Source organism: Neogemmobacter tilapiae (genome assembly GCF_014652215.1).
In the GTDB taxonomy this organism is placed as follows: domain Bacteria; phylum Pseudomonadota; class Alphaproteobacteria; order Rhodobacterales; family Rhodobacteraceae; genus Neogemmobacter; species Neogemmobacter tilapiae.
This window is the reverse complement of sequence record NZ_BMYJ01000005.1, coordinates 126,026-180,923: the sequence shown is the minus strand read 5'-3', so window position 1 is coordinate 180,923 and position 54,898 is coordinate 126,026. Positions and strand designations below refer to the sequence as shown.

Genomic DNA, 54,898 nt, shown 5'->3' with positions numbered 1-54,898 from the left:
CCGAGGCGGCGCGTTTCTTCGACAAGGCAATGTTGGGGGCCAAGCTGCCCGAGGCGTCGGTATGGCCGACCAAAGCAATGCGGCGGTCAGGGTTGGCTTGCAGATAGGCCACCAGCTCGGACAAACTCGCATAATCACCGGGCGCCAGTTCGGAGGAGCCTGAGGGGAACACCAGATCGTCCAAGGCCTGCGCCCCGCCGGTCTCTAATTGACTACCCAAAGTCCCCGCGACGGGGGTGATAGGGCGGAGCGGCGCGATGGTTTCGGGGGTCGTCAGATCGGGGATCTCTTCCACCTCGGGCAGGGCTCCGGCGGGGGTCAGCAGAATTCTTTGAACAAACCCTGACTCGGTCGAGCGGCTGATTAACAGGCTGAGATATTCCGCACCTTCGCCCCCCATACGCCGTGCCGACAGAAAACGAAAATCAGTCAGATCGACATGCATGTCCGGTTCGGGCAGAACATCGGTGCCATAGCGGAAATCGAACCCCCCGCAGCTTTCGGTTTCGCATTCGAACAGGATGTCCCAACCCTCGGCCCGCAACTGGTCCCGCATGGGGGCAAGCAGCGAAAGGGTCGAAAGGCCGGGCGTGGCCAGACGCCAACTGGTCTGATCAAAGGCCCCTTCCAGCGGTTCGTGCGGCAGGCCTTCGGCGCCATAGGGGCCGATGGGCAGGCGATAGCTGGTCAGTGGTTCCTGAAATGACCCGGTCTGCGTCGCAGGGCCGGGAAATTTGGGGGTAAAGGCCAGCGCAGGCGTGGCCATCATCAAGGTCAGTGCGGAAAGGATGCGTTTCAATGCCGTGCCTCAGCCAGACCTTCGGGTGGTTTACGATAATGGTTGGCCCCGATCTCGTCCATGCCAAGCCGTGCATAAAGCTGCCGCGCCGGGCGGTTGGCGGTGGTCACCGCCAAAGCCATCTGCCGCGCGCCTTGATCCACAGCCCAGCGGGCGATGCCCTGCATCAGCCGAAGGCCAAGGCCCTGACCCCGCCGGTCAGGCGCAACAAAGACGGCATGGACCCCTGCAAAATCATCCGTCATCCCGCAAAAACCGACGGCGACGGGTTCGCCCTGATCCGCGATCCACAGCGCGGCTTTCTGGCCCTGAACCCGGCCCATCACCGCAAGGCGACCTTCGCCCACCTTGCCCAAGGCCCAAAGGCCTTGCACGGCATCGGGCACAGGCCAATCCACGTGAACCCTTTCCCCCGCCATCACAGCAGGATCGGCGGCCAGGATCACAACCGGGTCGTGCACGACAAAACCCCGCGCGGCCAAGGCCTGATCCACAGCCCTATCCGCCGCATCCAGCAGGAACAGAGGTGCCGACATCGCCGCGATCACGCCGTCCAATTCAGCCACCGCGCGCGGCCCCGCCGGGCTGGCGGCCGAAACCCTTTGTCCGCCACCAGCCCCTTGGCGCAGCCACCAATCCCCCTGCCGGTCTTTGCGCAAGGGCGGCCAGGTCGCTTCCATCCGATCCTTCAAAGTCATCCGAACAGCGCCGCGAGCTTGCTCATCGCTTGGCTGAGCTGCCCTGCATCGGTGCCCCTGATCACCAGATTGGTGCCCATCACCCCGTTTTGGGTAAAAGGGTAGCTGCCCATCGACAGGTCTGGATATTCTGCCGCCAAAGCGCCGAAGGGCGCGGCGATCTCGCCTTCCCCTCGCAGCACGCGCAGGGATTGCGACAGAAGGGGTGCGCCGCCAGTCAGGGTGGGCAGAACGCTGGCCACCATGGCCTGAAAGATGTTCGGCACGCCGGCCATCACATGCACATTGCCCAAGGTAAAGCCGGGGGCGACCGACACCGGGTTGTCGATTAGAACGGCCCCATCGGGGATACGGGCCATCCGTTTGCGAGCATCATTAAACTCGCTGCCCGATCGGGCGTAATGCGCCGCCATCAGCGCCATGGCATCGGCGCGATGGGTGATCGCCACGCCAAAGGCCGCCGCGATGGCGTCGGCGGTGATGTCGTCATGCGTGGGCCCGATGCCGCCGCTGGTGAAGACATGGTCATAGGTGGCGCGCAGGGCATTCACCGCCGCCACGATGGCCGCCTGATCATCCGATACCACCCGCGCCTCGGCCAGTTGAATGCCGTGCTGGGTCAATTCCCCCGCCAGATAATGCGTATTCGTATCGCGCGTCCGCCCGGACAGGATTTCATCGCCGATCACCAGCATGGCCGCCGTAGGATTGGTCATCATCATTCCCCTTTGCATCGGGTATAGGCCGCCAAACGGCGATTGCAACGGCCCCCACTGGCGTTCGGGCGCAAGCTTGCCTATGTTTGCGGGCAGCAAAGGAATGACGATGGACGAGACCCGAGGACGCATCACCCGCGACGGCATCCGCGTGCATGAGGACGCGGAATTTGCCGGTATGCGCAAGGCCGGCCAGGCTGTGGCCGAGATTCTGGATCTGCTGGCCCCCTTGGTGGTGCCGGGCACGACGACCGGCGCTCTGGATGATTTCATCACCGCCGAGGTGAACCGGCTGGGGCTGACCTCGGCCACCATCGGCTATAAGGGCTATCAGCATGCGTCCTGCATTTCGGTGAACCATGTGGTTTGCCACGGCATTCCGCACAGCAAGATTCCAGGGCGGGCGAATGATGTGCTTCTGGACGGCGATATTCTGAACATCGACGTGACGGTAATTGTGGACGGCTGGTTTGGCGACAGCAGCCGGATGTATGTGGCGGGCACGCCGAAGCCCTTCGCGAAACGTTTGATCCAAGTGACGCATGACGCGCTGATGAAGGGGATCGAGGTGGTGCGTCCGGGGAATACCTTTGGCGACATCGGCCATGCGATCCAGACTTACGTCGAGGCGCAACGGATGAGCGTGGTGCGCGATTTCTGCGGGCATGGTCTGGGGCGGGTGTTCCACGCGCCGCCGAATGTCTTGCACTATGGGCGGGCGGGCAGCGGGGCAGTGCTTGAGGAAGGCATGTTCTTCACCATCGAGCCGATGGTGAACATGGGTCGGCCCGAAACAAAGGTGCTGTCGGACGATTGGACGGCGATCACGCGGGACAAATCGCTTTCGGCGCAGTTCGAACATTCCATCGGGGTGACGGCGACCGGGGCAGAGATTTTCACCACCTCGCCCGCCGGATTGTTCCTGACGCAGTTCGCCTAGGGCAGACGCACCACCAGTTCGACCTCTAGCAGCAATTCCGGTGTGGCCAAGGCGGCGACGCCGATGCCGGTGAGGCTGGGTTGGGCACCATCAAAGATCTGCGCCAGATGGGGCATGACTTCGCCAATCTTGGCGGGGGTCATATCCACCATATAGGCGCGGACCATCACGATATCTTGGCCCGTGGCATTCAGTGCCTGTAAAGCGGCGCGGAGGTTTTGGGCGACGATCCGGGCCTGTCCTTGCAGATCAGTGGCCACTGCGCCGCCGTCGCGGGTCCAAGCGACTTGGCCCGAGACAAAGGCCAGCCGTCCGGGTTCGACAATGCTGATCTGGGAATAACCGGAATTGCCCGCGTCGGGCAGGCTTGCGGGGTTCATGCGGGTGATGGGGGTCATGGCTTGTCCTTTCGTATGACAGGGTTGATATAAGGCGCTGATTAACGATTGAACTTCGTCACATTGGCGACAAAAGGATACGAATGCCAAGCGCCCCTTTGAACGAGATTCAGGTTTTCGTCGCCGTGGTCGAAAAGGCCAGCTTTGTGGCGGGCGGGCGGCGGCTGGGCCTATCGCGTTCCGCTGCGGGCAAGGCCGTCGCACGGCTGGAGGAGCATCTGGGCGTGCGCCTTTTGCACCGCACCACGCGAGCGGTCAGTCTGACGGATGAGGGGCGGGTGTTTCTGGACCATGCGCAGGGCATTCTGTCGGCGGTCGAACAGGCCGAGGCGAGTGTCAGCCGCGCCAAGGCCCGACCAAGGGGCGTGCTGCGGCTGACACTGCCGGACGGTCTGGGCCGGATGCTGATCCTGCCCTTGGTGCAGCGCTATCTGGCGGATTGGCCCGAGGTGCAGGTGGAAATCAGCCTGGCTGACCGCTTGGCCGATCTGGTGGACGAAGGCTTTGATCTGGCCCTGCGTGTCGGGGTGACCACCGCCGATACCGGACTGGTGGCGCGGGTGGTGACGCGCCTGCCGGTGGTTCTTTGCGCCGCGCCGGGCTATTTGGCGCAAAGGGGCATCCCCGAAACGCTGACGGATCTGGCCCGACATGACGGTTTGATCTTTTCCAGTCGCGGCCAAAGGCAGATCTGGCGCTTTGCCGACGGGCAAAAGGTGGCGCTGCCCAGTCGCCTGCGGATGGACAGTGCCGAAGCCTTGCGCGCCGCCGCCTTGGCCGACATGGGAATTGCACAACTGCCCAAAGCCCTGATCGAACGCGATCTTGCGCGGGGCGATCTGGTGGTGCTGCTGCCCGACGCCACCAAGGCTGAGGTGAACCTTGTGGCGCTTTATCCCGAGAAACGGTTGCTGGAACCGCGGGTCCGCCGCTTTATCGACCTGCTGGCGACCCAACTGCCTTAGAAGATGATGATGTCGTCATAGGTCATGGCATCGCCCTGGACCAAGGCCACCATCACGGCCTTGGTGGCACCCTTGCCATCGGCGTCGAACCACAGCTTTTTCGTCGTGGTGTCATAGATGAACCGATCATTGGCATCGACCGCATTCGCCCCAGCCTTGGCACGGAACTGGCTGGGATCCAGCAAGCCATCCACAAGACCACCGCCGAAATTGGAGTTGATGTAGATCTGGTCAACGCCCAGAACCGGGCCCGAGGACCAATCGGTGATCACATCGCCAATGTCCTTGATCGAAGCAAAAACGAAATCGTCCAGCCCCGCCCCACCCGTCAGCGTGTCACGTCCCGTGCCGCCATAAATCCGATCATTGCCTTCGTCGCCATTGATCCGATCCGCCCCACCAAAGCCGCGCAGATCGTCGGCGAACGCCCCACCGCCTAGCCGGTCGTTGCCCTTGGCCGACCCGAAAATCCGCTCGATGCTGACAAAGGTGTCGCCCTTTGCCCCGCCTGCATTGGCAAAATCGCCATCCATCGACACAACGACTGAGGCGTATTTGCGATAGTCGAGCGTGTCGAGACCATTGCCGCCATGCATCGCATCGGCCCCTTTGCCCAGAACAATGCGGTCATTGCCTTCGCCCCCATTGATCAGGCCGTTCACCCGGCCCTGGAAGCCATCATAGACATCATTGCCATCATCCAGCTGAATGCGCCCCACCATCCGCCCGGTATTGCGGATCAGATCGCGGCCTGAATCGCCGTCATAGACGTCCATCCCGCTGGACCGGATGTCGCCGCTGTTCACCAATCGAATGTTCGCCGGGCCTTCCAAACTGATCGAAGCGTCGCCGGTTGTGATCTGCCCGGAATTGATGATCCGGCAAAGCGCGATGCCGTCGGCCTGCACATTGATCCCATAACGCCCTCCAATCATCGTTCCGGCATTGGTGATGGTCCAACCTTCGCCATCGATACGAACGGCGTCATTGCCGCCCTGGACGCGCCCCCCGGCTTTGATGGTGATGCTTTGATTGTAACCGCTGTCCAGAAGGTCAATGCCATCCAAGGCACCGCGAACATATCCGGCGACGGTGATGGATTGATTGAAGCCTTCGGCCCAGATGGCATCCCAATCTGTGGACCTAATCTGGATATCGGCCTTTATGATCAGATCGTCGGATTGATCACCCAGATTGATACGCACACCGAGGCCGACGGAGGATTTCTGGGGAATACGGACCATGATCATACCTGTCTGAAAAGATTAAAGCGAAAGAGATGGCCCTGCATAGCAGGCCCAGCCCTTTCGCCAAAATCAATTCTTCAGGCCAATCACACCCCTTGCGCCACCCGTTTGGCCCCGGTCCAGCAGCCAGTGGTCCAGCAAAACACAGGCCATCATCGCCTCAGCCACCGGCACGGCACGGATGCCGACACAGGGGTCGTGGCGGCCTTTGGTGATCAGATCGACCTCTTCACCACGGGCATTAATCGTCTGGCGGGGGGTCAGGATGGACGATGTGGGTTTGACCGCAAAGCGCACCACCACCGGCTGGCCGCTGGAAATGCCGCCCAGAATACCGCCAGCGTGGTTCGACAGAAACTCCGGCCCATTCGGCCCCATGCGGATTTCATCGGCGTTTTCGACGCCGGTCAGCATCGCGGCGGCCATGCCATCACCAATTTCCACCGCCTTGACCGCGTTGATCGACATCATCGCGCTGGCCAGATCGCTGTCGATCTTGCCATAGATGGGCGCGCCAAGACCGGCAGGGACGCCTTCGGCGATGACCTCGATCACAGCCCCCACCGAATTGTGGTTCAGGCGCAGATCGTCCAGATAGGCCGCCCATTCCGGCACGGCCAGCGGGTCCGGGCACCAGAAGGGATTGTCGCCAAGGGTCCCCAGATCGACGCGGGAACGGTCAATGCCCTTGGTTCCCATCTGCACCATATAGCCTGTGATCCGCAGCCCCGGCAGAACCTGCGCCAGCACGGCCCGCGCCACACCGCCCGCCGCCACCCGCGCCGCCGTTTCGCGGGCCGAGGAACGTCCGCCGCCGCGATAGTCGCGATGGGCGTATTTCTGGTGATAGGTGATGTCGGCATGGCCGGGGCGGAAGCTTTGGGCAATGTCGCCGTAATCTTTCGACCGTTGGTCGGTGTTTTCGATCATCAGCTGAATCGGGGTTCCGGTCGTCTTGCCCTCAAACACGCCCGACAGAATCCGAACCTCATCCGGTTCTTTCCGCTGGGTGGTGAATTTCGAGGTGCCGGGCTTGCGGGCGTCGAGCCAGGGCTGAAGATCCGCCTCGGAAAGCGCGACACCGGGGGGGCAGCCGTCAACAGTGCAGCCAAGGGCCGGGCCATGGCTTTCGCCCCAAGTCGTGACGCGGAACAGATGTCCAAAGGTGTTCAGGCTCATGGCGGTCTCCCTTGCGCCCTGAATAGGGGAAGGGACGGATCGCGAAAAGGCCTATTCCATTGACTGAAGCCGGGTTGCAGGTAAGTTGCAAAAAACTCTAGCGTGTAAAATTGCCGATCAAATTCCCTCCTGCGAGAAAATCTATCCTGATTTGTGATTTCAACATGGGTGGGTTTCAACCGCCCGAGATGGTTAAGCGTAGGCCCGTTGTGGTGCTGGTTGGGCGTCTGCCACATCGGGCAAATCTGGCGACAGTGGTGCCATTAAGTGGGACACCGCCCAACCATCGGGGCTGCGATTATCAATGCCCGCTGATTTTTGGAAACCTTGCTGCCACCACCCTTCGACAGCCAGTTGGAATGGTGGGCCAAAGCAGATCTGGTGACCAGCGTATCCTATACTAGGCTTGATCTGTTTCGATCAGCGCGTCTGGCCGATGGTCGGCGCAAGTACATTTCGCCAAAGATTTCGGAAACACAGTTCAGCGATATTCGGGCTGCTGTCCTGCGGGGCCTGCGGTTTGATCGTTGACTTTTTGGCAAGGAATTCCCATCTATCTTGTGATTGCTCGGGCGTTTCGGCGCAGGCGAGCCTCAAGACCTCGCAAGAGGCGGCCGCACGCACCGCGATAACAAGCGGATGTGCGGCTTGATCTTGGCCTCTGGACCATCGGTCTAGGGGCCTCTTCATTTCAGCCTTGCGGCCCCTGCGCGGCGATATATGTTCCCCCTCACCTCGGGGTGCCCTGCAAGGGGCTGAGATGCGGCAACGCGGACCCGTTGAACCTGAACCGGTTAGAACCGGCGGAGGGAAGGTCTGGGCGCAGTAAGCCCGCCATTCTCCGCCCGTTGAAAGGAGAATGCGATGAAGACCCAATTCCTGACAGCGGGTTTCCTTGTGGCTGCAAGCGTGGCCCATGCCGAAACCCCGGTGTTGAACGTGCTGACCTATGACAGCTTCGTTTCCGAATGGGGCCCCGGGCCTGCCATTGAAAAGGCGTTCGAGGCGGAATGTGGCTGCGATCTGGTGTTTACCGGGTCGGGCGACGGGGCGGCACTGCTGGCGCGGGTGCAAATGGAGGGAGCCGGGTCGCAGGCGGATATCGTGCTGGGGCTGGACACGAACTTGACGGCGGCCGCGGCGGCGACAGAACTTTTTGCACCGCACAAGGTGGAAGGCGATTTCGAAATTCCGATGGGCTGGAGCGACCCGATCTTTGTGCCCTATGACTTTGGCTGGTTTGCGTTTGTCTATGACAAGACAAAACTGACCAATCCGCCGAAGAATTTCACCGAACTGGCGGCGTCGGATCTGAAGATCGTCATTCAAGACCCGCGTTCCTCGACCCCTGGACTGGGCTTGGTGATGTGGGTGCAGGATGCCTATGGCGAGAATGCCAGTGAGATCTGGATGGGGTTGAAAGACAACATCCTGACGGTGACGCCGGGCTGGTCCGAGGCTTACGGTCTGTTCACCAATGGTGAGGCGGATATGGTGCTGTCCTACACCACCTCGCCCACCTATCATGTCGTGGCGGAAAGCGATGACACCAAAGCCGCCGCCCTGTTCGATGAGGGGCATTACATGCAGGTGGAGGTGATGGGAAAGTTGGCGGCGACCGATCAGGATGCTTTGGCGGATCAGTTCCTGGCCTTTATGGTCAGCGATGCGGCGCAGGCGATTTTGCCGACGACGAACTGGATGTATCCGGTGCGGACGCCTGCCGCCGGTTTGGGCGCTGGCTTTGACGCAACGCCGAAGCCCTCCATTTCCCTATTGATGAAACCGGAACTGGCGATGAACCGGCAGGATTGGGCAGTCGAAGAATGGCGCAGCGTGCTGGCGCAATGACGCGGGCGGCGGCCCCGGCCTATCTGGCGGGGGCCATCCTTCTGGTCGTCGTGCTGGGGCCTTTGCCGCTGCTGCTGACGCGGGGGCAGGTCACGCTGACGGGGGCCGATTTCGCGGCTTTGCGGTTCACCGTGATGCAGGCTGGGCTCTCGGCGCTATTGTCCTGCCTGCTGGCGGTGCCCGTGGCCCGCGCCCTGCATCGGCGGCGCTTTGTGGGGCGGGGCGCGATGATTGCGCTGATGGGGGCACCCTTTCTGCTGCCGGTGATCGTCGCGGCCTTGGGGATTGTCAGCATCTGGGGGGCAAGGGGTTGGCTTGCCCGCATGGGCCTGCCGCTGCCCAGCCTATATGGCTTGCAAGGCGTTCTTTTGGCGCATGTCTTTCTGAACCTGCCCTTGGCCACGCGGATGCTGTTGCAGGGTTGGCAGGCGATTCCGGCGGAAAGGCTGCGTTTGGGCGAGTCGCTCGGCTTTGATCCTTGGGCGCGGTTTCGGCATCTGGAATGGCCCATGCTGCGGTCGGTTCTGCCGGGGGCGATGCTGGCGGTTTTTCTGGTCTGCCTGACCTCTTTCGCGATTGTCCTGACCTTGGGCGGCGGGCCAAAGGCCACCACGCTGGAATTGGCGATTTATCAAGCGGTGCGCTTTGATTTCGATCTGCCTCGCGCCGCCGCCTTGGCGCTTTTGCAGTTTGGCGTTTGTGGCCTCGCCGTCGCGGCCAGTGCCCGGCTGGTGCGGGATGCGGGTTTTGGTGCCGGGCTGGATCGCAGCCTTGCTCCCCCGGCCCCAGCGGGCTGGCGGCGGGGTTTGGACGGTTTTCTTCTTTTGCTGACCGCCGCCTTTCTGCTGCTGCCCCTGCTCGCCATCACGCTAAACGGATTGCTGGGTTTGCCCGCAATGCCCGCGCAGGTCTGGCCCGCCTTGGCCCGATCCCTGATCGTCGCGGTGACCTGCGGCATCCTGTCCACAGTGATGGCCTTGGCACTGGCCTTGGCGGTCGCCAAAGGGGCTCGCGGTTTGGAATATATGGCGATGCTGCCCTTGGCGGCGTCTTCGATGGTTCTGGGGATCGGGTTGTTTCTGGCGGTGCAGCCCTTTGTACCGCCTGCCGCCTTGGGCTTGCCCGTCACACTTTTGGTGAACATCGTGCTGGCCCTGCCCTATGCCTTTCGCCTGATCCTGCCCGAGGCGCGCGCCTTGCAGGCCGACTATGGCCGTCTGGCCGAGGCGCTGGATATGCGCGGTCTGGCACGTTTGCGTCTGCTGACCCTGCCCCATCTACGCCGCCCCTTGGGCCTGTCGGCGGGTCTGGCCGCGGCCCTCGCGATGGGCGATCTGGGGGCGATTGCGCTGTTTGCCAGCGACGGTGGCGCGACGCTGCCTTTGCTGATCCAGCGGCTGATGGGGGCCTACCGGATGGAAGCGGCGGCGGGCGCGGCCTTGGTGCTGATGGTGGCGAACTTCGGGCTGTTCTGGCTGTTTGATCGGTGGGGGCGTCATGCTGCGGTTTGAGGATGTGGTTCTGCAACAGGGTGATTTCACCCTGCGGGCGGATTGGCCGGTGGCATCAGGGGCCAAACTGGCCGTGATCGGCCCTTCGGGTTCGGGCAAATCAACCTTGCTGCTGGCCGTCGCGGGCTTTCTGCCCCCAATGCAGGGGCGTATCCTGTGGCAAGGGCAAGATCTGGCAGTGCTGCCGCCCGGCGCGCGCCCGGTGACGATGTTGTTTCAGGATCAGAACCTGTTCCCACATCTAACGGTGGCGCAGAACATCGGGCTGGGTCTGTCGCCCCGCCTGCGACTGACCACGCAGGATCATGATTCGATCGCCCGCGCGTTGGATCGGGTTGGGCTGCCCGAAATGGCGCAGCGTCGTCCTGGCGCTTTGTCCGGCGGCCAAATGGCACGGGTTGCCTTGGCGCGCGCCCTGCTGCGTGCAAGGCCCATCCTGCTGCTGGATGAACCTTTTTCCGCCCTGGGCCCCGCCCTAAAGGACGAGATGCTGGATTTGGTGACCGGGGTTGCCCAAGACACGGGCGCCTTGGTGATGATGGTCAGCCACGACCCCGGCGATGCGCAGCGCTTTGCCGATCAGACTGTCTTGGTGGCCGACGGAATCGCCTGCACACCCACGCCGACCAGCGATCTTTTTGCCAATCCACCGCCCGCCTTGCGCACCTATCTGGGAAGTTGAGCTTTAGTTCACGCCTTCCTGCCGCATCAGATCCGCAATCGGATCGCCCGGTGGCAATGGGATCAGCGTGCCATCCGGCATGACCTGCACCAGCGTCCCATCCTGAAGCACAGCCACCGGATACTGTGTTTGCCCACCGCCCTGTGCTGCCGCCGCATTGGGCGGCGCGCGGTATTCCGGCACGATCAGCGGCAAAGGCTTTGGCGTCAGCCCTTCATGCACGCGCGTCATCACCTCGCGCCAGATGCCGGCGGGCAGGCCGCCGCCGCTGATGCCTTTCATCGGGGTGTTGTCGTCATAGCCCATCCAGACCCCGGTCACATATTCCGAAGTATAGCCGACGAACCAGGCATCTTTCACATCGCTGGTCGTGCCGGTTTTCCCGGCCACCTGCCAGCCCGGCATCTGCGCCCGCTTGCCGGTGCCCACCTCGACCACTTGGGTCATCATATAGGTCAGCAATTGCGCGGCTGTTTCGCTGATCACCCGCTCGCCCATGCCAGTGTCTTGTTCGAACAGGGGGGCACTGTCGCCTTGCAGCCGCAGACCCGCCAGCCCGTAGGGCTTCACCAACTGCCCGCCGTTCAGAATGCCAGCATAGGCCCCGGTCATTTCGACGAGGGTCGCCTCGGAAGCGCCAAGCGCCAGCGCCGGGCCGGGGGCCATGTCGCGGCCAATGCCGAACTGGGTCGCCACTTGGCGCACCACATCGCGGCCCACCGCTTCGGAAATCCGCACCGCAGGGATGTTGCGGCTTTCGGCAAGGGATTGGGTCAGGGTAATCATGCCTTTGAACTTTTTATCATAGTTCTCGGGGCACCATTCGCCGGAACCGGGGATATTGATGCAGAGTGGGGTGTCTTGCACATAGTCCGAAGGGCTATAGCCCAAGTCCATCGCCGCGGCATAGACGAACGGCTTGAAAGCCGACCCTGTCTGCCGCACCGCCTGCGTCGCCCGGTTAAAACTGTCATTTCCATCCAGATTGCGCCCGCCGATCATCGCGCGCACCGCGCCGTCTGCCGACATCACAACCACCGCGAACTGCGCCTTTGACCCCTCTTTCAACTGGGCCGCTTCCAGCGCAGCCGCCAGACCTTCCTCGGCCGCCGTTTGCAGCCGCTGATCCAGTGTTGTCATGGCAATCACGTCTTCAGTCGTGTCCCGCGTCAGGTAATCCGGCCCGCTTTTCATGATCCAGTCGGCGAAATAGCCGCCCCGGTCCGCCGCCGCTGCCGGCGACAGTTTCGCAGGGCGGGAAAGGGCGTCCGCCGCCTGATCCGCCGTCAGATAGCCCTGATCCTGCATCAGACCGATCACCACCGCCGCGCGGTCCTGTGCCCGCTTCAGGCTGTTCGTCGGCGCATAGCGCGACGGCGCTTTCAACAAGCCCGCCAGCATCGCCGCTTCGGCAGGTGTTAGATCTTTCGCCGATTTGTCGAAGTATCGCTGCGACGCCGCCTCAAAACCCCGCGCGCCCGCACCCAGATAGGCCCGGTTGAAATAGATCGTCAGAATGTCGGCCTTGGAATACTTCAACTCCATCGCGATGGCGTAGGGGAATTCCTTCAGTTTGCGAACGATGCCGCCACCCCGGCAATCTTCCTCATATTCGGCTTCGCTTTTCCACTGCGCCGGATCATAGGCCACCCCAAGGCAAAGAAGCTTGGCCACCTGCTGGGTGATTGTCGAACCGCCGTTGCCCTGCAAAGGCCCCCGCCCTTCCGACAGGTTGATGCGGATGGCACTGGCGATGCCGCGGGGGCTGACCCCCAGATGGCCGTAGAAACGCTTATCTTCCGTCGCGATCACCGCATTCCGCAGGTGATCTGACACCGTGTCCGAACTGATCTGCCCGCCAAAGGTTTCCCCGCGCCAAGCGAAAACCTTGCCCTCGCGGTCCAGCATGGTCACCGAACCCCGCGCGCGGGCGTCCAGCAGCGCCTCCATTTCCGGCAAGGTCGAATAGAAATAGCCAACGATGCTGCCCAGAATGATGCAGCCCAGCGCCGTCAAACGCCAGGTGATGCCCCAAAACACTCGCCAGATCGCGCTAAAGAAACCCACGATCAGCCCCATGATCAGCCCATGCTGCCGTTTCGGCCGCGCCTTGGTTCGCCGGGTCTTGCTGGGCTTCGCCGCTGTCTTTGGCGCGGCTTTCTTTGCCGCAGGCTTGGCCGCCCCCGCATAGCGTTTATCCGCCACAAGGCGACCCCGCCCGTTTCCTGCACCCGCCATGACCTACTGCCTGCCCATTCTTGCTTTTATGCGATCCTAGACGCTTTCGGCAGAAAAGGGGAGATGCCAAGACCGCGATTCGCATTCTTCCGCCGCCAGTTTTTTAGGCATGCCCGCACATAAGTGCAAAAATTGTGCAATTCTTCGCCAGATCAGCCTGAAAAGCGGGCGGCATTTCTTGTCTCAAATCCCAGCACGGTTTCCTGATGTCCCCTATCGCGGCCATCCAAGGCTGCGCGGGTCAGGAAGGAAGGGGACGCACGTGAAACTTATCATCGCAGCGATCAAACCGTTCAAGCTGGAAGAGGTCCGCGAAGCGCTGACCGCCATCGGCGTGCGCGGAATGATGGTGACCGAGATCAAGGGCTTCGGTTCGCAATCGGGTCACACCGAAATCTACCGCGGCGCGGAATATGCCGTGAACTTCGTGCCCAAGGTGCGGCTGGAAACGGTGGTGGCCGATGCCATGGCCGACCAGGTTGTGGCGACAATCGCCAAGACGGCCAAGACCGACAAGATCGGCGACGGCAAGATTTTCGTGCTGGATGTGGAACAGGCTGTCCGCGTGCGCACCGGTGAAACCAACGACGACGCGCTTTGATCGCGGGCGGGAGAAGGGGAAGACAGAACAATGAAGATGAACCAAAAACTTGCAGGTCTGGGGGCGCTGTCGGCGTCGCTTTTGACCGGCCTGCCCGCTTGGGCACAGGAGGCCACCGCTGAAGCGACCGAGGCCGCGGCCGAAGTGGTGCCGGTGATGGACAAGGGTGATGTCGCCTGGATGATGACCTCGACCCTGCTGGTCCTGTTCATGATCCTTCCGGGTCTGGCGCTGTTCTACGGCGGCCTTGTCCGTTCAAAAAACATGCTGTCGGTGCTGATGCAATGTACCGTCATCACCGCCATGGTGATCGTCGCTTGGACGTTCTGGGGCTATTCGATGGCCTTTGGCGATGCGCCTTCGCCCTATTGGGGCGGGCTGGGCAAAGCCTTCCTTTCGGGCGTCACCATTGACTCGATGGCCGCCACCTTTACCGCGGGCATCGTCATTCCGGAATTCGTCTTCATCGCCTTCCAGATGACCTTTGCCTGTATCACCGTCTCGCTGATCGTCGGTGCCTTTGCCGAACGGATCAAATTCTCGGCGCTGATGCTGTTCAGCCTGCTGTGGGTGACCATCGTCTACTTCCCCATCGCCCATATGGTCTGGGACTCGGACGGTCTGATCTATGGCTGGGGTGCGCTGGACTTTGCAGGCGGCACGGTTGTGCACATCAATGCTGGGATCGCGGCCTTGGTCGGTGCCATCGTGATCGGCAAGCGGATCGGCTATGGCAAGGACAACATGGCCCCGCACTCGATGACCATGACCATGATCGGTGCTTCGATGCTGTGGGTGGGCTGGTTCGGCTTTAACGCTGGTTCCAATCTGGAAGCGACGGGCGGTGCGGCACTGGCCATGATCAACACCTTTACCGCAACGGCCGGTGCGATCCTGGCTTGGGTGGTGCTGGAACTGGTTCTGCGCGGCAAGGCCTCGATGCTGGGTGCGGCTTCGGGTTTGGTTGCCGGTCTGGTCGCCGTCACCCCAGCGGCGGGCTTTGCCGGCCCGGTGGCCTCGATCGTGCTGGGCGCTGTCGCTTCGGTGGCCTGCTACTTCTTTGTCTCGGTGGTCAAGCACAAGCTGAACTATGACGACAGCTTGGACGTGTTCGGCATCCACGGCGTGGGCGGCATCATCGGTGCCATCGGCACCGGCATCGTCAACTCGGCGGCCTTTGGTGGGATCGACTATGGTGATCTGACTGTCGGCGCACAGGTGATGGTGCAGATCAAAGGCGTGCTGGTCACCATCGTCTGGTCAGGCATCGCCTCTTTCGTCCTCTACAAGTTGGTCGATATCGTCCTCGGCCTGCGCGTCAAGGAAGAGGCCGAGCGTGAAGGTCTGGACCTGTCGTCGCACGGCGAACGCGCCTATCACATGTAAGAACCACGCCGCGCCCCAGAACCGGGGCGCGGCGATCTTTGGCGGGCCGTTCCTCCTCCCTCGGTTCTGCCCCGCAAAGGCCCTGCTCCTCCGGCAGGGCCTTTCGCCTTTTCGGGGGGTTGCAGGGCGAACGGATCAGCGCCAGTCTGGCAGGTGGAGGACCCATGCAGCCGCAAAGCGAAGAAGAACTGGCCGAAATGGTGCGCAGCGCCGATGCGCCCTTGGCTCTGCGGGGTGGGGCGACGCGGCATGGGCCGGGGGCGGGCCTTGCACTGGAAACGGGCGGCCTTTCCGGCATCAGCCTTTATGAACCCGGCGCTTTGACTTTGGTGGTCCGCGCAGGAACGCCACTGGATCAAGTCGAAGCTGCCCTTGCCGCCGAACACCAGCAACTGGCGTTCGAACCGCCGCGTCTGGGGCCTTTGCTCGGCCGGGACGGGGTTTCCACCATCGGAGGCGTGGCCGCCACGAATGCCAGTGGGCCGCGCCGGGTGCAGGCAGGGGCCTGCCGTGATGCGATGATCGGCATCCGTTTTGTCGATGGGCGGGGCGAGGTGATCCGCAACGGCGGGCGCGTGATGAAGAATGTGACGGGCTACGATCTTGTGAAATTGCTTGCAGGCAGCCGGGGGCGGCTGGGGGTGATCACCGAATTGGCTTTTAAACTGGCACCACGCCCGGAACGGGTGGTGACACTGATCGTGCCGGGCGATCCGGTGGCGGCCATGACCAAGGCGCTGGGTTCGCCCTACGACGTCACGGGGGCAGGCTATTTGCCGGGGATCGGGGCGATTGTGCGGGTCGAAGGCCTGTCCGCCTCGGTCACCTATCGCGCGGAACGGCTGGCCGCGTTGCTGCCGGGGGCCGAGATTGTCGAGGGTGGGCAAGACCACTGGGCCGCCCTGCGCGATGTTCTGCCCTTTGCCGGGCAGGTGGGCGATGTCTGGCGCGTGATCTGTCGCCCCTCGGACGCCACTGCGCTGATCGAACGGGCCGGGGCCGAGGCGCATCTGATGGATTGGGGCGGTGGGCTGATCTGGTTTTTGACCGAACCCGACCATGATCTGCGGACGGCGTTGGGTTCGTTCCAAGGCCATGCCATCCGCATCCGGGGTGCCAAGGACCATTTGCCCCTCTCACCGCAGGTGCAGGCGCTGAACCAAGGCCTCTACCACCAGTTTGATCCAAAGGGCCTGTTCGCCCAGCAGGGGGCCTAGATGCAAACCCATTTCACCCCTGCACAGTTGCAAGACCCCGGCACGGCCCGCGCCAATCAGATCCTGCGGTCCTGCGTCCATTGCGGCTTTTGCACCGCCACCTGCCCCACCTATCAAATCCTTGGCGATGAACTCGACAGCCCACGCGGCCGCATTTACCTGATCAAGGACATGCTGGAACAGGGCCGTCCCGCCGATGCCCAGACCGTCAAGCATGTTGACCGCTGCCTGTCCTGCCTTTCCTGCATGACGACCTGTCCTTCCGGCGTCCACTACATGCACCTCGTCGATCACGCCCGCGCCCATATCGAGAAAACCTACAAACGTCCCCTGATGGACCGCCTGCTGCGCGCCACGCTGGCCCGCATCATCCCCTATCCCACCCGCTTTCGTCTTGCCCTGTTCGCCGCCCGTCTGGCCCGCCCCTTCCGGGGCCTTGTTCCAGACGCCCGCCTGCGCGCTATGCTGGACATGGCCCCGGCAAGGCTGCCGCCCGTCAGCCGCAACGATGACCCGCAGACCTTTGCCCCCCAAGGCGCGCAACGAAAGCGTATCGCCCTGATGACCGGCTGCGCCCAAAAGGCGCTGAACACCGATATCAACGACGCCACCATCCGCGTTCTGACCCGCCTAGGCTGCGAGGTTGTCATTGCCGAAGGCCAAGGCTGCTGCGGCGCGCTGACCCATCACATGGGCAAGGCAGACTTGGCCCACAGCCATGCCAAGTCCCAGATCAAGGCTTTTGCCGCAGCCTATCGCCAAGGCGCGCTGGACGCCATTGTCATCAACACCTCGGGCTGCGGCACAACGGTCAAGGACTATGGTCATATGTTCCGCAATGACCCCGAAATCGCTCGGGACGCCGCCCTTGTCGCGAGCCTCGCCCGCGATGTCAGCGAAGTGCTGACCGACCTTGCCCCCAAGGGCCAGTCCACCGAACCCCTGCGCGTCGCCTATCATTCCGCCTGTTCCCTGCAACATGGCCAGCGGATCAAAACCCTGCCCTCCGACCTGCTGCGCAAGGCCGGTTTCACCGTCCTCACCCCCGAAAATCCCCATCTCTGCTGCGGCTCGGCGGGCACTTACAATCTTTTGCAGCCCGGCCTGTCCGCCGAACTCAAACACCGAAAAGTCGCCACCCTTCACGCCCTTGAACCCCAGATCATCGCTGCCGGAAATCTGGGCTGCATGATGCAGATCGGCTCGGGAACGCGGATACCCATCGTCCACACCGTCGAATTGATCGACTGGGCCAACGGCGGCCCCCGCCCCAAAGCCCTTGCCGAAAGCACTTGATCGAATCTGATGGGCAAGCGACATTCAGCCCAAGGCCCGGCAAGTGGCCGCGCTCGAGGAGGGGCAGGATGGTGTACCGCAGGTTGCTTCTGACCCTGCTTTGTCTGGCCGCTCTGGCGGCACCGATTCTCGCCCAAGACGCGGCTGAATTGCGTCGTCTGGACACAGGGGATGATGTGCGCGGCTGGTCGGCAGTTGGTCGGCTTAACATCGGCAAGCAGGGGTTTTGCACAGGCGCCCTGATCACGCCTCAGATCGTGTTGACGGCAGGACACTGCCTCTTCGACATGCAAACCGGCGAAAGGATTTCAGCCGATCAGATCGAGTTTCTGGCGGGCTGGCGCAACGGGCAGGCCTTGGCTTATCGGCAAGGCCGCCGCGCCGTACCCCATCCGGAATTCGCCTATGAAGGGGCCGAGCGGGTGGAACGCGTGGTTTATGATCTGGCCTTGATCGAACTCGATCAGCCCATCCTTTTGCCCGGCGTCGTGCCCTATGAAACCGATGAAAAGCCGCGCAAGGGTGATCTGGTGAATGTCGTGTCCTACGCCCATGACCGCAATGACGCGCCATCCCTGCAAGAGGAATGCAAGGTTCTGGCCCGCCAGTCCGGCACGCTGATCCTGTCCTGCAATGTCGATTTCGGATCCTCTGGCGCACCGGTCTTTGTGATCCGCGACGGGGTGGCGCGCGTCGTTTCTGTCGTCTCGGCCAAGGCTGATCTTGATGGGCAGCCGCTGGCCATTGTCACGCCTTTGGGCGAATCCCTCGTCGCCGCCCGAGCCGCACTAGAGGCAGAAATGGTGGCCGGGGGGGAAGGCGGACGAACAGGTTCTGTTCGGGTGATCTCGGGTGGTGGCGGCGGCGGCGCAAAATTCGTGAAACCAGACGGGACTGCACCATGAGAGTTTGGGCAGGCCTTCTGGCTTGGATCTTTGGCCTTGCTGTCCCGGCCTTGGCGCAGGACAGCGCCCTGACACCATTGACCAGCCGTTATCAGCTTTTGGGATGGGAGGCCGTGGGCCGGGTCGAGGTCTACAGCAACGGCCGCCTGCAAAGCACCTGCACGGGCACCTTGATCGCCCGCGATCTGGTGCTGACAGCCGCCCATTGCGTTTGGCAGGATGGGGCCACGGTCAGTGCCGACCAAGTTGGGTTTCGGGCAGGCTATCTGAACGGCTCCTCGATTGCGGACTCAAGGGTTGCCAAGCTGGCCGTTCTGGCTGGCTATGCCGCGACCGACAAATCGAGCGTGGCCCAGGTTCGCCAAGACGTGGCCTTGCTGGAACTTTCGCAAAGCATCGACTCGACCCAGGCCGCCCCCTTTTCGGTCGATCTGCCCGACCAAGACTCGGAAATCAGCGTCGTATCTTACGGCCAAGGGCGCGAGGAATATCTTTCCTGGCAAAAACGTTGCATGATTTTAGGACGCTATGACGGGCTTTACGCACTGTCTTGTCGGGCGACATTCGGCACCTCGGGGGCCCCGGTTTTTGACCGTTCTGGCGGCCGTTCGCGAATTGTGTCGATCATTTCGGGCACTGGCGTTGTCGAGGGTGAGACCGTCAGTTTCGGTATGATACTGCCCGAACAGGTGGCGACGCTTAAAGCGCAACTGCGCCAAGGTGGCGGCGTGGCCGCTGAACCCGGCACTGGCGCCAAGCGTATTGGCGTGGGCGAACGAAAAACCACCGGCGGCGCGAAATTCGTCAAACCCTAGCTGGGTTCAGATCACCTTCAGCCCCAACTGCCCCAGCAGATCCGCCGCCTGTCCTTTGGATATGATCGCACCTTTGAACCCGCGCGCATCCGCCAGCTTAACCCCGCCCAGATCGGCCCCGCGCAGATCCGCCCCTTCAAACCGCGCAGTCGTCAGCATCGCATCGCGCAAGCGACAATCCTCGAACACGGCATCCCGAAAATCGCAGCCGCGCAAATCGGCCTCGGAAAAATCCACCTGCCGCAGGTTCGCCTTGCGGAAAGACAGTTTTGGCAGGATCGCCAGCACCAGCAGCACCTCCTCCAGTTCCAGCCCAATCGTCTGCGCCTCGGAAAAATCTGCACCGGTCATCTTGCAGCGGCTGATCTTGGCGGATGTCAGGGTTGCTCCGCGAAACTTGGCATTGCTGAAATCGCCGCCCTCAATCTGCGTTTCCAGAATTTGCGCCGCCACAAAATTGGCCGCCGCCGCGCGGCAGCCGGCAAAGCGGCTTTCCTCCAGCCGCGCGCTGTTCAGCTTGGCCCCGGTCAGATTGCAGCGTTCAAAATGCCAACCCGACAGATCAAGCCGCGACAGGTCCAGCCCCGCCAGATCGCAGCCTTGCAGGTGCATTTCCGCCCCTGTCAGGCGTTCCAATTCGTCGCGCGTCGGCTTCTGATCAATCATCATTTTCATGCTTCCTTTTCGCAGCCCAACCCGTCGACATCAAGCACTCAGCCCTCTTGAAACCCCTTCCAAGGCTTCCCAGATGAAGAGGGTGCGGGTGCCATGATGGGCCCGCCAGAAACCCAAGGCCCGCCCATCGGGGGGCCATCTGACCATCGCTTTGCAAAGGATGCGACCATGCGTAATTTCGACTTTTCCCCCCTGTATCGGGCCACTGTGGGCTTTGACCGGATCGCCGATCTGATGGATCGTGCGCTGACCTCTGATGTCGCCCAACCCGCCTATCCGCCCTACAACATCGAAAAGACGGGCGAGAATGCCTATCGCATTTCCGTGGCCGTCGCGGGCTTTGCGCCGGAAGATCTGCAAGTCGAGGTGAAGGATGCCACCCTGCACATCACCGCCCGCCGTCAGGCCGAGGATACCGCCCGCGCTTTCCTGCACCGGGGCATCGCGACCCGCGCCTTTGAACGCCGCTTTGCGCTGGCCGATCATGTGCGCGTAACGGGGGCCGTCCATGAAAACGGCATGCTGCATCTGGATCTGGTGCGCGAAGTGCCCGAGGCGCTGAAACCCCGCAAGATCGAGATCACGCGGGGCGCTGGCACGCCCACGGCGATTGAGGCGAAGGCCCTGGAAACCGCGACCGTCTGACTTGGCAAGGATCGGCCCGGAGCAATCCGGGCCTTTCTTTTAACTCTTGATTGCTACGATATAACATTGCATCCATTTGACCGCCCGCGATGGGCCGAACAGATGGAGAGAAGAATGAACATTCCCTTGCGCAAACTGACAGCGGCCAGCCTGCTGGGCCTGATGATGGGAACCAGCGCCAGCGCGCATGGGGCCTGGGTGGCGGAACGCCACGGGCAATTCTATGTGGTTTACGGGCATGGGGCTGGAGACGACGCCTATGATCCTGCAAAGGTGAGCCTGTTGCAGGCCTGCGATCTGGCCCTTACCTGCACCGATATTGCCCGCCTGCCGGGCAAGGATTTCGTGGCCTTTGAAAAGACCGAGGCGCCGCTGATCCGGCTGGAATTCGACAATGGCTATTGGTCGAAAGATGCTGCTGGCGAATGGCAGAACCTGCCAAAGGATCAGGTGCCGGGGGCGACCGAAGGTGGGCATTATGTGAAAACCGCGACGCATGTGGTTTCGGCCCTGACGGAAATTCCCGCCGCCTTTGGCAAGGGGCTGGAAATCCGCCCGCTGGCCGACCCGATGGGGCTGCACAAGGGCGACCCTTTGGCGGTCGAGGTGTTAATCGACGGCAAGCCCGCAGTCGGCGCAGAAATCACGGTGGACTATGTCGGCGGTGACCATCACGAAGCGCCGATTGTGGTCGGCGCGGATGGCAAGGCCATCGTGCTTTTGCCCAGCGGCGGTCTGAACGTCATCCTTGCGTCCTTCACCACCGCACCCGATGATCCAGCCAAAGCCGATGAAACCGGCCATGCCGCAGCACTCAGCTTTGCCTTGCCGCACGGTCCCGAGGAATGACAAAGAGGCCCGGCAGCAATGCCGGGCCTTCGTGCTGAAAAGTTCAATGAAATTCGGCACCTGTCTAAGAATTGGGTCGAAATTCTTAGACTACTGCCCCGAAAGGGTTTTCCCCATCCGCATCATATTGACCGCCTCAATCCGATAGCCAAAGGCATCCTCGCCCCTTGCGTCCAAGGCCAAGGCAATCGCCTCATCCCAGCCCCAGTCGCCCAGATATTTGGCCCCCGTCAGCAACTGGCCGAAGCCCGCGATGGAGGCCGCAAAGCGGGCGTCGTCGCTGATATTCTCGCTGACCGCATTCGGGATGGGTGTTTCCTTCAGCGTGGATTCCGCCTCCCCCGGCGCTTTAGACCGCAGCCGCAGAAAGCCCATTTCCGCCGCCGGAACCTCGGGCACCATCTCCGCCCCGCCATAGCGCAGCGGGTCGTTCAGGCGGGCGGGGCTACCAAAGGGCACCACCTCATAAATCGCCGTCACCTGCACGCCCGCGCCAATCTCTCCCGCGTCCACCTTGTCGTTGTTGAAATCCTCGCGCGCCAGGGCGCGGGTTTCATAGCCGATCAAACGGTATTCCGTCACCGCCGCCGGATTCCATTCCACCTGAATTTTCACGTCATCCGCGATGGGGAACAAAGCGCCGGTCAGCTGATCGACCAGCACCTTCCGGGCCTCGTTCAGCGTGTCGATATAGGCCGCAGTCCCGTTGCCGTTCTGCGCCAAGGACTGCATGATTGCATCATCCAGATTGCCGCGCCCAAAGCCCAGCACCGACAGGTAAATCCCCGTTTCCCGCTTTTTCGCAACATAGGCTTCCAGCCCTTCGGGATCGGAAACCCCCACATTGAAATCGCCATCGGTCGCAAGCAGAACGCGGCTCACCTCGCCCTCCGCGCCCATAGTGGCGGCCACCTGATAGGCCAGTTCCAGCCCCTCGGCCCCCGCCGTCGAACCGCCTGCGGCAAGGTTCGAAAGGGCGGCGCTGATCTTGGCCACATCGCTGGCGGCGGTCGGTTCCAGCACCACCCCGGCAGACCCGGCATAGGTGACAATCGCCACCTGATCCTGCGGGCGAAGCTGCCCAAGCATCAGTTGGAAGGACTGCACCAGAAGCGGCAGTTTATTGGCGTCCTCCATGCTGCCCGAGGTATCAATCAGGAACACCAAATTCAGCGGCGGGCGGGCGTCGGTTTCGGGAACAGCCCCTTGAATGCCGATGCTGACCAACCGCGTTCCGGCGTTCCAAGGGGTCTGCATCACCGTGACATTCGACTTGAACGCCCCCTCTTCGGCGGTCGGGGCGGCATAGTCATAGGGGAAATAATTCACCATTTCCTCGATCCGCACAGCCTCGGGCGGCGGCAGATAGCCCATATTCAGACTGTTCCTGACCACAGCATAGCTGGCGGTATCGACGTCAATCGAGAATGTCGAAACAGGTTCCTCAGCCGTCACCTTCACCGGATTCGGCGCTTCATTGGCGAAAGCCTCGGTGTTGGGCTCCGCCGGGGCGAGTTGGTCAGCCACGATGCCCGTGTTGGCCACCTTGCGGGCCAGTTCGTCGGGGGCAGGTGCCTCTTCCAAGTAAAGCACTTCGCCTGTCGCCTCTACGCGCTGACGGCCGTCTGTAGCACCACCGTCAAATAGCCCACTGGTAACACCCGCCGGAGCGCCCCCTAGCACGCCACTCGGCGCGGGGGCGATTGCAGCCGGCGCTTCCGCCTCAGCCATCTCCGTCATCGGCTCCGGCTCGGCAACCACAACTGAATCGGCCTCAGCACTTTCCTGTGCCACCACGGGCGCATCCGCCGGGGCCGTCACCGCCGCCTCGGGGGCCGCCAGTTCCGTTACCGGGGCCACGGGCTTTGGCACCGACCGAACCTCACCCCCCAAGGCTGGCGCATTCTCAACCGCGCCAACTGCCTCTTTCACCTCGGGCTGCGCCTCGCTGATCACCGGGCGGCGCAGATCGCCCCCCACCAGCACCACGGCCACGCAAATCGCCGCGACCGAGGCCGTCCCCGCCAAAGCCTGTCTTGAAGAAATCCCTTTCAGCATCATCCCGATCCTTTTCCAAATTCCCCCCGTTTCGGGGGCTTCGGAATTGGAACGCAGCGCGTCGGGCGATCCTTGGAGGCTTTCGAAATTTTTCATCGCCAGTGCGATGGCCTCGGCCTTTGCTTGCGCATCGGGGGCGGGGGCGGCTTTCAAAGCGGCCCTCAGGGCGTCAAACTCGTCGTTCATGGCGCGCCCTCCTTTTGGGCCATTGCCCGCAGGCGTTTCTTCACTTCGCTCATCCGCCAGGCCACGGTGCCTTCGCTGACCCCCAGCACAAGGCCCGCCTCGGCTTGTGTCATCTCTTCGCCCAGAACCAAGGCCACCGTATCGCGCAATTCGGGCGGAAGCCGCGTCATCGCCTCGGCCAGCCAGTCCTGTGCCGCCCGTTCCGCCTCGATCGCATCCTGCCGCGCAATTTCCCAATCGCCCCAGCCCTGCGCGGCCTTGCTCCGCGTCGCCTGCCGCCGCCGTTGGTCATGCACCGCATTCACCACCACGCGGTAAAGCCATGTGGTAAACCGCGCCTCGGCCCGCCAGTTCCGCAGCTTGGCGGCAAGGTTCGCGCAGATGTCTTGCGTCAGATCCTGCGCATCCGCCCGACTGCCCGTCAGACGCCAAGCCAGCCCGTGAATGCGGTCATAGTGACGCGACAGCAGCAGCGCAAAAGCCGCCCCATCCCCACCCGCCGCCGCAAGGGCCAGATTTTCGTCTGTGGTTTCCATCAGCATCACACCTATCAGACGCGCGCCAATGGGCAATCCTTGGATCAGACCCCGGAAAGTTTAAGAGCGCCCCACCAGCAGCTTGTCGATCCGCCGGTCGTCCATATCGATCACCTCGAACGACAGGCCTTCCACCACCAGCTTGTCGCCAAGCGCCGGCATTCGACCCAAATGGTGCAGCACCAGCCCCGCCACGGTTTCGTAATCGCCGCCCGAGGGGCGCGACATGTGGAAACGGTCGCAGAATTCATCCGCTGGCATCCAGCCCGCCACCAGAAACGACCCATCCTCACGTTCCACCAGCGCCGGTTCGTCGGCAAAGCTTTGGCCCACCGTCCCGGTGATCGCCTCAAGGATATCGCCCGAGGTGATGATCCCCTCAAAATGCCCATATTCATCATAGACCAGTGCCATGTGATGTTCGCTGCCCCGCAGCACCTCCATCACATCCAAGGCGTCCGACAGGTCTGACACCACCGGCACCTCGCGCAGCAGTTCGGCCATGTTCAGCGCCTGACGCCGCGACACCGCCTGAAACGCATCGGCCAGCGTCACAATCCCCAGCACTTCGTCCGAACCCGCCTTGCGCACCGGCATCCGGGGCCGCGCGATGCGGCGGATGTCGGCCATCAATTCGGCCGGCGGCGCTTCGCTGTCCAGAAACTGAATTTCCGTGCGTGGCGTCATCAGCGCCCGCGCTGACCGGTCGGCCAGCCGCATCACACCGCTGATCATGTCGCGCTCTTCGGATTCCAGCACGCCTTCGTCATGCGCTTCTGACAGGATCGATTTGACCTCTTCTTCCGTCACCCGCGCCTTGCCGTCCTCGCGCACGCCCAAAAGGAACAGGATCGCCCGGCCTGAAATATCCAGCAGCCAGACGATGGGCGCACCGACCTTTGACAGGATCACCATCGCCGGGGCCATGCGCATGGCCACCGCCTCCGGGTTGCGCAGGGCCAGTTGCTTCGGCACCAATTCCCCCACGATCAGCGAAAGATAGGTCAAAAGCACGACCACACCACCGACACCCAAAGTCTGTGCCAGTTCAGGATCAATGCCTTTCGAGGCCAGAAACCCCGCCAGGCGCGCGCCCAAAGTGGCCCCCGAGAAAGCGCCCGACAAAACCCCAACCAAGGTGATCCCGATCTGCACCGTCGAAAGAAACCGCCCCGGATTTTCGCCAAGGCGCAAGGCCGCCCGCGCCCCGCGGCTGCGATGTTCCAAGGGCCGCAAGCGGGCCGGGCGGGCTGAAACGATGGCCAATTCCGAAAGGGCCAACACCCCGTTCAAAAGGATCAGGGCGACGACGATCAGGATTTCGGTTAACATTGGGTCCTTTGGACATGGCCGGGGCCAATCTGCCCCAAGGCCCCAACATAGGGCGTTTCTGCGCCACGCTCAACGCAGCGCAGAAAAATTTCACGCAAGGCGCGATCAGACGCTCAGGCAGATGTATTTCATTTCCAGATAATCCTCGATCCCGTGGTGCGAACCTTCACGGCCCAACCCCGACTGCTTCACACCGCCAAACGGGGCCTCCGCCGTCGAAATCAGCCCGGTGTTCACGCCCACAATCCCGTATTCCAGCGCCTCCTGCACGCGCGTTATCCGGCCGATGTCGCGCGAATAGAAATAGCTGGCCAGACCAAAGATCGTGTCATTGGCCATCTGCACGGCCTCTTCTTCTGTTTCAAACCGGAACAGCGGGGCCAAGGGGCCAAAGGTCTCTTCCCGAGTCACCATCATGTCATGCGTGACACCCGTCAGGATCGTCGGCTCAAAGAACGACCCGCCCAAGGCATGCCGCTTGCCGCCCGTCACCACCTTGGCCCCTTTGGCGGTGGCGTCGGCGACATGTTCTTCGACCTTGTCCACCGCGTCCATGTTCACCAAGGGCCCAAAATCCACCGGCTCGCCCAAGCCGTCACCAACCTTGGTTTTCGCCACCGCTGCCGCCAGTTTGGCAGCAAAGGCATCATAAACCCCGGCCTGCACGTAAATCCGGTTGGCACAAACGCAGGTTTGCCCGTTGTTGCGGAATTTCGACGCCATCGCCCCCACCACAGCCGCATCCAGATCGGCGTCGTCAAAGACGATGAAAGGCGCATTGCCGCCCAGTTCCATCGAACATTTCATCACCTGATCCGCCGCTTGCCGCAGCAATATGCGGCCCACTTCGGTTGAACCCGTAAAGGTCAGCTTCCGCACCAGCGGGTTCTCGCAGAACTCTTTCCCCACATCCGAGGCCCGCGCGCTGGGAACCACCGCGAAAATCCCTTTCGGCAGCCCAGCCCGTTCCGCCAGCACCGCCATCGCAATCGCCGACAGCGGTGTTTCCGCCGCAGGTCGCGCCACAAAGCCGCAGCCGACGGCCAAGGCGGGCGCGCATTTCCGGGTGATCATCGCATTCGGAAAATTCCACGGCGTGATGGACCCCACCACCCCAATCGGCTGTTTGATCACCGTGATCCGCTTGTCGCGCTGATGGCCGGGGATGGTTTCGCCGTAAACCCGCTTCGCCTCCTCGGCAAAGAACTCGATGAACGACGCGCCATAGGCAATCTCACCCTTGGCTTCCGCCAAAGGTTTCCCCATCTCAGCTGTCAAAATCTTCCCAAGGTCTTCCTGATTTTCCATCATCAGGTTGAACCAGGCCCGCATGATGTTCGCCCGCTCTTTCGCCGGACGCGCCGCCCAATCCTTCATCGCCGCATTCGCCGCCGCAATCGCCCGCGCCACCTCGGCTCGCCCAAGATTCGCCACCTTGGCGATCACATCCCCCCGCGCCGGGTTCAGCACGTCAAAAGTGCTGCCATCATCGGCGTTGATCCATTCTCCGCCGACATAGGCCCGCGTTTCCAGCAAAGAAGCGTCTTTCAGCAGCGAACGAAGATCGGTGACGGTATCCAGCATGGCAGCCCAGCCTTTCCTGTGTATCCTGCGATTCCGGGGCGAACCGCGCTGGGCGGGATTTTTGATCAAATCGGGGCAAAGCGCAATGGATATGGACAGGGAATACCAGAACGGCGCTTTCATTCCCGGTGCCGATGCCCTTGTGGAGGCTTGGGCCCGCGACACCGCCGCCTTTCGGGCCGCCCATCGGTTTGAGGATCTGGCCTATGGCCCCGGCGCGCGGCAGGGGATGGATCTGTTCTGGCCCGACGGTCCGGCCAAGGGGCTGATGGTCTTTATCCACGGCGGCTATTGGATGGCCTTTGGCCGCGCCGATTGGTCCCATCTGGCGGCGGGGGCCTTGGCGCGCGGCTGGGCCTGCGCCCTGCCGTCCTACACCCTCGCCCCCGAAGGCCGCATTGCGCATATGACGCAAGACATGGCCCGCGCCGTTGCCATGGCGGGCGAAAGGGTCGGCGGGCCTGTGGTCGTCACCGGCCATTCGGCAGGCGGCCATCTTGCGGCAAGGCTCGCCTGCGGTGATCAATCCGTGCGCATCGACCGCGTCGTGCCAATTTCACCGCTTGCAGAATTGGAACCCCTGCTCGCCACCGAAATGAACCAAACCCTGCAACTGGACGCGGATGAGGTGGCCCAAGAAAGCCCCGCCCGCCACCGGCTGCGGCAGGATGTTCAGGCACATGTCTGGGTTGGCGCGCAGGAACGCCCCGCCTTTTTGTGGCAGGCGCGAACCCTATCGGAAAGCTGGGCCTGCCCTTGGACGGTCGATCCCGGCAAGCATCATTTCAACGTCGTCGACGGGTTGACCGATTCCGACAGCGCGCTGATGCAGGCCTTGCTCGGCGGTTACTGACCAAAACCCGCAATCCCTTCCAGATCCACCTGTTCAAGCAGCGGCAGAACCTGATCCGCCACAGCACCCTCGGCCTGCACCAGAACCTTTTCACCGATCAGCGCCATCACCGAATTGCCCTGATCGACAAAGGAGACGCCCTTCACCTCGATCACCTTGCCCATCATCGCCAGCATCTCAGGGCTCGAAAACATCTGCGTCATCGCGCCGATCATCTCGCCCCCCGTCATCACCGACAGCGAAATCTGCGTGCCGTCTTCGCGGGTATAGCGCTTCATCGCGCCGACACCCCCGCCAATCATTGCCATGCCTTCTGCAAAACTCGGGTCTTCCTCAACCGTCCAGCCATCGACCGTTGCGGGCAGGAAAGCCGCCAAAGCCGCAGAACGCTGCTGCGCCACGCCGCTACTGGCGGCTTTCAGCGCTTCGGCCGAAGCCCCCAGATCGCCCGCCTCATAGGCCGTCCCGGCTGCCGCAATCGCATCAGAAACCTCATCGGCCTGCACCGGCAGAGCCAAAAGCCCCAAGGCCAAAGTCAAAAAACGCATCGGAAACACCTGTCAAAAAAGGCCCGACCCTCCGTCAGGCGTTGGAATGCATCCGTTCGATATATTTCCGCATTTCTTCGGCTTCGGTCCGCGCGTCGCGCAGCCCTTCCATGGCCGCCCGCAATTCCGCTTCGGTCTGCGCGATCTGGTTCGTCAGCTCCGCCTCGCGCTGTTCCAGATACAAGATCGCCTGATCCCGCATCTCTTCCGCCTCGTGCAAAGTCTGCGCCAAGCGGTCCACTTCGCCCATATCCTCGCCGGAAATCCGCGCAAAACGGTGCAAGATCCAATAGGTGAACCAGCCCAGGCCAAAGGCCAGGAACAGGATGATCGCCGTCGCGATGATGAATTCCAAACGGTTCATGCGATGGTTCTGAAAGGAAAAGCCCGGCTTGGCAAGGGCCTTAGTCCGGTTTCCGATCCCCTCGCGCCTTTGGTTTCACATCCGCGCTGGCCGGTGCGACCGAGGGCGCATCCTCAGGGTTTTCCGCCGCAGGGGCCACGGCCACAGCCGCCGCATTCGCAGGCGTTTCTTCGGCTTGGCCTGCCTCTTCCGTCGCCGCAGCCGCGTCGGCGGATGCCTCCGCTGGCGGCGCGACCGCCCCTTCCGCCGGTGCCGCAGGCGCAGGCCCACCAATCAGGGTGATCTCGATCCGCCGGTTCGCCTCGCGCCCCTCTTCCGTGCCGTTGTCCGCAATCGGGCGCTCTTCGCCATAGCCCACCGCCCGGATCAACCCCACCGGTGCCCGCCGCCCTTGCAGCGACAACAGCACCGCTTCGGCCCGCGCTTGCGACAAAGCCTTGTTCCCGCCCTCGGACCCCTGCGAATCCGAATGCGCTGCAATCTCGAACGCCACATCCGGGCAACGCGTCAGCGCCTCGGCCACCGCATCAATCGTCTTGGATGCCGAGCCGTCGATTTCGGCCGACCCCGGCGCAAAGGTGATCTTCGCCACCTTCAGCGCCAGTTGCACGTCGGCCAGACATTCCTCGGGCGTCGGTAAGGCCGCCAGCGGGTCCAGTTTTTCGTCATAAGTGACCGAGACATTGAACTTCTGCCCCTGACCCAGCTTGTCCGACAGAATCTGCGCAATCTTGGCCCGCGCCTCTTGCGAACCCGTCACGCCCTTCACTTCCACCGTATCGGCCCGCACCACCAGCGACCCATGCGCCAGATAGGACAGCGATTCCAAACCGGCCAGCACCCGGATGCCCCAGCCGCGCGGCAGGTTCGGGTCAAACCGCGTCGCCGTATAGGTCTTCGCCGCCCCGAATTCGCCCTTGGCAAAGGAATCCACCACATTCCGCTGCAATTCATCCGCCAGACGGCCCCGCAACTGCACCAGTCCTTCTTCGCTCAACTCTGCCGTGAATTCCGCTGGGCCTTCTTGTCCCGGTTCCGCCTTCGGGGCCAAAGTCGCCTTCACCGAAAAAGCCGGCGGCATCCCGGCCTGCAAGTCCCCCACCACACGGTCAAACACCGCCTGTGTCACGCTCGAATCGGCCAGCAAGGTCACATCCGCATCGGAAAAGGTCACCGACCCCGCCCCCAATTCGTTCACCGCCTTGATCCCGGCCTCTGCCGCCTCGGCCCAACGCGGGCTGGGCACGCCCATCCCCACGGTGCAGCCCGGCGTGCCCTCGGCCCCCGCCAGAACACCCGCCGTGATGATCCGTTCCCTGGCCCGGTCCGTGTCCGCCGAACAGGCATCAAACCGCGCCCCCTCGCCATCTTTCACAAACCGCAGCGTAAACGGCGTCAGCACCGGGCGCGGGGCCGTAATCTCGATCTTTACCGCCACGCCCTCGGGCTTCATATCCCGCAAATCCGCCTCAAGCCGCCGCTTTTGCGCCGCGCTGTCCGAAATCGCGGTGATGGACACCGCATCTGCCCCGACCGAGATTTTTGACCGTGGCAGCTTTTTCAGCGCCTCCAGCCCATAGGCCAAAGCCTCTTCCCATCCCTCGGGTGCCGGAAACGCCGCCGTTTCCAGCAAATCATCCACCTGCATCCCCGCCGCCAGCGCCGAGGCTTCCTCGATCAGCTTGGTCTTTTCCGCGCTTTCCGCACCATCCGTCATTTCCGGCGCGGGCAACAGCCCGATCAGCTGGATCCCATCGCCATTGCGCAGCATCTCCACCGAAAAGCGCGGCGCTTCGATGGCCTGCAACGGTGTCACCTCCAGCAGATCCCGCACCCGGCTGGCGTCAATCACCCCACCCGCAATGTTCACAGCGCGAAACCGTGCCCCCTCGTTCGGCGCGGTGCCTGACAGGGTCACCTGCAAACCGTCGGTCTCCACCGTGGCCCAAGTCATCCCCGCATTCAAAAGCGCCGAGGTCACCGCCGCCGTTGAACGGCTCTCAACCACGATCGAGGCCCAGAAAGCCACCAGAAAGGCCAAGAGCGCCGCCCCCAGAAAGGCGGCAGGGGCAAGCAATTTTTCGGGGATTCGTTTCACGGGGCAGCCGTCTGTCAGGTCATTCCGCCAAGGTTCTAGGCCCTGCTGCCGCGCGCTTCAATCAAAGCCGCACGGCAGCGGCAAGAAACAGCGCAAGGATCAGCCCCGTATCCCGGTTCGACCGGAACAGCCGCAGGCAAACCTCCGGATCATCCGGGTTCAATTGCCGCAACTGCCAATGCAGATGCAGCCCGAAAGCCCAAACCCCCGCCAAGCCTAAAAGCAGCGCCAAGGGTCGATCCTGCTCCACCAGCGTCAGGATCACCGACAGCGACAGCAGGCTGACCGTGATCACCAGAAACCACGCCAACCATTTCAGCGTGTTCTGCCCAAACAACCGCGCCGTCGATTTCACCCCGATCAGCGCATCGTCTTCCTTGTCCTGATGCGCATAGATCGTGTCATAGAACAGCGTCCAGACCACACCCGCCAGATACAGCACCAAGGCGGCTGGCGTGATGGTCCCCGCATGGGCGGCAAAGCCCAGCAAAGCACCCCAGTTGAACGCAACGCCCAGAAAGGCCTGCGGCCACCAGGTGAACCGTTTGGCAAAAGGGTAAATCGCCACCGGAATCAGCGCCGCAATCCCCAGCAATATGGCCGTAGCGTTATAAGTGAATAGGATTCCAGCCGCGATCACTGTCTGAACCACCATCCAGACCACCGCCTGCCGCACCGTCACCTGACCTGCGGGCAGCGGCCGCGACTTCGTCCGCGCCACCTGCGCATCAATGTCGCGGTCGGTGATATCGTTCCAGGTGCAACCCGCCCCCCGCATCAGAAAAGCGCCCATCCCGCAGGACAAGGCCAGCCAGATGTCCCAAGCGCGAAACCCATCCAGATTGGCCGCCAAGGCAATACCCCAAAGGCAGGGCAAGAACAAAAGCCATGTGCCGATGGGCCGATCCGCGCGCGACAGCCGCAGATAGGGGCGCGACCAGCTTGGGGCGATGCTGTCCACCCAATTGCCGCGCGGCGCATCGGCGACGGTTCCCGCCTCTGGCATTTCATCGGACGGGATCATAAGTTGCCTTCCATGGCCGAAGCAAAGATCAGATTGTTTGTAGATCAGCCCCTTGGTTCAGGGCAAGCCGTCGGCTTGAACCCCGATCAGGCGCATTACCTTTTCGGCGTCATGCGCCTTGGCCCCGGTGCCGCCCTGCGCCTGTTCAACGGGCAGGATGGCGAATGGCGGGCTACGGTGGCACAGGCGGGCAAAAGGGGGGGCGTGCTGACCTGCGTCGAACAAACGCGCCCCCAACAGATGCCCCCCGACCTCTGGCTGCTTTTCGCGCCGATCAAAAAAGCCCGCACCGATTTCATCGTCGAAAAGGCGGTGGAACTGGGGGCGGCGCGCATCATGCCCGTCCAGACCCAACACACCAACGCAGACCGCATCCGGCAGGATCGCCTGCAAGCCCACGCTCTGGAGGCCGCCGAGCAATGCGAAGGCACCTTTGTTCCCCCCGTCGATGAGCTGCAAGCGCTGGACAAGGTTCTAGCCACCTGGCCCGCCGACCGCCACCTCTTGTGGTGCAACGAACATCTCACCGGTGCGGCCACCGTGCTTTCCAGGCAGGAACGCGGCCCTTGGGCCATTCTCATCGGCCCCGAAGGCGGCTTTTCCGAACGCGAACAGGCCCGGCTGGCGGCCATGCCGCAAGTCGTCCAAGCCAGCCTCGGCCCCCGCATCCTCCGCGCCGACACCGCAGCGGTGGCGGCGATTACGCTTTGGCAAGCGGCGCTGGGGGATTGGCGGTGAGCTTTCTCACAAGCCCCCCCTCCCATCCTCCCCCACAGGGGGGGAGGGGGCACCCTTTCTGCGAAGTCAAACAGGGTCACAGGCGTTCGACGCGCCCCCCTCCCCCCTTTGTGGGGGAGGGATGGGGAGGAGGGGCTCTGCCTGATACCCCGTTCTTAGGGTGGCCTTCCCCATGATCCGCCCCGCCCTCCCTTCAGACCAATCCGCCCTCGAATCCCATCTTCTCGCCCATGTCGAAGGCGCGATGTTCCCCTTGGCCAACCTCCGCGCGTATGGGTTCACCGATAGCCATCCCCATGCCATGCGCTTCTGGCTGGGCCGTGGCGCGCTGGGTCTCAGCCAATCCGGCATGGTCATGCCCTGCTTTGCCCCCCAAGACGCCCCCGCCTTCGCCGCAACCCTGAAAGGCGAAACCCTCACCGGCCTGATCGGCCCTGCTGATCAAACCCGCCCCCTGATCCGCGCGCTGGGCCTGCAAGACGCCCCCTGTCGCGTAAACAAAGATGAACCCGGCTTTGAACTGGTCCTTGATCGCCTGATCCTGCCCGACACCCAAGACTATCAACTCCGCTCCATCACCCCCACCGATCTTCCCCAGATCACCGCATGGCGCATCGCCTATCATCTTGAAATCCTTGGTACCCCCGCAAGCGAAGCCCGCCAACTTGCCGAACAGGACATCGCCCATTGGCTGCCGGCCGACAGCCACCGCATCCTGTTCCACAACGATCAGCCCGTTGCCCTGACGGGTTTCAACGCCCGGTTGCCCGAAATCGTCCAGATCGGCGGCGTCTATACCCCGCCCGAACGCCGTGCCCAAGGCCATGCCCGTCGCGCTGTCGCCCTGCATCTGGCCGAGGCTCGCAAGCAAGGCGTCGCCCGTGCCGTCCTTTTCGCCGCCTCCGACAAAGCCGCCCGCGCTTATGCCGCCATCGGCTTTTCCCCCCGCGCCGCCATGGCGCTGGTCCTCTTTCAAGAACCCCAAAAGGTGCCCCTATGATCCGCCCGGAACTGCAAGCCAAATTCTGGGCCGCGCGTGAGGTGATCATCGCTGGCCTCGTCGCCCTGCTTGGCCTTTGGTTCGCGCTGCGCGGCGGCATCATCCCCTTGTTGCTGGGCGGCACCTTGGCCCTTGTCGCCGCGTGGTTCGCCCTTCTCGCCATCCGCCGCCTGCGCTTTGGCCAGGACATCACCGCACCCGGAATTGTCGAGGTGGACGAGGCCCAGATCAGCTATTTCGGCCCCGATGGCGGTGGTTTCGTTTCCGTCCGCGAACTGGCCGAACTGCGCCTCTCCCATGCCGGCGGTCGCCGCTTCTGGCGGTTGAAACAGGCCGATGGCCAGGCCTTGCTGATTCCCGTCGATGCCCAGGGCACCGCCGCCCTGTTTGACGCCTTTGCCGCCTTGCCCGGCATGGACAGCCAGGCCCTCATCGCCGCCCTAGACGGCAACGGCCCCGCTTCGGGCCACAAGGGTCTGACCGTCGGTCATGGCGCGGCCACCATCGGCCCTGTCATCTGGCGCAGGCCGTCGCTTCTGGCCTTGACTTGACCGCGCGCCAGCGTCACCCCTAGCCTCCGATCAGCGAACGGAGCCAACCCCATGTCCATCCCACAATCCGGCGGCGGCCTGATCGAAAGTTTTGACCAACTCGCCGCCTATATGGAAAGCGGCTGCAAGCCGAAGTCCGAATGGCGCTTGGGCACCGAACATGAAAAGTTCGGCTTCCTGACCGACACGCTGGAACCCTTGCCCTATGACGGCCCCCGTTCCGTCAAGGCCCTGCTCGAAGGTTTGCGCGACCGTTTCGGCTGGACCCCGGTGATGGAGCAAGACCATATCATCGGCCTGACCCGCAATGGTGCCAACATTTCCTTGGAACCCGGCGGTCAGTTCGAACTTTCCGGCGCACCGCTGGTCAGCACGCATGAAACTGCCGCCGAATTCGACAACCATATGACCGAGGTTCGCGCCATCGCCGACCCGATGGGCGTCGCTTTCCTTGGCATTGGGGCCGCCCCCATCTGGTCAGGCGCGCAGATGCCGGTCATGCCCAAGGGCCGCTATCGCCTGATGACCGATTACATGGGCCGCGTCGGCACCCACGGCACCCAGATGATGTATCGCACCAGCACCGTGCAGGTGAACCTCGACTACGCGTCCGAGGCGGATATGGTCAAGAAACTGCGCGTTTCCTTGGCCTTGCAGCCGGTGGCGACGGCGCTGTTTGCCTCATCGCCCTTCTTTGACGGCCAGTTGAACGGCCACAAAAGCTGGCGTTCCCGCATCTGGCGCGGTCTCGACAATGCCCGTACGGGCATGCTGCCCTTTGCCTTTGATCAGGGCATGGGATTCCAAGCCTATGTCGATTGGGTTCTCGATGTGCCGATGTATTTCGTCTACCGCGATGGCAAATACATCAACGCCTTGGGCCAGTCTTTCCGCGATTTCCTGCGCGGCGAACTCCCCGCCCTTCCCGGCGAAAAGCCCACCCTTTCCGATTGGGCCGACCATATGACGACGGTCTTCCCCGAGGCGCGGGTCAAGAAATACATCGAAATGCGCGGCGCCGATTGCGGGGATCGCGGCCATGTCATCGCCCTTCCCGCCTTTTGGGTTGGGCTGATGTATGATCAAGGCGCACTCGATGCCGCCTGGGATCTGGTCAAGGGGCTGGACGCTGAAACCCGCGAAGGCCTGCGCGTCGCCGCCTCGGTTGACGGTTTGCAGGGGCAGGCGGGTGGGGTGAAGATCATGGATTTGGCCCGCGCGGCGGTCGATCTGTCCCATGCGGGCCTTGCCGCGCGGGGCATGGACGAACAGGCGCTTCTGGCCCCGCTGCACGCCAATCTCGCCTCGGGCAAAGTGCAGGCCGACCGCTGGCTGGACCGTTTCCACGGCGAATGGGCGGGCGACCTCACGCGCATTTATGGCGAAGGGCGGCTTTAAGGCCGCCCACCTTACACCCCGGCCAACACTGGCTCCATAGGCACGGGTGCCGCGCTGACGGTTTCCCGCAGCAGGGTCACAGCATGGGTAAAGCCCAAGCCAAGGGTCACACAGGCCAGCCCCACCGCAAACAGAGCAGCAGCTCCGCCCGCATCGGCCATGGCCAGACCCGCCGCAATGATGCTGACACCCCCCAGCCCGATCGCCACAAAGCCGGTCGCAATGGTGATCGAGGCGGCCCGCGCTGCCCGCCCCTTGCTGGGGCATTCCCCCAGCGCGCGACCGATGCGCAAGATCATCGCGGTCAAGCCAAGCAAAGTGACCAGCGCCACCAAGAAAAACGCCAGATAGATCATTTCATCATCTCCTTCAGTTTGAGGATCGGGTTGTTCACCGCCCCGCTTGCAAAGCGGACGCGATAAAAGCTGCGGTAAAGCCAGGCAAAGCACCCTGCCCAAAGCGGGGCGAACAGAAAGCCGATGGTGGCCAGCACGGTCATCAACTCCATGCCGTCGCGGAATTCGGCCAGCCACCGGCAAAAGATCACAAGCGCCAGATTGACCACCAGTCCCGCCCCGGCATAGGTCGCAAAAACCGGTGGATAGCGCCCCACCATCCACAAAAGCACCGGCGTTCCAAGCGCCAGATAGACCGGCAGCCCCAAGATCAGCGCCCTCATCGGCACAAGCAGGTAAAACGTCATCAGCGTGACGACAAAAGGGGAAAGCACCAAAGCGGCGAAAAAGGCGATAGGGTCCAAGGGGATCATTTCTTTTGATACGGTCATTTCTGTACTCCCCGAAAAATCAGCGCAAATTTTTTACTTCGGCAGGAACCTGGCCACCTTGGCCCCCAGCCGGATCGCAGCCATCTGCACCAGACGCGGCAGACGCGCCACGTCCTGATACCAGCCGTCGAACAGCTCCATCATCTCGCGCGTTTCCTGCATCCGCTTCACCACATGCGCTGGCGTGCCGTCGCCCTCAGCCTCCGCGCTCACCGCCCGCAAAGCCTCAATCGTCGGCTGAAACTCCCGCGCCCGCCGCCCTTCGATCACCACATGCGCCAGTTCAAACATATCCTGAACCGAAGTAAAGAAATCCCGCCGGTCGCCCAGATTGCGTGTCGCCTTCACCAGCTTCCAGGCCTGCAATTCCTTGATTCCCGTCGACACATTCGACCGCGCCAGACCCAAAGTGTCGGCAATATCCTCCGCGGTCAGCGGTTCGGGCGAAATGTGCAAAAGCGCATGGATCTGCGCCACAGAACGGTTCACCCCCCATTTGGTGCCCATTTCCCCCCAGTGGAGGATAAAGTTCTGCATGGCAGGGGTCAGGTCCATCGGCGACTCACTCATTTCTGTCATGACAGAAATAACAGACGCGACGAAAATATCAAGCCTTGGCTTTTTGCCCCACCTTCGGCTCTGTCCCGGCCTTCAGCCGGGCGATATTCGCCGAATGCCGCCAATAGATCAGCACGGTCAGAACCAACGACAGGCCGAACAATTCCCCCATGCCCAGCACCAAGACCCAGATGATCAGTGACCAGGCCGCCGCCAAAGCCCCCACCGATGAAATTCGCGTCACCAAAACCGCCGCCAACCAAACGGCACAGATCCCCAGACCCAGCCACAGGTTCAGCCCAAAGCAGACCCCCAGAAAGGTTGCCACACCCTTGCCGCCCTTGAACCGCAGCCAGAGGGGAAAGCAATGCCCGATCAGCGCCATCAAGGCCGCCAATTGCATCGCATCACCATGCCCGCCGCTGATCCAGCGTGCCAGAATCACCGCCGCCGTGCCCTTCAGCGCGTCCAGCAGCAGTGTCCCCGCTGCCGCCCCCTTGTTCCCCGTCCGCAGTACATTGGTCGCCCCGATGTTCCCCGAACCGATCTGCCGCAGATCGCCCAGCCCCATTGCCCGCGTCAGCAGGATGCCAAAGGGGATCGACCCCAAAAGATAGGCCAGCCCCGCAATCAGCAGCAAACTGCCCGTGGCGGTTTCAAGGATTGGCATCAGACGGTCTCTCCATAAACCTGCGCCCCGGCGACAAAGGTGGCCAGAACCTTACCTTCCATCCTTTGTCCGTCAAAGGGCGTGTTCTTCGATTTCGAATGCAGCTTGAAACGGTCCAGCAGGAACGGCGCGTCCGGGTCAAACAGCACCAGATCGGCCGGGGCCCCCACCGAAAGCCGCCCCTGCGGCAGACCCAAGCGCTTCGCCGGGTTCAAGGCCATCGCCCGGAACAGTTGCGGCAAGGATAAAGCCCCCGCATGATACAGCCGCATCGCGGCAGGCAAGAAGGTCTCCAACCCCACCGCCCCACTCGCCGCCTCTTCAAACGGCAAGCGCTTGGACTCCTCATCCGCTGGCGTATGCATCGAACAGATCACGTCGATCAGACCATCCGCCACCGCCTGCACCATCGCCAGACGATCCTCTTCCGACCGCAAAGGCGGCGTCAGTTTGAAAAACGTCCGGTAATCCCCCACATCAATTTCGTTCAAGGTCAGATGGTGGATCGACACCCCCGCCGTCACATCCAGCCCATTCGCCTTGGCCCGCTGCAAGGCGGGCAGCGTCCGCGCCGTCGTCACCTGATCGGCGTGATAGGCGACCCCGGTCATTTCGACCAAGCCCATATCGCGGTCAAAGCCCATCCGTTCGGCCAAAGGATGCACCCCCGGCAGGCCCCGCAGGCTCGCAAATTTTCCCGATGTCACCGCAGACCCCGCCGAAAGCCCCGGCTCCTGCGGATGCCCCACCACCAAAGCCCCCAGCGACCGCGCATAGGTCAAGGCCCGACCCAGCGCCTTGGTGTTCACCGCCACACGATCCACATCCGAAAACGCAATCGCCCCGGCATCGCGCAGAAAGCCGATCTCGGTCATTTCCGCGCCCTCGCGCCCCTTGGTCAGCGCCGCCATATGCCGGATCCGCACCACGCTTTCCGCCGCCCGCCGCGTCACGAATTCCAGCGTCTCCGGCGTATCAATCGCGGGTTTCGTATCGGGCCGCGCGATGATCGTCGTCACCCCACCCGCCGCCGCCGCCAGCCCCGCCGAGCGGAAAGACTCCCGATGCCGCTCCCCCGGCTCGCCAATCTTCACCCCCCAATCGACAATCCCCGGTGCCAGACACTTGCCCTGCCCATCAATCACCCGCGCCCCCTTGGCGGCCGCGCCATCCCGCGCGGTGATCACGCCGTTTTCCACGGTCAGACTGCCCTCATCCTCGGACAGTGCTTCCGGGTCGATCAGGCGAAGATTGGTGAAATGCAGGATCATGGCTTTCCTTCCGCGACTGCGCCCGTCTGGATCTGGCGGATCAGGCGATAGACTTTCTCGCCTTCGGTGATCAAGTCGAAACCCACCCGCGTATGGCTCTTGTCACCCTCGCTGTCGGTATGCGTTTCCGTCGCCACATAGATGTTCGCCTCAGGCCCCGGCTCATAGTCGATCACCGTCTCGGGCCGGATCGGCCAGCTTTTCACACTCACCTTCCGCCCCGCCACAAGGATCAGGGCCCGCCGGTTGGTCAGCGCATAAAGCGTTTTCGCCCGCGTGTTCCGGTCGTGAAAGAAATGCCCCACGGTCGCGTAAAGACCCAAGCCCACAAAGGGCAGGCCAAAGATGGGGAACAGGATAAAGAACCAGAACATCACCGTATCCGTGTTCCGCCATTCCCCCATCCACAACCCGGCCGAGGCCCCCGCCGTCCAGAACAGCGAAAATCCCAGCACGAACAACCCCACAAAACTCGCCCCAATCCGCTTGCGCGTATAGCGCATCCCCTGCGCCGGACGGCCCGTCCACAGCAGGTTTTCGTCGGGGTCGAGGTAATCACGCCAGTCGGCTGAAACAGTCATCCCTGCGCCTCCTTCCCATCAATCGCGCGTATATGTTTCAGCGCTCCGTCACGGTCGCTCAGGTCGAAAAAACCATTAAGAAGCATAGGATTGCAGGAAAGGAAATAATCCTTACGCCCTAAGAGCGGCAAAAAAGCGCTATGCTCTTGGGCCAGATGTGCCTCGAATTTTGGGGTAAAGAGAATGGATGGGAACAGCGACCCTTTCCAGTGAAATTCACCCTTCCGAGCTGAATAACTGGCAAGTATTGGAACCGGATGGCCACAAAACACAACGGCCCGCTTGTCGGTGATGGCATAGGCGGTGTGCGAGAGGTAGCGCATACGCAACAAAGTCCGACCGATGGATGCCCAGCCAAAAAGCATCAGAGCTGGTGACACGGCTAAAGCGACTACGGCGCCACGCGCACCTTCCCCTTGCGTCACCGAGGATGCGATAAGCGCCAGATAGATCAGCACCACGAAGATTCCGACCAAGAATGACAAGGCGTCGCCTTGGTTCAAAAAGGCATAGCTACGGCGCGGTTTTCCCGTCCAGACAAGGCGTTCATCCGGGTCCAGATAATCACGCCAATCCGGTGTCATTCCGCTTCTCCCGTCTGAATTTCCCGGATCAGGCGAAAGACCCTTTCCCCCTCGGCAATGTTGCGAAACCCGATATGCACGGTCGCCAAATTGCCCTCGGAATCCCGTTCCACCCGCGCATGCAGCCAGACCGTATCCGCCCCCTTGCCCTTTTCCAGCTCCAGCGCCGTCTGTGGCAAGATCGGATAGACCTCCAGCTTCTCCACCGGCCAAGCCCGCCAGATATAGGCGGCGCGGTCCGTCAAAGCATACCGCAGATGCCGCGCATCCGTCCGCGCGGTGAGGATCGGGCCAAAGACCAGAAACCCGCCCAGCCCACCAAAGGGCAAACCAAAAGCGGTGAAAAACACCGCCAGCCCCGCGTCAGAAACCGTGGCGGCTTGGGTCAGCCGATGCAGGCCAAAGAAAAAGATGGCCACGCCGATGATCAGAAAGGGCAGACCAAAGATCATCAGGAACAAAGCCTTGCCCCGCTGATGAAAACCGGGAACAGGGGCACCCTGCCACAGCAGGGTTTCACCGGGATGGAAGTGGGTCCGCCAGTTTGGGGTCATAGTTGACGTTGTCCAGCGTTTTTCACGGAAGCCAATGTTCGAAGGTGGTCCATGGGTGTTTCGACATCCAATAAACCGAAGAATCCGTTTAGCTGGTTTGGATTGGGCCAAGTCAGATATCCATTCACCCAATGCTCGGTATAGTCAGGCTGCCGAAAATAAATGGCGGGATAGAAGTATCCTTGGATATTAATATCTTTAGATTCAAAAGAAATTTTTCGCGCCTCCACCGGCGCTTCGGAACAATAAAAATAGACTGCCTTATTTGTAATTACATAAGTTGTGGCTCGCAGATATTTTGATCGCGTTTTGGTTCTATAGATCGCAAAGAACCAAAGCGGCACCAATGGAGGAAGAGAAACGACAAGAGCCATAATTTCAAGAGACAGAACGCTCAACAACGTAACAAATAAACAAACAATCAGAAAAAAGCAGGAAACCGCCAGAGATATGTAATCGAACGCTGTTATCAGAACAAAACTACGCGGCTTGCCGACCCAAATGATATGTTCGTCGTTCTGAAAAATCGCAGACAATTCCTGCGGCAGGGAAGAATGAAACTCTGCCGGATTCATGAGTTGCGTCCGCAATTGACGAAAGGGAATCTTTTGTAAGTCGGGCGCAACCCCTCTTCCCAGGAATGGAATCCCGTAAGGTGGGCGGAACCCACCATACTCGCCACGGTACCCACCCTACGACCCCACCCAGACAAACAGCCCCACGAACAGGAACAGCGCGACCAGCACCCCCGTCGCCACCATCCCCCCGATCCGTGCATCCGACATGGGCCGCTTGCTCACACCATCACCCCCACCGCTGCCCGCCCGCGTTCGGCCCGCAGGTTCCGCGCCAGCAGGTCCATGCAGGCCATCCTGACCGCGACCCCCATCTCCACCTGATCCTGAATAACCGACCGGTTGATGTCATCCGCCAGTTCCCCGTCAATCTCCACCCCCCGGTTCATCGGGCCGGGGTGCATCACAATGGCGTCCGGTTTCGCATGGGCCAGCTTATCGGCGTCCAGGCCGTAGCGGTGGTAATACTCGCGTTCAGAGGGGATAAACCCCCCATCCATCCGCTCCTTTTGCAGACGCAGCATCATCACCACATCCGCCCCTTCCAGCCCCTTTGCCATATCGTCATACAGCTCACACCCGAACTCTCCCACGCCCGCAGGCATCAGCGTTGGCGGCGCGATCAGCCGGATGCGGTTTTCCATCTTGCCCAGCAAGATCAGGTTCGACCGCGCCACCCGGCTGTGCGCGATGTCCCCACAAATCGCCACCGTCAACCGCTGGATCCGCCCCTTCGCCCGCCGGATGGTCAGCGCATCCAGCAAAGCCTGCGTCGGATGTTCATGCCGCCCATCCCCCGCGTTCAAGACCGCGCAATTCACCTTGGACGCCAAAAGGTTCACCGCGCCCGAGGAAGGATGCCGCACCACCAGCAAATCCGGGTGCATCGCGTTCAGCGTCATCGCGGTATCAATCAGCGTCTCACCCTTCTTCACACTGGAAGAGGCCACCGACATGTTCATCACATCCGCCCCCAAACGCTTGCCCGCCAGTTCAAAACTGGCCTGCGTCCGGGTCGAGTTCTCAAAGAACATGTTGATCTGCGTCAGCCCCGCCAAAACGTCTGACTGCTTCACCGTCCGCCGGTTCAGATCGACATAGCGGTCGGCCAAATCCAGCACGGCGCGGATTTCGTCCGGGGCCAGATGTTCGATGCCCAGAAGGTGGCGCGCGCGAAAGCTCATTCTTCCAACCCCGACAGATAGGTATCGGCCACAGCAGGCAAATCCTCCAACCGGATCGCCCCCGGCTGATCCACATCCGAAAGCCCAAAGATTTGCGGCTCCTCGCCCGTCGTGCGAAAGATCGCAAAGGGCGCCCCATCGGCAATCCGGATACCCCAAAGCCCCGCCACATCGCCGCCGCTGTTCGGGTCAAACCCTTCGCCCAGCACGAACCCATCCGCCTCATAGGCCTCACTCGCCACCGTCACCCGGCCCGCCAGTTCAAAAACCTGTTCTTCCGTCATGATTGCCTTGAACCGCAGCCGCTCGCCTGCATCCTCAAACGGCATCATCGGATGCCGACCCACCCAGCGCGTCACCTGATCGCCTGCACCCGCGGCCACAGCCCCCGCATCGGAAAACGGCACGATGGTTTCGATCACCGATTCCCCCGCATAGGCATAGCTCACCTTCTGCACCGCCGGATCAAAGCTCGCCATGTCGATCACCACCGACGCCCCTTCCGTCCGTAGGTCCAACAACCCCTCTGAACAGGTGCCGAAAGCCTCATTCGGCGTTGCCCCGCTGGCCGAAACCTCCACCCATTGCCACAGCGTCGGGCAGGCATTTCCCCCGCTCGCCACCGCCAGCAACACCAGATCGACATCCGCCGCTCCGGGCTTGGCGATCACCTGCACGATATCGACGAAAGCATCCTGCGTGCCGTCCACCGCCGTCCCGTTCAGCGCCAGTTGATGCCCCGGAAATCCATCCAGATCGGCATCGACAATCGTCAAAGGCCCATGCTTGGACGTGGCCTCTTTCAGATAGGGCAGGTCCAGTTCTGCCAAGGCGGGCAAAGGGGCAAGCCCCAGAAAAAGGGCAAGGCTCAGGTGCTTCATCGGCGTCCCCATCATGCTGTTGGCCCCTGTTAACCCATGCCCCCCCATGCGGCAAGCGGGCTGGCGCGGGGCACGGGCATCGACTAGCTTCGCCCCATGGGAATCGCCTTGGACATGGATGCGCTGGATGGGCCGACGGCCCTTGCCCTGCTGGAATGGCAGGTCGAAATGGGCGTCACCGATGTCATCGGCGAAGCCTCGCTTGACCGCTATGCCCTGACCGACACCCGCCCAACGGCCCCCACCAAAGCCAAGGCCGCCCCCCCGCCCGAACCCATGATGGAACAGGTCGATCCGGTCGCCGTGGCCAAGATCGCCGCGAACAACGCCCCATCGCTGGATGCTTTGGCCGAGGCCCTTGCCGCCTATGACCATTGCGAGATGAAAAAGGGCGCCAAGCGCACCGTCTTTGCCGATGGCAACCCGCAGGCGCGGGTGATGATCATTGGCGAAGCCCCTGGCCGGGATGAGGATATCGAAGGCCGCCCCTTTGTTGGCCGTGCGGGCCAACTCCTCGACCGCATGTTCGCCGCCATCGGCCTGTCTCGCACCTCGCCTGATCCTGCGACGTCGCTTTACATTACCAATGTCATGCCTTGGCGGCCGCCGAACAACCGTGACCCCGAACCGGCCGAGGTTGCTATGATGCAGCCGTTTCTGGCCCGGCATGTCGAACTGATCGCCCCCGACCTGCTGGTGGTCATGGGCAACACGCCGCTTTTCGCCCTGACCGGCGGGCGGGGCATCACCCGCGCGCGGGGCAACTGGGCGCAGGCTTGGGGCAAGCCCCTCTTGCCGATGCTGCACCCCGCCTATCTTCTGCGCAATCCGGGGGCCAAGCGCGAGGCTTGGGCCGATCTCTTGGCCCTTCAGGCGCGGCTAAAGGAACTGGGATGAGATTTTGGCTTTACGGGCTGGCTTTGCTCTGCGGCAGTGCATTGCAGGCGCAGGAACTGGTCGACTATGACGCCCTCTTCCGCGACCATGCCGAACAGGTGGTGAAATCGACCGATGGAAAATCCGAACACCTCGAATTGCAAAACGGCGTTACGGTATCCCGCTATGCCAACGGCATTGTAGCAACTGATTCCAGCGAAGGCGGCGCTGTCGGATGCGCGCTGATGATCACCGGAGAGTTGCTGAACATCGCCCGGCAATGCCGCCCGGCGGAAACACAGCTTCAGGCTGGTCTTGAACAGAATTTCATGCGCGTTCTGCGCTTTGCAGCCGAAAACGCCTATCCTCCGCAGGATCCCGCGCCCCTGATCAAATTCTATGAGCAAAGCTTCAATCGGGCGATGGATCCCAAGAGTTGCGCAGAAATTCAGTCGGATGAGGGGATTTTGGCCATGATGAACGCCTTTTCAGACCCCTTGGCCACGGAAAGCATTGTGAAAATGCCCCGATTGCCGGTTTCCAACCCCTGCCTGTAAAATTTCACGATCTTCTGCGACGGAAACCCTACACGGTGACGTTATCCCTGAACGGGCCGGTTTGCCGGATGGCAAAACCGGCGTAGATTGCGGCAGGGCAAGGCACAGGCGGGTTCATGCGGTTTCTGATACGTTCTTTCATCGGTCTGGCTTTGGTTCTGGTCGCCTTGGCCCTGCTTTTGGCCGCCGCATGGGTCATCCGCGATGCCACCCAACCGCAACAGGCCGAAGGCGGGCGTCCGGGGCAGGGGGCCGAGGAACGGGTTTTCACCGCCGCCGTACTGACCATCACCCCCACCGAAATCGCCCCCATCCTGACCGCCTATGGCGAGGTCCGCGCCCTGCGTTCCGTCGAACTCCGTGCCGGGGCGGCGGGTGAGGTGATCTGGCTGGCCGAGGGTCTGGCCGATGGCCGCGCCGTCAAGACGGGCGAGGTTCTGTTGCGCATCGACCCCGCCGATGCCCAAGCCAGCCGCGATCTGGCCGCCGCCGATCTGGCCCGCGCCAAGGCCGAGGCCGACGAATCCACTCGCGCGCTGGCCATCACCCGCGACGAATTGACCGCAGCGCAGGCCCAGGCTGAACTCCGCGCGCAGGCCCTGACCCGCCAGCGCGACCTGCTGACGCGCGGCATCGGCAGCGACGCCGCCGTCGAAACCGCGGCCCTCGCCGCCTCCAGCGCCGATCAGGCAGTGCTATCCCAACGTTCCGCCGTCAGTCAGGGCGAAACCGCTGTCGCCTTGGCCGCCACATCCGTCGATCAGGCGGCCATCGCGCTGGATCAGGCCGAAAGGGCCTTGGCGGAAACCGAGGTCAAGGCCACATTCGACGGCCTTTTGGACAGCGTCACCGTCGGCTTGGGCGGCAAGGTTAGCGCGGGCGAGGTTCTGGCCCAGTTGATTGACCCCGGCGCGCTTGAGGTGGCTTTCCGCGTGCCCACGGCGGCTTTTGGCGGCCTCGTCGATGACAACGGCCAGATCCTTCCGCTTGCCGTCGCCGCCCGGCTCGATTCCGGCGCTTCCGCCCTGACCGCCACAGGCCGCCTGATCCGTGCCGGGGCGGCGGTCGGCTCCGGCCAAACCGGCCGTCTGGTCTATGCCGCGCTCAACGATCGCCCCCCCCTTCGTCCCGGCGATTTCGTTACCCTTTCCATCGGTCTAGGGCCCCTGTCCAATGTCGCCATGATCCCCGCCGCCGCTTTGGGCGGCGACGGTAAAATCCTGCTTTTGGGCGCTGAGGATCGGCTTGAATCCTTCGATGTCACCACCCTCCACCGCCAAGGCGACGCCCTGATCATCGACGCCTCTGCCCTTGCGGGCCGCGAAGTGATCCGCAACCGCACCGCCCTTTTGGGCGCAGGCATCAAGGTCAACCCCGTCCGCCCGGATGAAGGGGCCGCCCTGCAACTGGATCAGGCCCAGAAAGCCACCCTTCTGGCCCAAATCCGGGCCGCCACCCAACTCGATGACGCCGAACGCGCCGAACTGATGAAACTCGTCGAACAGGACCGCGTCACCGACGCCGCTTTGCGCGATCTGCAAACCCGTCTGGGGGGCTGACAGATGGCCACCCCTCCCAGCGACGCCCAGGGTTTCATCAGCTATTTCGCCCGCCACCGCACCCTGCCCAATCTCCTGCTTCTGCTCATGGTCGCCCTTGGCCTCATGGCGCTGACCCGTATGCGCGCCCAGTATTTCCCCGATGTCGTGCAGGCCGAAATCGTCGTTCGTGTGCCTTGGTCCGGCGCAGGTGCCGAAGATGTGGATCGCGGCATTATTCAGGTGCTGGAACCGGCCCTTCTCGTCGTCGATGGCGTCACCGATGTTTCGTCCCGCGCCACCGAAGGCTCGGGACGCATCACTCTTGAATTTGAACCCGGCCACGATCTCGGTCAGGCCGCCGAAGACGTGCAGACCGCCGTCGATCAAGCGGGCGACCTGCCCGAAGGCGCTGAAGAGCCGCAGATCAGCCGCTCCAACTGGCGCGATCAGGTCACCGATGTCGTCATCACCGGCCCCGTCAGCGTCGATCAACTGGGCCGTTTCGCCGATGAACTCGTCGCCCGCCTCTTTGCACAAGGCATCACACGCACCACGATTCAGGGCTTTGCCGCCCCCGAAACCCTCGTCGAAGTGCCAGTCCCCGAACTTTTGCGCCATGACCTGACCATGCAGGAAATTGCCGATGCCATTGCCGCCGAAACCCGCGCGGCCCCGGCGGGCGAACTCGCTGGCTCGGCCCGCGTCCGCAGCGGCGAGGCGGCGCGCGATGTCGCCGCCATTTCCGCTATCGTTTTGAAATCCGCGCCGGATGGCACCAAGCTGACCATCGGCGACGTGGCCAAAGTCTATCTTACCGGCAGCGACCGCAACCGCGCCTTCTATGTCGGCGACAGCCCCGCCATGACCGTCCGGGTGGACCGTTCCGCCGAAGGCGATGCCGTGCGCATGCAGGCCATTGTGCAGGCCGTCGCCGATCAGATGCAGCCCAGCCTGCCGCAAGGCGTGAATGTCGAACTCGTCCGCACCCGCGCCGAACAGATCACCGACCGCATCGACCTTTTGCTGGAAAACGGCATCATGGGCATGGCCTTGGTCGTCGGCTTTCTTTTCCTTTTCCTGAACGCCAAGACCGCGCTTTGGGTCGCCGCCGGGATTCCCGTCTCCATCCTCGCCGCCGTAGGCATCATGTATGCGGGCGGCATGACGCTAAACATGATCAGCCTTTTTGCTCTGATCCTCACCTTGGGCATCGTTGTGGATGATGCCATCGTCGTCGCTGAACATGCCGACTACCGCGCCCGTGTTCTGGGCGAACCCGCCCAAATCGCCGCCGAAAACGGCGCACGTCGCATGGGGCTGCCCGTGCTTGCCTCGACCCTCACCACCATCATCGCCTTTTCCGGGCTTGTAGTCGTCGGCGGCCGCTTCGGCGAAATCATCCAGGAAATTCCCTGGACCGTCACCTTTGTTCTGCTGGCATCCACCGTCGAAAGCTTTCTGATCCTGCCCCAGCACATGGCCCATGCGCTCCGCAGCCTCAAGACCGATGCCTGGTATGACTGGCCCTCGCGTCAGGTGCTGCGCGGTTTCGGCTGGTTCCAGCGCCGCATCATGCAGCCCTTCACCCGCCTTATCCTGCGCGCCCGCTATGCCGTTCTGGCCGGGGCCGTCTTTCTGCTCGCCCTTCAGGCCGCAACCTTTCTGCGCGGCGACCTACAATTCCGCTTCTTCGATGCCCCCGAACAATCCAGCGTCACCGGCAACTTCTCGATGTTGCCCGGTGCCGACCGCGCCGACAGCATGGCCATGATGCGCGAATTGCAGCGCGCCGCCGATGCCGTCGCGGCCCGCTATGCCGAACGCGACGGCATCAGCCCGGTCACCTATGTCATTGCCCAAATCGGCGGCGGGGCTGGGCGCGGTCTCTCCGGCGCGGAATCCAAGGATGCCGATCTTCTGGGTGGCATCGCCATCGAACTGATCGACCGCGATCTGCGGGCTTGGGCCGCCCGCGATTTCGTCCGCGATCTGGAAGGTGAGGTGCAGCCCGTTCCCCTGCTTGAAGAGCTCAGCTTCCGTGGCGCGCAATTTGGTCCCGGCGGCAGCGCCATTTCCGTCGATCTGATGGGAGCCGAGGCCGAAACCCTCAAAGCCGCATCCGAGGCGATCAAGACCCGTCTGGCCCAATTCCCCGAGGTCAGCGGTCTGGAAGATACCCTTGCCTATGACAAAGACGAACTCGTGCTGACCCTGACGCCCCAAGGGCAGGCCTTGGGCTTTTCCATCGACGGCATCGGGGCCAGCTTGCGCGACATGCTGGGTGGGGTCGAGGCGGCCAGTTTCCCCGATGGCCCGCGTTCGGCCACCATTCAGGTCGAACTGCCCCGCGCCGAACTGACCGCCGATTTTCTGGACCGCACGCTGATGCGCGCCAGTGCTGGCGTCTATGTTCCCCTCTCTGACATCGTCACCGTCGCCCGCAAATCCGGCTTTTCCGCCATCCTGCGCGAAAACGGCGCGCGTGTGGTCACGGTCACCGGCGATCTGAACGAAGCCGATCCGGCCAGGGCCGCCGAGGTGCAACGTGTCCTGCGCGACGAAATCCTGCCCGCCATCACCGCCGAATTCGGCGTCGAACAACAGCTTTCGGGATTGGCCGCGCAGCAGTCAGAATTTCTGGGCGATGCCGCGCTGGGCCTGATCATGGCCTTGGGCGGCATCTATATCTGCCTCGCCTTTGTCTTTCAGCGCTGGATGCAACCCTTGGTCGTCATGGCCGTCATTCCCTTTGGCCTTGTGGGGGCGATCTGGGGCCATGTGCAATGGGACATGGCCCTGTCGATGTTTTCGGTGGTCGGCATCATCGGCATGACCGGCATCATCGTGAATGATGCCATCGTCCTGATCGACACGATCAACGATTACCGCCGCAACCGCCCACTCAACCGCGCCATTGTCGAGGCCGTGTCGGACCGCCTTCGCCCCGTCATGCTGACCACCGTGACCACCCTCTTGGGCATGGGCCCCTTGCTGTTTGAACGCAGCGCCCAGGCCGAATTCCTCAAACCCACCGTCATTTCGCTCGTCTATGGTCTGGGCTTTGGCATGGTGCTGGTTCTGGTCGTCATTCCGGCCCTTGTGGCCGTGCAGCAAGACATTGCCCGCCCGTTGACCAGCCTTTGGCGGCTTCTGAAACCCAAGGCCCGCCGCCGTTGGCGCCGCGCCGCCCTGTCACGCCAGGGTTGACGGAAAGCCCCTTGCACCAGCGAAAAACCTGCTATGGATAAGCGGCCATTCCTCAGCGGAGAAAGATCATGTCAGACCTGATCATTGTCGCCTTCCAGGACGAAGCCACGGCGTTTGAGGCCCGGGCCGAACTGGTGAAGATGCAAAAGGAATATCTGATCGAGATGGAGGATGTGGTGATCATCGCCCGTTCTGAAACGGGGGCCATAACCCTGCATCAGGCCGTCAACCTTGCCGCCAGCGGGGCCGCAGGCGGCGGCATGTGGGGGGCCTTGGTCGGCCTTCTGTTCCTGAACCCCCTGCTGGGTGCTGCCGTCGGTGCCGGGGCCGGGGCCTTGGCCGGCTATGCCAGCGATGTCGGCATCAATGACGATTTCCTGCGCGATGTTGGCCAGTCGCTCGACAAGGGCGGGGCCGCCGTCGCCGTCCTGATCCGCAAGATGACCGCCGACAAAGTTCTCGCCCGCATGGCCGATTTCCGCGCCAAGGGCCGCGTCATCCAGACCTCCCTTTCCAGCAGCGCCGAGGCGAAACTGCGCCAGATGGTCGAGTCCGGCACCCTGCCCATGGGCAGCGCCTATCCGCAGCTGGGCGGGGGCAAGACATCCTGACCTGGCTGTTCCGGCCGCCCCGCATTGTGCCGGTGGCGGCCTCACCCACCTATGGCCTTCTGCCCCTTGTCGAACGCGCCGCCACCCCACGGCGGCCCGATCGCATCGTCTTTATCTGCGGCCTGCACCGCAGTGGCACCACCGCGCTTGAGGCTTGGCTTCACAGCCGCTTTGACCTCACCGTCCTGCGCGCCCCCGTCCCCGAAAATGAAGGCCAGCATCTGCAAGATATCCTTCCCGGCGATCATCTGCATGGTGGCCCCGGCCATTTTGCGCTTGACCCTGCCATGCGCCCACCCGCCCCCCGCTTCTGGCAAATCCCAACCCTTCGCCGCGAAATCCTGCGCGGCTGGACCCCGCATATGCAGGGGGAAAGCCCCATCCTTTTGGAAAAAAGCCCCCCCAACATCACCCGCATCGCTTGGCTTCGCGCCGTCTTTCCCGGATCGTGCTTTGTCCTGCTCACCCGCCATCCGCAGGCCGTCGCCATGGCCAGCCGCAAATGGCTGCGCAAGACCAAGCTCCAAGACTTCCATCGCCACTGGCAGACCGCCCACCGCATCGCCTTGGCCGATTGGCAAAGTGATTGCCTCCACCTCCGTTACGAAGACCTCTGCGCCGATCCCGAAACAGCACTTCAGGCCTGCGCCCAGACCTTCCAACTGCCCCAGCGCCCCAGCCCCCGACCCCTCCCCGAACGCTTCGCCACCCTGACCGACACCAACGCCGACTACCTTGCGGCCAGCCCCCGCCCCTTGCGCCGTGGCCTCTGGAACCGTTTCGGCTATGCCGACACCACCCCCGCTTGACGCAAAGCCGCCAAGGCCCGACAAGCATCGCATGGCAGGCAAGACCACAACCACGACCCGCAAGAAGAAATCCACCCCCGCTCCTCCGCCCAAACCGGCGCTGGGTCGTCGCTTGCTGCGCTGGACGGGCCGTTTCTTTATGGGCCTTGCGGCGTTCTACCTTGCCCTCATCCTGATTTTCGCCTTCGTCCCGCCCCCCATCAACATCTACCAGCTGCAAGAGGCCGCCCGCCTTGGCGGCATCTCCAAGGATTGGGTCGCCATGGACGACATCGCCCCCGTCATGGCCCGCTCTGTCGTCGCCGCCGAAGACGCCAATTTCTGCAACCACTGGGGCTTTGACATGGCGGCCATCCGTGCCGCCATCGCCGAAGGCAATGGTCGCGGTGCCTCCACCCTCAGCCAGCAAACCGTCAAGAACGTCTTTCTCTGGCAGGGCCGCAACTGGCTGCGCAAAGCGATGGAGGCGGGATTGACCCCCTTTGCCGAACTCGTCTGGACTAAGCGCCGCATGCTCACGCTTTACCTCAACGTCGCCGAATTTGGCGAAGGCGTCTTTGGCGTGCAGGCCGCCGCCCAGCATTATTTTGGCGTCGATGCCATCGACCTGACCCCCGTTCAGGCCGCAAGGCTGGCCGCCGCCCTGCCCAACCCCAAGGTACGCAATCCCGCCAATCCCACGGGCCAGATGCGCCGCCGCGCGGGCCAGATCCTTGATGGGGCCGAAACCATCCGCGTCGATGGCCGCGCCGCCTGTTTTGAATAGGCCGGATACCGCCTCGATGGGGGCCATGGCTTGAATTTCAGCCCCATCTGCGGCAATGAACGCCAAATCCGTGGGAAATCCGTTTCATGAACCGCCTGTATCACGTGCCCCTCTCGCCCTTTTGCCGCAAGGTTCGCCTGACGCTGGCCGAAAAGAAGATCGAGGTGGAACTGGTCGAGGAACGCTATTGGGAACCCACCCCCGAATTTCTGCGCCGCAACCCGGCGGGCAAGGTGCCCATCCTGCGCATGGACAGCCGCGTTCTGACCGAAAGTCAGGCCATCTGCGAATATCTGGAAGAAACCGTTCCGAACCCGCCCCTCATGCCCAAAGACCCCGGTGCCCGGCACGAGGTGCGTCGCCTGTGTTCTTGGTTCGATGACAAGTTCCAGAACGAAGTGACCTCCAAACTCGTCTACGAACGGGTGAACAAAAAGGTCATGGCCCAAGGCTATCCCGATTCAAAGAACGTGAAATTCGGCGCCGCGCGGATCAAATATCACCTCGACTATATGGCGTGGCTGCTGGACCAGCGCCGTTGGCTTGCGGGCGATGTCATGACCCTGGCCGATTTCACCGCCGCCGCGCATCTTTCCTGCCTTGACTACATCAGCGATGTCGATTGGCACCGCCAGCCTGCGGTCAAGGATTGGTATGCCAAGATCAAGTCGCGGCCTTCCTTCCGCACCCTCTTGGTCGATCAGATTTCGGGCTTCCCCCCGCCCGCCCATTACGCCGATCTCGACTTCTGACAAAGAAGACAGTGATGCACAGCTTGCGGCAAAGGCTGGAGGCACGCGCCTTGGAGGAGGGATTCTCCAAGCTGGGCATCTGTGCGCCCGATGCCGTGCCCGAAGGGGCCGGGCGCTTGGCCGAATGGCTGGAAAAGGGGCGTCAGGGCCAGATGCAATGGATGCAAGACCGCGCCGAATGGCGCGGTTCCGCCGCCACCCTATGGCCGCAGGCCCGTTCGGTGATCATGTTGGCCGAGGTTTATACCCCGGAAGCCGACCCCCGCGATGTGCTGAACCACCCCGACCACGCCGCCATCAGCGTTTATGCCCAGGGCAAGGACTACCATGATCTGGTCAAGCGCCGCCTGAAACGGTTGGGCCGCTGGCTGATTGAGGCTGAACCCTGTGAGATCAAGGTTTTCGTCGACACCGCCCCCGTCATGGAAAAGCCCTTGGCCCAAGCGGCGGGCCTTGGCTGGCAGGGCAAGCATACCAACCTTCTGTCCCGTGATCTGGGCAACTGGTTCTTTCTGGGCGCGATTTTTACCACGCTGGACCTGCCGAAAGACGCCAAGGAAATCAGCCATTGCGGCACCTGCACCGCCTGCCTGACCGTCTGCCCCACCGATGCCTTTCCCGCCCCCTATCAACTCGACGCCAGACGCTGCATTTCTTACCTGACCATCGAACACAAAGGCCCCGTCGATCCCGAACTGCGCCCCCTCATGGGCAACCGCATCTATGGCTGCGATGATTGCTTGGCCGCCTGCCCTTGGAACAAATTCGCCCAATCCGCACGCGACATCGGCTATCAACCCCGCGTTGGCGCCCCCCTGCTGGCCGAACTCGCCCAATTGGACGACACCGCCTTTCGCGCCCGTTTCGCCGGCAGCCCCATCAAACGCATCGGCCGCGACCGCTTTGTCCGCAATGTCCTTTATGCCATCGGAAATTCCGCAGAACCCCAGCTGCGCCCCGTCGCCGTGACCCTCACCCAAGACCCCGACGACACCGTCGCCGATGCCGCCCGCTGGGCCTTGGCTCAACTGTCCTGAAGCCTGTCCCGCAGCGCGCTGATCTGCTGATGCAACGCGTGCAGGGCGGGCATCTCCAGCCCCGTCGCCTTCATGATGCAGCCCGGCACATGCGCACTGGCCGCTTGCAAGCCCCGCCCCGCCTCGGTCAACCCGATCCGCACCTGCCGTTCATCCGCCGCACTGCGCGTCCGCTTCACAAAACCCGCCTGCTCCATCCGCTTCAACAGCGGCGTCAGCGTGTTCGACTGCAAACCGAGCTTTCCCCCGATCCCCCCAACCGTCTGATCGTCCTGTTCCCACAGCAGCAGCAGCACCAGATACTGCGGATAGGTCAGCCCCAAAGGCTCCAGCAGCGGCTTATAGGCCGCGCTCATCGCCTGATGGGCACCATACAGGGCAAAGCAGATGTGATCGTTCAGCGCAGGATGTGTCATGGCCCCACAATATATCGCGCACGATTTTGTCGCAAGTGGATTGACTCCTGCACGATTTAATATATCGTCAACGACAGAATCGCAAACGATAGGAGTTGATGATGACCAAAGTTCTCTATACCGCTGAATCGCAGGCCAAGGGTGGCGGGCGCGACGGACAATCCGCCACGCTGGACGGCGCGCTGTCTGTGACGCTGGCCCCGCCCACCGCGCTGGGCGGTTCGGGCAAAGGCAACAACCCCGAACAGCTTTTTGCCGTCGGCTATGCCGCCTGCTATCTGGGCGCGATCCGCTATGCCGCCAGCCAGGACAAAACGCTTCCTGCCGTTCCGGCGGATGCCACCGTGAATGCCACCGTCGGCATCGGCCCGCGGGACGATGGGGGATTCGGCCTGACCATCGGCCTCAAGGTCAATCTGCCCGGCGTCGAAAAAGAGGCGGCCGCCCGTCTGGTGCAGGCCGGGCACCACATATGCCCATATTCGAATGCTTTGAAGGCTGGTCTGCCGGTTGAGACGGTGATTGTTTAACAATCGGAAACGGCGAACGTAACCATTGCGGCAATCATGGCAGCGCCGTGGAATCGCTGCGACCGATCCCCGCCGTCTCGCCGAAAAAGCGCACCGCCTTGGGCACGATAGCACCCTAATCGTGCCCAATTCCGGTGTGATAACCACAACATGCTGAACGTGGGCGCCCGTTGGGGCTGTGTGAGTGTCAGTAACCAGTTTTCCGGGCCGGCCCCAGACCGGCCCTTGTGTGACAGTTCCGAGTGTCAGGATCGCGTTCAGCGCCGCC

58 protein-coding genes and 1 riboswitch (1 of these 59 only partly in view) are annotated in these 54,898 nt (G+C 62.5%); of the genes, 30 read left to right on the top strand and 28 right to left on the bottom strand.

Annotated features, from left to right (window positions below):
* The 3 genes in view from IE095_RS09645 to IE095_RS09635 are tightly spaced (at most 14 nt apart) and all read right to left on the bottom strand, a layout consistent with a single transcriptional unit that may run on beyond the window.
* Positions 1 to 799: the 5' portion of an OmpA family protein gene (locus tag IE095_RS09645; RefSeq protein WP_189411441.1), read on the bottom strand. Its footprint begins 149 nt before the window's first position; 799 of the gene's 948 nt are visible here — the first part of the coding sequence; the start codon lies at positions 797 to 799; its stop codon lies off the left edge, out of view.
* Positions 796 to 1,479, bottom strand: coding sequence for a GNAT family N-acetyltransferase (locus tag IE095_RS09640; RefSeq protein WP_189411440.1), 684 nt, complete (start codon positions 1,477 to 1,479; stop codon positions 796 to 798). Before IE095_RS09640 ends, IE095_RS09645 begins: the two co-directional genes overlap by 4 nt.
* A 14-nt stretch (positions 1,480 to 1,493) precedes the next feature.
* Positions 1,494 to 2,216, bottom strand: a complete 723-nt coding sequence (locus IE095_RS09635) for a competence/damage-inducible protein A (RefSeq protein ID WP_189411439.1) — start codon at positions 2,214 to 2,216, stop codon at positions 1,494 to 1,496.
* A 106-nt stretch (positions 2,217 to 2,322) separates the two neighbouring features.
* On the opposite strand from IE095_RS09635, the gene map reads away from it, so the two are divergent.
* Positions 2,323 to 3,153 (top strand): type I methionyl aminopeptidase, encoded by an 831-nt coding sequence (gene map / locus IE095_RS09630; RefSeq protein WP_189411438.1) that lies wholly within the window; start codon positions 2,323 to 2,325, stop codon positions 3,151 to 3,153.
* Here the strand turns inward: map and IE095_RS09625 are convergent.
* Positions 3,150 to 3,551, bottom strand: coding sequence for a RidA family protein (locus IE095_RS09625; protein ID WP_189411437.1), 402 nt, complete (start codon positions 3,549 to 3,551; stop codon positions 3,150 to 3,152). The genes map and IE095_RS09625 overlap by 4 nt on opposite strands.
* Positions 3,552 to 3,634: 83 nt before the next feature.
* Here IE095_RS09625 and IE095_RS09620 point away from each other — a divergent pair, with 83 nt between their 5' ends.
* A complete protein-coding gene (locus IE095_RS09620) occupies positions 3,635 to 4,516 on the top strand; it encodes a LysR family transcriptional regulator (protein ID WP_189411436.1) in 882 nt (293 codons plus the stop codon).
* On the opposite strand, the gene IE095_RS09615 is transcribed toward IE095_RS09620, so the two are convergent.
* Positions 4,513 to 5,760, bottom strand: a complete 1,248-nt coding sequence (locus tag IE095_RS09615) for a calcium-binding protein (RefSeq protein WP_189411435.1) — start codon at positions 5,758 to 5,760, stop codon at positions 4,513 to 4,515. The two genes, IE095_RS09620 and IE095_RS09615, sit on opposite strands and share 4 nt — an antisense overlap.
* Positions 5,761 to 5,832: 72 nt before the next feature.
* Entirely contained in the window at positions 5,833 to 6,942 is a 1,110-nt protein-coding gene (aroC, locus tag IE095_RS09610) for a chorismate synthase (protein WP_189411434.1), read from the bottom strand.
* 110 nt (positions 6,943 to 7,052) lie between these two features.
* Between aroC and IE095_RS18730 the strand changes: the two genes are divergently transcribed.
* The 5 genes from IE095_RS18730 (at position 7,053) to IE095_RS09585 (ending at position 10,986) form a co-directional block, all read left to right on the top strand.
* A complete protein-coding gene (locus IE095_RS18730; RefSeq protein WP_189411433.1) occupies positions 7,053 to 7,346 on the top strand; it encodes a type II toxin-antitoxin system PemK/MazF family toxin in 294 nt (97 codons plus the stop codon).
* Positions 7,270 to 7,473: a hypothetical protein gene (locus tag IE095_RS09600; protein WP_189411606.1), complete on the top strand. Its 204-nt coding sequence runs from the start codon at positions 7,270 to 7,272 to the stop codon at positions 7,471 to 7,473. The genes IE095_RS18730 and IE095_RS09600 overlap by 77 nt, the downstream gene beginning before the upstream one ends.
* A 195-nt stretch (positions 7,474 to 7,668) precedes the next feature.
* Positions 7,669 to 7,771: riboswitch (TPP riboswitch) on the top strand.
* A 35-nt stretch (positions 7,772 to 7,806) separates the two neighbouring features.
* Complete coding sequence (thiB, locus tag IE095_RS09595) at positions 7,807 to 8,793, top strand: thiamine ABC transporter substrate binding subunit (protein ID WP_189411432.1); 987 nt, start codon at positions 7,807 to 7,809, stop codon at positions 8,791 to 8,793.
* Positions 8,769 to 10,304, top strand: a complete 1,536-nt coding sequence (locus IE095_RS09590) for an ABC transporter permease family protein (RefSeq protein ID WP_189411431.1) — start codon at positions 8,769 to 8,771, stop codon at positions 10,302 to 10,304. The genes thiB and IE095_RS09590 overlap by 25 nt, the downstream gene beginning before the upstream one ends.
* Positions 10,291 to 10,986, top strand: a complete 696-nt coding sequence (locus tag IE095_RS09585) for a thiamine ABC transporter ATP-binding protein (protein WP_189411430.1) — start codon at positions 10,291 to 10,293, stop codon at positions 10,984 to 10,986. The genes IE095_RS09590 and IE095_RS09585 overlap by 14 nt, the downstream gene beginning before the upstream one ends.
* Before the next feature lie 3 nt (positions 10,987 to 10,989).
* On the opposite strand, the gene IE095_RS09580 is transcribed toward IE095_RS09585, so the two are convergent.
* On the bottom strand, positions 10,990 to 13,224 hold the full coding sequence (locus IE095_RS09580) for a transglycosylase domain-containing protein (protein ID WP_189411429.1): 2,235 nt from the start codon (positions 13,222 to 13,224) through the stop codon (positions 10,990 to 10,992).
* A 262-nt stretch (positions 13,225 to 13,486) separates the two neighbouring features.
* Here IE095_RS09580 and IE095_RS09575 point away from each other — a divergent pair, with 262 nt between their 5' ends.
* From IE095_RS09575 to IE095_RS09550, 6 genes are all read left to right on the top strand, one after another.
* Positions 13,487 to 13,825: a P-II family nitrogen regulator gene (locus IE095_RS09575; RefSeq protein ID WP_189411428.1), complete on the top strand. Its 339-nt coding sequence runs from the start codon at positions 13,487 to 13,489 to the stop codon at positions 13,823 to 13,825.
* 30 nt (positions 13,826 to 13,855) lie between these two features.
* The gene (locus IE095_RS09570) at positions 13,856 to 15,211 is read left to right on the top strand and encodes an ammonium transporter (protein ID WP_189411427.1); all 1,356 of its coding nucleotides are present in this window, start codon (positions 13,856 to 13,858) and stop codon (positions 15,209 to 15,211) included.
* Positions 15,212 to 15,375: 164 nt separating this feature from the next.
* Positions 15,376 to 16,428, top strand: a complete 1,053-nt coding sequence (locus tag IE095_RS09565) for an FAD-binding protein (protein WP_189411426.1) — start codon at positions 15,376 to 15,378, stop codon at positions 16,426 to 16,428.
* Positions 16,429 to 17,724, top strand: coding sequence for a glycolate oxidase subunit GlcF (gene glcF, locus IE095_RS09560; protein ID WP_189411425.1), 1,296 nt, complete (start codon positions 16,429 to 16,431; stop codon positions 17,722 to 17,724).
* 68 nt (positions 17,725 to 17,792) lie between these two features.
* Entirely contained in the window at positions 17,793 to 18,629 is an 837-nt protein-coding gene (locus tag IE095_RS09555) for a trypsin-like serine peptidase (protein WP_189411424.1), read from the top strand.
* Positions 18,626 to 19,444 carry a trypsin-like serine peptidase gene (locus IE095_RS09550; RefSeq protein WP_189411423.1) on the top strand — a complete coding sequence of 273 codons (819 nt, stop codon included), beginning with the start codon at positions 18,626 to 18,628 and terminating at the stop codon, positions 19,442 to 19,444. Before IE095_RS09555 ends, IE095_RS09550 begins: the two co-directional genes overlap by 4 nt.
* Before the next feature lie 6 nt (positions 19,445 to 19,450).
* On the opposite strand, the gene IE095_RS18695 is transcribed toward IE095_RS09550, so the two are convergent.
* A complete protein-coding gene (locus IE095_RS18695) occupies positions 19,451 to 20,113 on the bottom strand; it encodes a pentapeptide repeat-containing protein (protein WP_308428885.1) in 663 nt (220 codons plus the stop codon).
* A gap of 174 nt (positions 20,114 to 20,287) precedes the next feature.
* Between IE095_RS18695 and IE095_RS09540 the strand changes: the two genes are divergently transcribed.
* Together IE095_RS09540 and IE095_RS09535 are read left to right on the top strand one after the other, a co-directional pair.
* Complete coding sequence (locus IE095_RS09540; protein WP_189411421.1) at positions 20,288 to 20,764, top strand: Hsp20 family protein; 477 nt, start codon at positions 20,288 to 20,290, stop codon at positions 20,762 to 20,764.
* A gap of 114 nt (positions 20,765 to 20,878) precedes the next feature.
* Positions 20,879 to 21,613, top strand: coding sequence for a DUF4198 domain-containing protein (locus IE095_RS09535; protein WP_189411420.1), 735 nt, complete (start codon positions 20,879 to 20,881; stop codon positions 21,611 to 21,613).
* Between the two features lie 90 nt (positions 21,614 to 21,703).
* On the opposite strand, the gene IE095_RS09530 is transcribed toward IE095_RS09535, so the two are convergent.
* From IE095_RS09530 to IE095_RS09515, 4 genes are all read right to left on the bottom strand, one after another.
* Complete coding sequence (locus tag IE095_RS09530) at positions 21,704 to 23,857, bottom strand: vWA domain-containing protein (protein ID WP_189411419.1); 2,154 nt, start codon at positions 23,855 to 23,857, stop codon at positions 21,704 to 21,706.
* Positions 23,854 to 24,393 carry an RNA polymerase sigma factor gene (locus IE095_RS09525; RefSeq protein ID WP_189411418.1) on the bottom strand — a complete coding sequence of 180 codons (540 nt, stop codon included), beginning with the start codon at positions 24,391 to 24,393 and terminating at the stop codon, positions 23,854 to 23,856. Before IE095_RS09525 ends, IE095_RS09530 begins: the two co-directional genes overlap by 4 nt.
* Positions 24,394 to 24,453: 60 nt before the next feature.
* Positions 24,454 to 25,725: a hemolysin family protein gene (locus tag IE095_RS09520; protein ID WP_189411417.1), complete on the bottom strand. Its 1,272-nt coding sequence runs from the start codon at positions 25,723 to 25,725 to the stop codon at positions 24,454 to 24,456.
* A gap of 105 nt (positions 25,726 to 25,830) precedes the next feature.
* Positions 25,831 to 27,309, bottom strand: coding sequence for an NAD-dependent succinate-semialdehyde dehydrogenase (locus IE095_RS09515; RefSeq protein WP_189411416.1), 1,479 nt, complete (start codon positions 27,307 to 27,309; stop codon positions 25,831 to 25,833).
* Positions 27,310 to 27,394: 85 nt separating this feature from the next.
* On the opposite strand from IE095_RS09515, the gene IE095_RS09510 reads away from it, so the two are divergent.
* Positions 27,395 to 28,162, top strand: a complete 768-nt coding sequence (locus IE095_RS09510; RefSeq protein WP_189411591.1) for a hormone-sensitive lipase — start codon at positions 27,395 to 27,397, stop codon at positions 28,160 to 28,162.
* Here IE095_RS09510 and IE095_RS09505 read toward each other — a convergent pair.
* The 4 genes from IE095_RS09505 to ubiA all read right to left on the bottom strand — a co-directional run bounded on the left by IE095_RS09505 (position 28,156) and on the right by ubiA (position 32,196).
* Complete coding sequence (locus IE095_RS09505; protein ID WP_189411415.1) at positions 28,156 to 28,710, bottom strand: hypothetical protein; 555 nt, start codon at positions 28,708 to 28,710, stop codon at positions 28,156 to 28,158. The two genes, IE095_RS09510 and IE095_RS09505, sit on opposite strands and share 7 nt — an antisense overlap.
* A gap of 34 nt (positions 28,711 to 28,744) precedes the next feature.
* A complete protein-coding gene (locus tag IE095_RS09500; RefSeq protein ID WP_189411414.1) occupies positions 28,745 to 29,074 on the bottom strand; it encodes a hypothetical protein in 330 nt (109 codons plus the stop codon).
* Positions 29,075 to 29,114: 40 nt separating this feature from the next.
* Positions 29,115 to 31,172 (bottom strand): OmpA family protein, encoded by a 2,058-nt coding sequence (locus IE095_RS09495; protein WP_229804677.1) that lies wholly within the window; start codon positions 31,170 to 31,172, stop codon positions 29,115 to 29,117.
* 61 nt (positions 31,173 to 31,233) lie between these two features.
* Entirely contained in the window at positions 31,234 to 32,196 is a 963-nt protein-coding gene (gene ubiA, locus IE095_RS09490; protein ID WP_189411413.1) for a 4-hydroxybenzoate octaprenyltransferase, read from the bottom strand.
* Between the two features lie 12 nt (positions 32,197 to 32,208).
* On the opposite strand from ubiA, the gene IE095_RS09485 reads away from it, so the two are divergent.
* The 4 genes from IE095_RS09485 to IE095_RS09470 all read left to right on the top strand — a co-directional run bounded on the left by IE095_RS09485 (position 32,209) and on the right by IE095_RS09470 (position 35,883).
* Positions 32,209 to 32,934, top strand: coding sequence for a 16S rRNA (uracil(1498)-N(3))-methyltransferase (locus IE095_RS09485; RefSeq protein WP_189411412.1), 726 nt, complete (start codon positions 32,209 to 32,211; stop codon positions 32,932 to 32,934).
* Positions 32,935 to 33,106: 172 nt separating this feature from the next.
* Positions 33,107 to 33,934 (top strand): GNAT family N-acetyltransferase, encoded by an 828-nt coding sequence (locus IE095_RS09480; RefSeq protein WP_189411411.1) that lies wholly within the window; start codon positions 33,107 to 33,109, stop codon positions 33,932 to 33,934.
* Positions 33,931 to 34,485: a hypothetical protein gene (locus IE095_RS09475; RefSeq protein WP_189411410.1), complete on the top strand. Its 555-nt coding sequence runs from the start codon at positions 33,931 to 33,933 to the stop codon at positions 34,483 to 34,485. The genes IE095_RS09480 and IE095_RS09475 overlap by 4 nt, the downstream gene beginning before the upstream one ends.
* Positions 34,486 to 34,536: 51 nt before the next feature.
* Entirely contained in the window at positions 34,537 to 35,883 is a 1,347-nt protein-coding gene (locus IE095_RS09470; RefSeq protein WP_189411409.1) for a glutamate--cysteine ligase, read from the top strand.
* Between the two features lie 11 nt (positions 35,884 to 35,894).
* Here the strand turns inward: IE095_RS09470 and IE095_RS09465 are convergent, their stop codons facing one another.
* The 11 genes from IE095_RS09465 to IE095_RS09415 all read right to left on the bottom strand — a co-directional run bounded on the left by IE095_RS09465 (position 35,895) and on the right by IE095_RS09415 (position 43,528).
* A complete protein-coding gene (locus IE095_RS09465) occupies positions 35,895 to 36,239 on the bottom strand; it encodes a hypothetical protein (protein WP_189411408.1) in 345 nt (114 codons plus the stop codon).
* The gene (locus IE095_RS09460; RefSeq protein ID WP_189411407.1) at positions 36,236 to 36,670 is read right to left on the bottom strand and encodes a hypothetical protein; all 435 of its coding nucleotides are present in this window, start codon (positions 36,668 to 36,670) and stop codon (positions 36,236 to 36,238) included. The genes IE095_RS09465 and IE095_RS09460 overlap by 4 nt, the downstream gene beginning before the upstream one ends.
* 33 nt (positions 36,671 to 36,703) lie before the next feature.
* Positions 36,704 to 37,249: a GbsR/MarR family transcriptional regulator gene (locus tag IE095_RS09455; RefSeq protein WP_229804675.1), complete on the bottom strand. Its 546-nt coding sequence runs from the start codon at positions 37,247 to 37,249 to the stop codon at positions 36,704 to 36,706.
* A gap of 28 nt (positions 37,250 to 37,277) precedes the next feature.
* Positions 37,278 to 37,898 carry a glycerol-3-phosphate 1-O-acyltransferase PlsY gene (gene plsY / locus IE095_RS09450; protein WP_189411405.1) on the bottom strand — a complete coding sequence of 207 codons (621 nt, stop codon included), beginning with the start codon at positions 37,896 to 37,898 and terminating at the stop codon, positions 37,278 to 37,280.
* Positions 37,898 to 39,169, bottom strand: a complete 1,272-nt coding sequence (gene pyrC / locus IE095_RS09445) for a dihydroorotase (protein ID WP_189411404.1) — start codon at positions 39,167 to 39,169, stop codon at positions 37,898 to 37,900. Before pyrC ends, plsY begins: the two co-directional genes overlap by 1 nt.
* Positions 39,166 to 39,750, bottom strand: coding sequence for a hypothetical protein (locus IE095_RS09440; protein WP_189411403.1), 585 nt, complete (start codon positions 39,748 to 39,750; stop codon positions 39,166 to 39,168). Before IE095_RS09440 ends, pyrC begins: the two co-directional genes overlap by 4 nt.
* Positions 39,747 to 40,334 (bottom strand): hypothetical protein, encoded by a 588-nt coding sequence (locus IE095_RS09435; protein WP_189411402.1) that lies wholly within the window; start codon positions 40,332 to 40,334, stop codon positions 39,747 to 39,749. Before IE095_RS09435 ends, IE095_RS09440 begins: the two co-directional genes overlap by 4 nt.
* The gene (locus IE095_RS09430) at positions 40,331 to 40,888 is read right to left on the bottom strand and encodes a hypothetical protein (protein ID WP_189411401.1); all 558 of its coding nucleotides are present in this window, start codon (positions 40,886 to 40,888) and stop codon (positions 40,331 to 40,333) included. Before IE095_RS09430 ends, IE095_RS09435 begins: the two co-directional genes overlap by 4 nt.
* Entirely contained in the window at positions 40,885 to 41,463 is a 579-nt protein-coding gene (locus IE095_RS09425) for a hypothetical protein (RefSeq protein WP_189411400.1), read from the bottom strand. Before IE095_RS09425 ends, IE095_RS09430 begins: the two co-directional genes overlap by 4 nt.
* 221 nt (positions 41,464 to 41,684) lie before the next feature.
* Positions 41,685 to 42,647, bottom strand: coding sequence for an aspartate carbamoyltransferase catalytic subunit (locus tag IE095_RS09420; RefSeq protein WP_189411399.1), 963 nt, complete (start codon positions 42,645 to 42,647; stop codon positions 41,685 to 41,687).
* Positions 42,644 to 43,528: a hypothetical protein gene (locus IE095_RS09415; RefSeq protein WP_189411398.1), complete on the bottom strand. Its 885-nt coding sequence runs from the start codon at positions 43,526 to 43,528 to the stop codon at positions 42,644 to 42,646. Before IE095_RS09415 ends, IE095_RS09420 begins: the two co-directional genes overlap by 4 nt.
* A gap of 114 nt (positions 43,529 to 43,642) precedes the next feature.
* Here IE095_RS09415 and IE095_RS09410 point away from each other — a divergent pair, with 114 nt between their 5' ends.
* From IE095_RS09410 to queG, 9 genes are all read left to right on the top strand, one after another.
* On the top strand, positions 43,643 to 44,425 hold the full coding sequence (locus tag IE095_RS09410) for a uracil-DNA glycosylase (RefSeq protein WP_189411589.1): 783 nt from the start codon (positions 43,643 to 43,645) through the stop codon (positions 44,423 to 44,425).
* Positions 44,422 to 44,961 (top strand): hypothetical protein, encoded by a 540-nt coding sequence (locus tag IE095_RS09405; protein WP_189411397.1) that lies wholly within the window; start codon positions 44,422 to 44,424, stop codon positions 44,959 to 44,961. Before IE095_RS09410 ends, IE095_RS09405 begins: the two co-directional genes overlap by 4 nt.
* A gap of 116 nt (positions 44,962 to 45,077) precedes the next feature.
* On the top strand, positions 45,078 to 46,520 hold the full coding sequence (locus IE095_RS09400) for an efflux RND transporter periplasmic adaptor subunit (RefSeq protein ID WP_189411396.1): 1,443 nt from the start codon (positions 45,078 to 45,080) through the stop codon (positions 46,518 to 46,520).
* 3 nt (positions 46,521 to 46,523) lie between these two features.
* Positions 46,524 to 49,709 (top strand): efflux RND transporter permease subunit, encoded by a 3,186-nt coding sequence (locus tag IE095_RS09395; RefSeq protein ID WP_189411395.1) that lies wholly within the window; start codon positions 46,524 to 46,526, stop codon positions 49,707 to 49,709.
* A gap of 68 nt (positions 49,710 to 49,777) precedes the next feature.
* On the top strand, positions 49,778 to 50,320 hold the full coding sequence (locus tag IE095_RS09390; protein ID WP_189411394.1) for a DUF1269 domain-containing protein: 543 nt from the start codon (positions 49,778 to 49,780) through the stop codon (positions 50,318 to 50,320).
* Between the two features lie 32 nt (positions 50,321 to 50,352).
* Entirely contained in the window at positions 50,353 to 51,129 is a 777-nt protein-coding gene (locus IE095_RS09385; RefSeq protein ID WP_189411393.1) for a sulfotransferase family protein, read from the top strand.
* Positions 51,130 to 51,160: 31 nt separating this feature from the next.
* The gene (gene mtgA, locus IE095_RS09380) at positions 51,161 to 51,895 is read left to right on the top strand and encodes a monofunctional biosynthetic peptidoglycan transglycosylase (protein ID WP_189411392.1); all 735 of its coding nucleotides are present in this window, start codon (positions 51,161 to 51,163) and stop codon (positions 51,893 to 51,895) included.
* Positions 51,896 to 51,981: 86 nt separating this feature from the next.
* Positions 51,982 to 52,647, top strand: a complete 666-nt coding sequence (gene fzlA, locus IE095_RS09375) for an FtsZ-binding protein FzlA (RefSeq protein ID WP_189411391.1) — start codon at positions 51,982 to 51,984, stop codon at positions 52,645 to 52,647.
* A gap of 14 nt (positions 52,648 to 52,661) precedes the next feature.
* On the top strand, positions 52,662 to 53,684 hold the full coding sequence (queG, locus tag IE095_RS09370) for a tRNA epoxyqueuosine(34) reductase QueG (protein ID WP_189411390.1): 1,023 nt from the start codon (positions 52,662 to 52,664) through the stop codon (positions 53,682 to 53,684).
* On the opposite strand, the gene IE095_RS09365 is transcribed toward queG, so the two are convergent.
* Positions 53,672 to 54,100: a MarR family winged helix-turn-helix transcriptional regulator gene (locus IE095_RS09365; RefSeq protein ID WP_189411389.1), complete on the bottom strand. Its 429-nt coding sequence runs from the start codon at positions 54,098 to 54,100 to the stop codon at positions 53,672 to 53,674. The genes queG and IE095_RS09365 overlap by 13 nt on opposite strands.
* 98 nt (positions 54,101 to 54,198) lie before the next feature.
* On the opposite strand from IE095_RS09365, the gene IE095_RS09360 reads away from it, so the two are divergent.
* On the top strand, positions 54,199 to 54,630 hold the full coding sequence (locus IE095_RS09360; protein WP_189411388.1) for an organic hydroperoxide resistance protein: 432 nt from the start codon (positions 54,199 to 54,201) through the stop codon (positions 54,628 to 54,630).
* Positions 54,631 to 54,898 lie beyond the last annotated feature (268 nt).

Excerpts from the sequence above, each read along its gene's own strand:
- map (WP_189411438.1), top strand. The coding sequence starts at position 2,323 with ATGGACGAGACCCGAGGACGCATCACCCGCGACGGCATCCGCGTGCAT.
- IE095_RS09425 (WP_189411400.1), bottom strand. The coding sequence starts at position 41,463 with ATGAATCCGGCAGAGTTTCATTCTTCCCTGCCGCAGGAATTGTCTGCG.
- IE095_RS09520 (WP_189411417.1), bottom strand. The coding sequence starts at position 25,725 with ATGTTAACCGAAATCCTGATCGTCGTCGCCCTGATCCTTTTGAACGGG.
- IE095_RS09395 (WP_189411395.1), top strand. The coding sequence starts at position 46,524 with ATGGCCACCCCTCCCAGCGACGCCCAGGGTTTCATCAGCTATTTCGCC.
- IE095_RS09415 (WP_189411398.1), bottom strand. The coding sequence starts at position 43,528 with ATGAAGCACCTGAGCCTTGCCCTTTTTCTGGGGCTTGCCCCTTTGCCC.
- IE095_RS09410 (WP_189411589.1), top strand. The coding sequence starts at position 43,643 with ATGGATGCGCTGGATGGGCCGACGGCCCTTGCCCTGCTGGAATGGCAG.
- IE095_RS09535 (WP_189411420.1), top strand. The coding sequence starts at position 20,879 with ATGAACATTCCCTTGCGCAAACTGACAGCGGCCAGCCTGCTGGGCCTG.
- IE095_RS09485 (WP_189411412.1), top strand. The coding sequence starts at position 32,209 with ATGGCCGAAGCAAAGATCAGATTGTTTGTAGATCAGCCCCTTGGTTCA.
- IE095_RS09635 (WP_189411439.1), bottom strand. The coding sequence starts at position 2,216 with ATGATGACCAATCCTACGGCGGCCATGCTGGTGATCGGCGATGAAATC.
- IE095_RS09405 (WP_189411397.1), top strand. The coding sequence starts at position 44,422 with ATGAGATTTTGGCTTTACGGGCTGGCTTTGCTCTGCGGCAGTGCATTG.
- ubiA (WP_189411413.1), bottom strand. The coding sequence starts at position 32,196 with ATGATCCCGTCCGATGAAATGCCAGAGGCGGGAACCGTCGCCGATGCG.
- IE095_RS09455 (WP_229804675.1), bottom strand. The coding sequence starts at position 37,249 with ATGACAGAAATGAGTGAGTCGCCGATGGACCTGACCCCTGCCATGCAG.
- IE095_RS09440 (WP_189411403.1), bottom strand. The coding sequence starts at position 39,750 with ATGACTGTTTCAGCCGACTGGCGTGATTACCTCGACCCCGACGAAAAC.
- IE095_RS09390 (WP_189411394.1), top strand. The coding sequence starts at position 49,778 with ATGTCAGACCTGATCATTGTCGCCTTCCAGGACGAAGCCACGGCGTTT.
- IE095_RS09505 (WP_189411415.1), bottom strand. The coding sequence starts at position 28,710 with ATGCGTTTTTTGACTTTGGCCTTGGGGCTTTTGGCTCTGCCGGTGCAG.
- IE095_RS09555 (WP_189411424.1), top strand. The coding sequence starts at position 17,793 with ATGGTGTACCGCAGGTTGCTTCTGACCCTGCTTTGTCTGGCCGCTCTG.
- IE095_RS18695 (WP_308428885.1), bottom strand. The coding sequence starts at position 20,113 with ATGATGATTGATCAGAAGCCGACGCGCGACGAATTGGAACGCCTGACA.
- IE095_RS09565 (WP_189411426.1), top strand. The coding sequence starts at position 15,376 with ATGCAGCCGCAAAGCGAAGAAGAACTGGCCGAAATGGTGCGCAGCGCC.
- IE095_RS09360 (WP_189411388.1), top strand. The coding sequence starts at position 54,199 with ATGATGACCAAAGTTCTCTATACCGCTGAATCGCAGGCCAAGGGTGGC.
- IE095_RS09530 (WP_189411419.1), bottom strand. The coding sequence starts at position 23,857 with ATGAACGACGAGTTTGACGCCCTGAGGGCCGCTTTGAAAGCCGCCCCC.
- pyrC (WP_189411404.1), bottom strand. The coding sequence starts at position 39,169 with ATGATCCTGCATTTCACCAATCTTCGCCTGATCGACCCGGAAGCACTG.
- IE095_RS09465 (WP_189411408.1), bottom strand. The coding sequence starts at position 36,239 with ATGATCTATCTGGCGTTTTTCTTGGTGGCGCTGGTCACTTTGCTTGGC.
- IE095_RS09420 (WP_189411399.1), bottom strand. The coding sequence starts at position 42,647 with ATGAGCTTTCGCGCGCGCCACCTTCTGGGCATCGAACATCTGGCCCCG.
- IE095_RS09615 (WP_189411435.1), bottom strand. The coding sequence starts at position 5,760 with ATGGTCCGTATTCCCCAGAAATCCTCCGTCGGCCTCGGTGTGCGTATC.
- IE095_RS09500 (WP_189411414.1), bottom strand. The coding sequence starts at position 29,074 with ATGAACCGTTTGGAATTCATCATCGCGACGGCGATCATCCTGTTCCTG.
- IE095_RS09580 (WP_189411429.1), bottom strand. The coding sequence starts at position 13,224 with ATGGCGGGTGCAGGAAACGGGCGGGGTCGCCTTGTGGCGGATAAACGC.
- fzlA (WP_189411391.1), top strand. The coding sequence starts at position 51,982 with ATGAACCGCCTGTATCACGTGCCCCTCTCGCCCTTTTGCCGCAAGGTT.
- IE095_RS09570 (WP_189411427.1), top strand. The coding sequence starts at position 13,856 with ATGAAGATGAACCAAAAACTTGCAGGTCTGGGGGCGCTGTCGGCGTCG.
- IE095_RS09470 (WP_189411409.1), top strand. The coding sequence starts at position 34,537 with ATGTCCATCCCACAATCCGGCGGCGGCCTGATCGAAAGTTTTGACCAA.
- IE095_RS09480 (WP_189411411.1), top strand. The coding sequence starts at position 33,107 with ATGATCCGCCCCGCCCTCCCTTCAGACCAATCCGCCCTCGAATCCCAT.
- IE095_RS09515 (WP_189411416.1), bottom strand. The coding sequence starts at position 27,309 with ATGCTGGATACCGTCACCGATCTTCGTTCGCTGCTGAAAGACGCTTCT.
- IE095_RS09510 (WP_189411591.1), top strand. The coding sequence starts at position 27,395 with ATGGATATGGACAGGGAATACCAGAACGGCGCTTTCATTCCCGGTGCC.
- IE095_RS09400 (WP_189411396.1), top strand. The coding sequence starts at position 45,078 with ATGCGGTTTCTGATACGTTCTTTCATCGGTCTGGCTTTGGTTCTGGTC.
- IE095_RS09625 (WP_189411437.1), bottom strand. The coding sequence starts at position 3,551 with ATGACCCCCATCACCCGCATGAACCCCGCAAGCCTGCCCGACGCGGGC.
- queG (WP_189411390.1), top strand. The coding sequence starts at position 52,662 with ATGCACAGCTTGCGGCAAAGGCTGGAGGCACGCGCCTTGGAGGAGGGA.
- plsY (WP_189411405.1), bottom strand. The coding sequence starts at position 37,898 with ATGCCAATCCTTGAAACCGCCACGGGCAGTTTGCTGCTGATTGCGGGG.
- IE095_RS09540 (WP_189411421.1), top strand. The coding sequence starts at position 20,288 with ATGCGTAATTTCGACTTTTCCCCCCTGTATCGGGCCACTGTGGGCTTT.
- IE095_RS09365 (WP_189411389.1), bottom strand. The coding sequence starts at position 54,100 with ATGACACATCCTGCGCTGAACGATCACATCTGCTTTGCCCTGTATGGT.
- IE095_RS09475 (WP_189411410.1), top strand. The coding sequence starts at position 33,931 with ATGATCCGCCCGGAACTGCAAGCCAAATTCTGGGCCGCGCGTGAGGTG.
- IE095_RS09525 (WP_189411418.1), bottom strand. The coding sequence starts at position 24,393 with ATGGAAACCACAGACGAAAATCTGGCCCTTGCGGCGGCGGGTGGGGAT.
- IE095_RS09590 (WP_189411431.1), top strand. The coding sequence starts at position 8,769 with ATGGCGCAGCGTGCTGGCGCAATGACGCGGGCGGCGGCCCCGGCCTAT.
- IE095_RS09550 (WP_189411423.1), top strand. The coding sequence starts at position 18,626 with ATGAGAGTTTGGGCAGGCCTTCTGGCTTGGATCTTTGGCCTTGCTGTC.
- IE095_RS09620 (WP_189411436.1), top strand. The coding sequence starts at position 3,635 with ATGCCAAGCGCCCCTTTGAACGAGATTCAGGTTTTCGTCGCCGTGGTC.
- IE095_RS09585 (WP_189411430.1), top strand. The coding sequence starts at position 10,291 with ATGCTGCGGTTTGAGGATGTGGTTCTGCAACAGGGTGATTTCACCCTG.
- IE095_RS09460 (WP_189411407.1), bottom strand. The coding sequence starts at position 36,670 with ATGACCGTATCAAAAGAAATGATCCCCTTGGACCCTATCGCCTTTTTC.
- IE095_RS09430 (WP_189411401.1), bottom strand. The coding sequence starts at position 40,888 with ATGACCCCAAACTGGCGGACCCACTTCCATCCCGGTGAAACCCTGCTG.
- mtgA (WP_189411392.1), top strand. The coding sequence starts at position 51,161 with ATGGCAGGCAAGACCACAACCACGACCCGCAAGAAGAAATCCACCCCC.
- aroC (WP_189411434.1), bottom strand. The coding sequence starts at position 6,942 with ATGAGCCTGAACACCTTTGGACATCTGTTCCGCGTCACGACTTGGGGC.
- IE095_RS09435 (WP_189411402.1), bottom strand. The coding sequence starts at position 40,334 with ATGACACCGGATTGGCGTGATTATCTGGACCCGGATGAACGCCTTGTC.
- glcF (WP_189411425.1), top strand. The coding sequence starts at position 16,429 with ATGCAAACCCATTTCACCCCTGCACAGTTGCAAGACCCCGGCACGGCC.
- IE095_RS09640 (WP_189411440.1), bottom strand. The coding sequence starts at position 1,479 with ATGGAAGCGACCTGGCCGCCCTTGCGCAAAGACCGGCAGGGGGATTGG.
- thiB (WP_189411432.1), top strand. The coding sequence starts at position 7,807 with ATGAAGACCCAATTCCTGACAGCGGGTTTCCTTGTGGCTGCAAGCGTG.